The sequence below is a fragment of the Nitrospirillum amazonense genome (assembly GCF_007828045.1).
GTDB lineage: Bacteria > Pseudomonadota > Alphaproteobacteria > Azospirillales > Azospirillaceae > Nitrospirillum > Nitrospirillum amazonense_C.
This window is the reverse complement of sequence record NZ_VITN01000027.1, coordinates 1-54,902: the sequence shown is the minus strand read 5'-3', so window position 1 is coordinate 54,902 and position 54,902 is coordinate 1. Positions and strand designations below refer to the sequence as shown.

54 protein-coding genes and 3 tRNA genes (1 of these 57 running past the window's edge) are annotated in these 54,902 nt (G+C 68.9%); 28 read left to right on the top strand and 29 right to left on the bottom strand.

All coding sequences use genetic code 11. The features are described 5' to 3' along the window. Positions 1-190, top strand: partial view of a YajQ family cyclic di-GMP-binding protein gene (locus tag FBZ89_RS27020; RefSeq protein WP_040846069.1) — the final stretch only. 296 nt of this gene lie to the left of the window's left edge; the window shows 190 of its 486 coding nt (coding positions 297-486); its start codon lies off the left edge, out of view; the stop codon is at positions 188-190. Here the strand turns inward: FBZ89_RS27020 and FBZ89_RS27015 are convergent. After that, the gene (locus FBZ89_RS27015) at positions 147-2,057 is read right to left on the bottom strand and encodes an ATP-binding response regulator (RefSeq protein WP_145753818.1); all 1,911 of its coding nucleotides are present in this window, start codon (positions 2,055-2,057) and stop codon (positions 147-149) included. The genes FBZ89_RS27020 and FBZ89_RS27015 overlap by 44 nt on opposite strands. 172 nt (positions 2,058-2,229) lie before the next feature. Further along, positions 2,230-3,246, bottom strand: coding sequence for an N-acetyl-D-Glu racemase DgcA (gene dgcA / locus FBZ89_RS27010; protein WP_145753816.1), 1,017 nt, complete (start codon positions 3,244-3,246; stop codon positions 2,230-2,232). A gap of 132 nt (positions 3,247-3,378) precedes the next feature. Between dgcA and FBZ89_RS27005 the strand changes: the two genes are divergently transcribed. Continuing rightward, positions 3,379-4,194 carry a hypothetical protein gene (locus FBZ89_RS27005; protein ID WP_145753814.1) on the top strand — a complete coding sequence of 272 codons (816 nt, stop codon included), beginning with the start codon at positions 3,379-3,381 and terminating at the stop codon, positions 4,192-4,194. Between the two features lie 34 nt (positions 4,195-4,228). On the opposite strand, the gene FBZ89_RS27000 is transcribed toward FBZ89_RS27005, so the two are convergent. Then, positions 4,229-5,614, bottom strand: coding sequence for a CRTAC1 family protein (locus FBZ89_RS27000; protein WP_145753812.1), 1,386 nt, complete (start codon positions 5,612-5,614; stop codon positions 4,229-4,231). Between the two features lie 263 nt (positions 5,615-5,877). Between FBZ89_RS27000 and FBZ89_RS26995 the strand changes: the two genes are divergently transcribed. From FBZ89_RS26995 to FBZ89_RS26980, 4 genes are all read left to right on the top strand, one after another. Further along, positions 5,878-7,719 carry a ribonucleoside-diphosphate reductase subunit alpha gene (locus FBZ89_RS26995; protein WP_145753810.1) on the top strand — a complete coding sequence of 614 codons (1,842 nt, stop codon included), beginning with the start codon at positions 5,878-5,880 and terminating at the stop codon, positions 7,717-7,719. A gap of 75 nt (positions 7,720-7,794) precedes the next feature. Next, positions 7,795-8,448 (top strand): EF-hand domain-containing protein, encoded by a 654-nt coding sequence (locus FBZ89_RS26990; RefSeq protein WP_145753809.1) that lies wholly within the window; start codon positions 7,795-7,797, stop codon positions 8,446-8,448. 39 nt (positions 8,449-8,487) lie between these two features. Beyond that, positions 8,488-9,453 (top strand): ribonucleotide-diphosphate reductase subunit beta, encoded by a 966-nt coding sequence (locus FBZ89_RS26985; RefSeq protein ID WP_145753807.1) that lies wholly within the window; start codon positions 8,488-8,490, stop codon positions 9,451-9,453. Between the two features lie 119 nt (positions 9,454-9,572). Then, a complete protein-coding gene (locus tag FBZ89_RS26980; RefSeq protein WP_186457605.1) occupies positions 9,573-11,873 on the top strand; it encodes a tetratricopeptide repeat protein in 2,301 nt (766 codons plus the stop codon). Positions 11,874-11,888: 15 nt separating this feature from the next. Here the strand turns inward: FBZ89_RS26980 and FBZ89_RS26975 are convergent, their stop codons facing one another. Further along, positions 11,889-13,202, bottom strand: a complete 1,314-nt coding sequence (locus FBZ89_RS26975) for an Nramp family divalent metal transporter (protein ID WP_246172612.1) — start codon at positions 13,200-13,202, stop codon at positions 11,889-11,891. A gap of 205 nt (positions 13,203-13,407) precedes the next feature. On the opposite strand from FBZ89_RS26975, the gene panB reads away from it, so the two are divergent. Further along, a complete protein-coding gene (gene panB, locus FBZ89_RS26970) occupies positions 13,408-14,238 on the top strand; it encodes a 3-methyl-2-oxobutanoate hydroxymethyltransferase (protein ID WP_145753801.1) in 831 nt (276 codons plus the stop codon). 3 nt (positions 14,239-14,241) lie between these two features. Here the strand turns inward: panB and FBZ89_RS26965 are convergent, their stop codons facing one another. Next, positions 14,242-15,135 (bottom strand): lysozyme inhibitor LprI family protein, encoded by an 894-nt coding sequence (locus tag FBZ89_RS26965; protein ID WP_145753799.1) that lies wholly within the window; start codon positions 15,133-15,135, stop codon positions 14,242-14,244. 171 nt (positions 15,136-15,306) lie between these two features. Between FBZ89_RS26965 and FBZ89_RS26960 the strand changes: the two genes are divergently transcribed. Further along, complete coding sequence (locus FBZ89_RS26960; protein ID WP_145753797.1) at positions 15,307-16,191, top strand: hypothetical protein; 885 nt, start codon at positions 15,307-15,309, stop codon at positions 16,189-16,191. 74 nt (positions 16,192-16,265) lie between these two features. Here the strand turns inward: FBZ89_RS26960 and minE are convergent, their stop codons facing one another. Genes minE through minC form a run of 3 tightly spaced genes read right to left on the bottom strand, consistent with a single transcriptional unit; the run spans position 16,266 to position 18,198 of the window. Further along, entirely contained in the window at positions 16,266-16,574 is a 309-nt protein-coding gene (gene minE / locus FBZ89_RS26955) for a cell division topological specificity factor MinE (RefSeq protein ID WP_145753795.1), read from the bottom strand. After that, positions 16,571-17,386, bottom strand: coding sequence for a septum site-determining protein MinD (gene minD / locus FBZ89_RS26950; RefSeq protein WP_088870968.1), 816 nt, complete (start codon positions 17,384-17,386; stop codon positions 16,571-16,573). Before minD ends, minE begins: the two co-directional genes overlap by 4 nt. A gap of 47 nt (positions 17,387-17,433) precedes the next feature. Continuing rightward, positions 17,434-18,198: a septum site-determining protein MinC gene (minC, locus tag FBZ89_RS26945; RefSeq protein ID WP_145753794.1), complete on the bottom strand. Its 765-nt coding sequence runs from the start codon at positions 18,196-18,198 to the stop codon at positions 17,434-17,436. Between the two features lie 978 nt (positions 18,199-19,176). Here minC and FBZ89_RS26940 point away from each other — a divergent pair. The 8 genes from FBZ89_RS26940 to FBZ89_RS26905 all read left to right on the top strand — a co-directional run bounded on the left by FBZ89_RS26940 (position 19,177) and on the right by FBZ89_RS26905 (position 24,406). Continuing rightward, a complete protein-coding gene (locus FBZ89_RS26940; protein ID WP_145753792.1) occupies positions 19,177-19,953 on the top strand; it encodes a PhoH family protein in 777 nt (258 codons plus the stop codon). A gap of 127 nt (positions 19,954-20,080) precedes the next feature. Beyond that, on the top strand, positions 20,081-20,752 hold the full coding sequence (locus FBZ89_RS26935; RefSeq protein WP_246172611.1) for an SCO family protein: 672 nt from the start codon (positions 20,081-20,083) through the stop codon (positions 20,750-20,752). A gap of 98 nt (positions 20,753-20,850) precedes the next feature. Next, positions 20,851-21,363, top strand: coding sequence for a copper chaperone PCu(A)C (locus FBZ89_RS26930; RefSeq protein WP_145753791.1), 513 nt, complete (start codon positions 20,851-20,853; stop codon positions 21,361-21,363). A 303-nt stretch (positions 21,364-21,666) separates the two neighbouring features. Then, positions 21,667-21,948, top strand: a complete 282-nt coding sequence (locus tag FBZ89_RS26925; protein ID WP_246172610.1) for an AtpZ/AtpI family protein — start codon at positions 21,667-21,669, stop codon at positions 21,946-21,948. After that, a complete protein-coding gene (locus tag FBZ89_RS26920; RefSeq protein ID WP_246172609.1) occupies positions 21,938-22,687 on the top strand; it encodes a F0F1 ATP synthase subunit A in 750 nt (249 codons plus the stop codon). Before FBZ89_RS26925 ends, FBZ89_RS26920 begins: the two co-directional genes overlap by 11 nt. Positions 22,688-22,756: 69 nt before the next feature. Continuing rightward, positions 22,757-22,981, top strand: coding sequence for an ATP synthase subunit C family protein (locus FBZ89_RS26915; RefSeq protein ID WP_088870973.1), 225 nt, complete (start codon positions 22,757-22,759; stop codon positions 22,979-22,981). 280 nt (positions 22,982-23,261) lie between these two features. Then, the gene (locus tag FBZ89_RS26910; protein ID WP_246172608.1) at positions 23,262-23,915 is read left to right on the top strand and encodes a F0F1 ATP synthase subunit B family protein; all 654 of its coding nucleotides are present in this window, start codon (positions 23,262-23,264) and stop codon (positions 23,913-23,915) included. Beyond that, the gene (locus FBZ89_RS26905) at positions 23,915-24,406 is read left to right on the top strand and encodes a F0F1 ATP synthase subunit B family protein (protein WP_145753785.1); all 492 of its coding nucleotides are present in this window, start codon (positions 23,915-23,917) and stop codon (positions 24,404-24,406) included. Before FBZ89_RS26910 ends, FBZ89_RS26905 begins: the two co-directional genes overlap by 1 nt. A gap of 85 nt (positions 24,407-24,491) precedes the next feature. Here the strand turns inward: FBZ89_RS26905 and FBZ89_RS26900 are convergent, their stop codons facing one another. From FBZ89_RS26900 to FBZ89_RS26885, 4 genes are all read right to left on the bottom strand, one after another. Next, positions 24,492-25,037 carry a hypothetical protein gene (locus tag FBZ89_RS26900; protein WP_145753783.1) on the bottom strand — a complete coding sequence of 182 codons (546 nt, stop codon included), beginning with the start codon at positions 25,035-25,037 and terminating at the stop codon, positions 24,492-24,494. Between the two features lie 69 nt (positions 25,038-25,106). After that, entirely contained in the window at positions 25,107-26,927 is a 1,821-nt protein-coding gene (locus tag FBZ89_RS26895; RefSeq protein ID WP_145753781.1) for a M3 family oligoendopeptidase, read from the bottom strand. 53 nt (positions 26,928-26,980) lie between these two features. After that, the gene (locus FBZ89_RS26890; protein WP_211115367.1) at positions 26,981-28,015 is read right to left on the bottom strand and encodes an aromatic ring-hydroxylating oxygenase subunit alpha; all 1,035 of its coding nucleotides are present in this window, start codon (positions 28,013-28,015) and stop codon (positions 26,981-26,983) included. A 79-nt stretch (positions 28,016-28,094) separates the two neighbouring features. After that, entirely contained in the window at positions 28,095-29,099 is a 1,005-nt protein-coding gene (locus FBZ89_RS26885) for a LysR family transcriptional regulator (protein WP_145753780.1), read from the bottom strand. Between the two features lie 126 nt (positions 29,100-29,225). Here FBZ89_RS26885 and FBZ89_RS26880 point away from each other — a divergent pair, with 126 nt between their 5' ends. After that, positions 29,226-30,080, top strand: coding sequence for a DODA-type extradiol aromatic ring-opening family dioxygenase (locus FBZ89_RS26880; RefSeq protein WP_246172607.1), 855 nt, complete (start codon positions 29,226-29,228; stop codon positions 30,078-30,080). A 102-nt stretch (positions 30,081-30,182) separates the two neighbouring features. Here FBZ89_RS26880 and FBZ89_RS26875 read toward each other — a convergent pair whose 3' ends face one another. The 3 genes from FBZ89_RS26875 to FBZ89_RS26865 form a co-directional block, all read right to left on the bottom strand. Further along, positions 30,183-30,446 carry a DUF2312 domain-containing protein gene (locus FBZ89_RS26875; protein ID WP_040850401.1) on the bottom strand — a complete coding sequence of 88 codons (264 nt, stop codon included), beginning with the start codon at positions 30,444-30,446 and terminating at the stop codon, positions 30,183-30,185. Between the two features lie 106 nt (positions 30,447-30,552). After that, complete coding sequence (locus tag FBZ89_RS26870) at positions 30,553-30,861, bottom strand: DUF1244 domain-containing protein (RefSeq protein WP_145753778.1); 309 nt, start codon at positions 30,859-30,861, stop codon at positions 30,553-30,555. Between the two features lie 55 nt (positions 30,862-30,916). After that, entirely contained in the window at positions 30,917-31,723 is an 807-nt protein-coding gene (locus FBZ89_RS26865) for an N-formylglutamate amidohydrolase (RefSeq protein ID WP_246172606.1), read from the bottom strand. 361 nt (positions 31,724-32,084) lie between these two features. On the opposite strand from FBZ89_RS26865, the gene FBZ89_RS26860 reads away from it, so the two are divergent. Continuing rightward, the gene (locus FBZ89_RS26860; RefSeq protein ID WP_186457604.1) at positions 32,085-32,555 is read left to right on the top strand and encodes a GNAT family N-acetyltransferase; all 471 of its coding nucleotides are present in this window, start codon (positions 32,085-32,087) and stop codon (positions 32,553-32,555) included. Positions 32,556-32,633: 78 nt separating this feature from the next. After that, positions 32,634-33,395 (top strand): alpha/beta fold hydrolase, encoded by a 762-nt coding sequence (locus FBZ89_RS26855; protein ID WP_145753773.1) that lies wholly within the window; start codon positions 32,634-32,636, stop codon positions 33,393-33,395. A gap of 2 nt (positions 33,396-33,397) precedes the next feature. On the opposite strand, the gene FBZ89_RS26850 is transcribed toward FBZ89_RS26855, so the two are convergent. The 5 genes from FBZ89_RS26850 to FBZ89_RS26830 all read right to left on the bottom strand — a co-directional run bounded on the left by FBZ89_RS26850 (position 33,398) and on the right by FBZ89_RS26830 (position 39,007). Next, positions 33,398-33,886 (bottom strand): P-loop nucleotide/nucleoside kinase family protein, encoded by a 489-nt coding sequence (locus FBZ89_RS26850; RefSeq protein WP_145753771.1) that lies wholly within the window; start codon positions 33,884-33,886, stop codon positions 33,398-33,400. Positions 33,887-33,998: 112 nt separating this feature from the next. Continuing rightward, the gene (locus FBZ89_RS26845) at positions 33,999-35,336 is read right to left on the bottom strand and encodes an NAD(P)/FAD-dependent oxidoreductase (protein ID WP_145753769.1); all 1,338 of its coding nucleotides are present in this window, start codon (positions 35,334-35,336) and stop codon (positions 33,999-34,001) included. A 79-nt stretch (positions 35,337-35,415) separates the two neighbouring features. Further along, positions 35,416-36,885 (bottom strand): cryptochrome/photolyase family protein, encoded by a 1,470-nt coding sequence (locus tag FBZ89_RS26840; protein WP_145753768.1) that lies wholly within the window; start codon positions 36,883-36,885, stop codon positions 35,416-35,418. 422 nt (positions 36,886-37,307) lie between these two features. Next, entirely contained in the window at positions 37,308-38,042 is a 735-nt protein-coding gene (gene pdeM, locus FBZ89_RS26835; RefSeq protein ID WP_145753766.1) for a ligase-associated DNA damage response endonuclease PdeM, read from the bottom strand. 20 nt (positions 38,043-38,062) lie between these two features. After that, complete coding sequence (locus FBZ89_RS26830) at positions 38,063-39,007, bottom strand: AraC family transcriptional regulator (RefSeq protein ID WP_145753765.1); 945 nt, start codon at positions 39,005-39,007, stop codon at positions 38,063-38,065. 159 nt (positions 39,008-39,166) lie between these two features. Between FBZ89_RS26830 and FBZ89_RS26825 the strand changes: the two genes are divergently transcribed. Then, positions 39,167-39,517: a carboxymuconolactone decarboxylase family protein gene (locus FBZ89_RS26825; RefSeq protein ID WP_425465981.1), complete on the top strand. Its 351-nt coding sequence runs from the start codon at positions 39,167-39,169 to the stop codon at positions 39,515-39,517. Positions 39,518-39,583: 66 nt separating this feature from the next. On the opposite strand, the gene FBZ89_RS26820 is transcribed toward FBZ89_RS26825, so the two are convergent. Continuing rightward, positions 39,584-42,073 (bottom strand): ligase-associated DNA damage response DEXH box helicase, encoded by a 2,490-nt coding sequence (locus FBZ89_RS26820; RefSeq protein ID WP_145753763.1) that lies wholly within the window; start codon positions 42,071-42,073, stop codon positions 39,584-39,586. 71 nt (positions 42,074-42,144) lie between these two features. Here FBZ89_RS26820 and FBZ89_RS26815 point away from each other — a divergent pair, with 71 nt between their 5' ends. Both FBZ89_RS26815 and FBZ89_RS26810 read left to right on the top strand, forming a co-directional pair. Then, positions 42,145-42,930 (top strand): 5'-methylthioadenosine/adenosylhomocysteine nucleosidase, encoded by a 786-nt coding sequence (locus FBZ89_RS26815; RefSeq protein ID WP_211115366.1) that lies wholly within the window; start codon positions 42,145-42,147, stop codon positions 42,928-42,930. A gap of 78 nt (positions 42,931-43,008) precedes the next feature. Further along, entirely contained in the window at positions 43,009-43,968 is a 960-nt protein-coding gene (locus FBZ89_RS26810; protein ID WP_145753759.1) for a pseudouridine-5'-phosphate glycosidase, read from the top strand. A 135-nt stretch (positions 43,969-44,103) separates the two neighbouring features. Here FBZ89_RS26810 and FBZ89_RS26805 read toward each other — a convergent pair whose 3' ends face one another. Then, a complete protein-coding gene (locus FBZ89_RS26805) occupies positions 44,104-45,006 on the bottom strand; it encodes an NAD(P)/FAD-dependent oxidoreductase (protein ID WP_246172605.1) in 903 nt (300 codons plus the stop codon). Between the two features lie 134 nt (positions 45,007-45,140). Here FBZ89_RS26805 and FBZ89_RS26800 point away from each other — a divergent pair, with 134 nt between their 5' ends. Beyond that, on the top strand, positions 45,141-45,614 hold the full coding sequence (locus tag FBZ89_RS26800; protein ID WP_145753758.1) for an Rrf2 family transcriptional regulator: 474 nt from the start codon (positions 45,141-45,143) through the stop codon (positions 45,612-45,614). A gap of 15 nt (positions 45,615-45,629) precedes the next feature. On the opposite strand, the gene FBZ89_RS26795 is transcribed toward FBZ89_RS26800, so the two are convergent. From FBZ89_RS26795 to FBZ89_RS26775, 5 genes are all read right to left on the bottom strand, one after another. Beyond that, on the bottom strand, positions 45,630-46,793 hold the full coding sequence (locus FBZ89_RS26795; protein ID WP_145753756.1) for a bactofilin family protein: 1,164 nt from the start codon (positions 46,791-46,793) through the stop codon (positions 45,630-45,632). A 144-nt stretch (positions 46,794-46,937) separates the two neighbouring features. Continuing rightward, positions 46,938-48,101, bottom strand: coding sequence for a succinylglutamate desuccinylase/aspartoacylase family protein (locus FBZ89_RS26790; protein WP_186457603.1), 1,164 nt, complete (start codon positions 48,099-48,101; stop codon positions 46,938-46,940). Between the two features lie 99 nt (positions 48,102-48,200). After that, positions 48,201-48,665 carry a helix-turn-helix domain-containing protein gene (locus FBZ89_RS26785; RefSeq protein WP_040848567.1) on the bottom strand — a complete coding sequence of 155 codons (465 nt, stop codon included), beginning with the start codon at positions 48,663-48,665 and terminating at the stop codon, positions 48,201-48,203. A 168-nt stretch (positions 48,666-48,833) separates the two neighbouring features. Continuing rightward, complete coding sequence (aguB, locus tag FBZ89_RS26780; RefSeq protein WP_145753752.1) at positions 48,834-49,712, bottom strand: N-carbamoylputrescine amidase; 879 nt, start codon at positions 49,710-49,712, stop codon at positions 48,834-48,836. Between the two features lie 234 nt (positions 49,713-49,946). Next, the gene (locus tag FBZ89_RS26775) at positions 49,947-51,248 is read right to left on the bottom strand and encodes a pentapeptide repeat-containing protein (protein ID WP_088870996.1); all 1,302 of its coding nucleotides are present in this window, start codon (positions 51,246-51,248) and stop codon (positions 49,947-49,949) included. A 297-nt stretch (positions 51,249-51,545) separates the two neighbouring features. On the opposite strand from FBZ89_RS26775, the gene phoU reads away from it, so the two are divergent. Both phoU and FBZ89_RS26765 read left to right on the top strand, forming a co-directional pair. After that, a complete protein-coding gene (gene phoU, locus FBZ89_RS26770) occupies positions 51,546-52,259 on the top strand; it encodes a phosphate signaling complex protein PhoU (RefSeq protein ID WP_145753750.1) in 714 nt (237 codons plus the stop codon). A 116-nt stretch (positions 52,260-52,375) separates the two neighbouring features. Continuing rightward, the gene (locus tag FBZ89_RS26765; protein ID WP_145753748.1) at positions 52,376-53,137 is read left to right on the top strand and encodes a hypothetical protein; all 762 of its coding nucleotides are present in this window, start codon (positions 52,376-52,378) and stop codon (positions 53,135-53,137) included. 18 nt (positions 53,138-53,155) lie between these two features. Here FBZ89_RS26765 and FBZ89_RS26760 read toward each other — a convergent pair. Both FBZ89_RS26760 and rlmB read right to left on the bottom strand, forming a co-directional pair. Next, positions 53,156-53,231: transfer RNA gene (locus tag FBZ89_RS26760), tRNA-Thr, on the bottom strand. A 49-nt stretch (positions 53,232-53,280) separates the two neighbouring features. Continuing rightward, on the bottom strand, positions 53,281-54,261 hold the full coding sequence (gene rlmB / locus FBZ89_RS26755) for a 23S rRNA (guanosine(2251)-2'-O)-methyltransferase RlmB (protein ID WP_145753746.1): 981 nt from the start codon (positions 54,259-54,261) through the stop codon (positions 53,281-53,283). Positions 54,262-54,431: 170 nt separating this feature from the next. Between rlmB and FBZ89_RS26750 the strand changes: the two genes are divergently transcribed. The 3 genes from FBZ89_RS26750 to FBZ89_RS26740 all read left to right on the top strand — a co-directional run. Further along, a tRNA-Tyr gene (locus FBZ89_RS26750) sits at positions 54,432-54,517 on the top strand. A 97-nt stretch (positions 54,518-54,614) separates the two neighbouring features. Further along, positions 54,615-54,688, top strand: a tRNA-Gly gene (locus FBZ89_RS26745). A 65-nt stretch (positions 54,689-54,753) separates the two neighbouring features. After that, positions 54,754-54,902, top strand: a 149-nt coding sequence (locus FBZ89_RS26740) for a GTP-binding protein (protein WP_246172597.1), incomplete at its 3' end; no start/stop codon positions are given.

Genomic DNA, 54,902 nt, shown 5'->3' with positions numbered 1-54,902 from the left:
TATCGACAAGGAACTGGCGAAGACCATCGTCAAGGCCATCAAGGACAGCAAGATGAAGGTCCAGGCGGCCATCCAAGGTGATGAGTTGCGCGTCACCGGCAAGAAGATCGACGACCTTCAGGACGCCATCCGCCTGGTGAAGGGCCTCAAGATCGAGCAGCCGCTGCAATACGAGAACTTCCGGGACTGACCCCGGGGGACGGCGGGGCGGGTGCGCGGCCTTGGCCGGTGCCCGTGCCGCCCTGCCCTGTGCCGTTCTGCCCCGTGCCGTTCTGCCCCGTGCCGTTCTGCAGGGCGTCCACCACCAGGCGCTGCAGGCGGGGCGGGGCGATGGGTTTGTGCACGACCACGACGCCGGCGGCGGTGGCTTGCTCCATCAACTGGGGATCGGTGTCGCCCGTCACCAGCATGCCGCCGACATCCCCGCCATAGCGCTTGCGGATCTCCGCGATGACATCCATGCCGCGCCGGTTGCCCGGCAGGCGGTTGTCGGAAATGACCAGGCGCGGGATTGCGTCCGTCTTGTCCAGCCCCTCGAACAACGCCTCGGGCGTGGGTGCCGCCAGGGGGACGCAGCCCCAATCCTCCACCATGGCCTCCAGCGCGGCCAGTTGCAGCGGGTCATCCTCCAGCAGGGCCACAAGCACGCCACTGGGCAGCACGCCGCTGGGCGGTTGGTCCTTTGACGGCTCCTTCACCGGCGGTTCCGCGGTGCCAGGCTCTTTCACTTCCGGATTCCGGGCCGGGCTGGGCGGCGGTTCCTTGACCGGCTCGGCCGCGGGGGCGGCGGCGGCCGGCCGGACCTCGGTCACCAGGACCGGGCGGGGTGCCGGCGCCCGCACCGTCTCGGCCAGCGGCAGGGTGATGGTGAAGCCCGAGCCCCGGTTCGGGGTGGAGACGACGGTGACCGTCAGGCCCAGCAGGGTGGCGGTCTTCTTGACGATGGCCAGGCCCAAGCCCAGGCCGTGCTGCGCGTCGCGCTTGGCTTGTCCGGACTGGGCCGTCGGCGCGCCGGCGGCGGTCTCGCCGCGATAGAACTCGTCGAAGATGAAGGGCAGCTGGTCGGCCGGGATGCCGCAGCCCGTGTCCCATACCTGCAACTGCGCCGTCGTGCCCCGGCGCCGGCAGCCGATGAGGATCCCGCCCTTGCGGGTGTGGCGCACGGCATTGACGATCAGGTTGCGCACCATGCGGTCCAGCAGGACGGGGTCGCTGTTGACCTGGGCGGTGGTGGGGACACAGCGCAGGTTGACGCCATTGGCGGCGGCCAGCGGCCGGAACTCACCCGCCAGCCGCTCCATCACCGTTGACAAGGCGAAGCGCGTGGGCGTGGGCGTGACGGTCGCGGCCTCCAGCGCGGAGATCTGCACCAGGGCGTTCAGCAGATCCTCGGTGGCGTCCAGCGACTCCGTCAGCTTGGTCGCTAGGTCGCGCTGGGGATCGTCGGTCAGGCGGGTTTCCAGCAGATGCAGGAACAGGCGCATGGCCTGGAAGGGCTGGCGCAGATCATGGCTGGCGGCGGCCAGGAAGCGCGACTTGGCACGGTTCGCCCGTTCCGCTTCCGCTTTCACCGCCTGCGCCTCGGCCAAGGCCACGGCGCCCCGGCGCGCCGTTTCCACCGTGATATCCAGGCCCAGGCCGACGATGCCGGTGATTCTGCCGTCCGCCTCGCGGTGGGGTTCCAGCACCAGGTCGTACAGCCGGCTTTCCGTCTCCCCCGGGATTTCCAGGCGGAACATGTGCCGCTCACCCCGGCCGGTTTCGAGGATGCGGCCCTTGATGGCGTGCAGGGTGGTGAAACCCTCGGCACTCTTGCCGCGGCCGTTGCGGATGTCCAGGTCGGTCAGGCCCAGCACGCCGGGGCCGAAGGCTGCCACGGGCCCCTTGGCCCAGACATAGCGCAGGTCGTTATCCTGCACGAACGCCAACAGGGGGGCGGGGGCCGACAGGCGGTTCAGCAAGGCATTTTCCGCTTTCAGGGCGGCGTTTTCCGCGCGCAGACGGGCCAATTCTTCCCGCTGCTCTCCCTGCTCCCGGCCCAGAATTCGATTTAACATGGCCCCAACCAGACGTTTTACTTGGCAGGCCCCGAGTTAATCCTCTTTTAGGCCAAAAGCGAAGTGCGCCCTTGGGCGTAGGCCCCCAGGGGGAGGCCGTTCGACAGAGGGGCGGGAGCGGTGCCAAAGGGGAGGGTATCCCCTCATAAACCATTGGTGCGCATCGCTTTCCCTATCCCCATAAGGCAGGGGTCGGTGGGTCGGCGATGGCGCCCGCGTAGCGAAGGCCGGGCATTCGGTCGCGGGCCAGGAGCAGGGGGCCGTCCAGATCGACGAAGGCCGCCCCCTGGGCCAGCAGGTGGGCGGGGGCCATGGACAGCGAGGTCGCGACCATGCAGCCCACCATGACGCGCAGGCCCGCCGCCTCGCAGGCCGCCTTCAGGGCCAGCGCCTCCGTCAGGCCGCCGGTCTTGTCCAGCTTGATGTTGGCCACCTGATAGCGGCCGATCAGGGCGCCCAGGCTATCCAACCCATGCACCGATTCATCGGCGCCCAGGGGGATGGGGCATTGATATCCCGCAAGGTCGGCGTCGCGGCCGGCCGGCAGGGGCTGTTCCAGCAGCTCCACCCCCAGGGCCGCCAGCGCTGGGGCGTAGCGATCCAGCTGCTTCAGGCTCCAGCCCTCATTGGCGTCCACCATCAGGCGGGCGTGGGGCGCGTTCTCCCGAACCGCGGCCACCCGGTCCAGGTCGCCCTCGCCGGTCAGCTTCAGCTTCAGCAGGGGGCAATGGGCGGCGGCGCGGGCGGCGGCGCCCATGGCCGCCGGCGTGTCCACCGACAGGGTGAAGGCGGTGGCGAGCGGCGCCGGGGCCGATGCCAAGCCGGCCAGGCGCCAGGCGGGTACACCGGTCCGCTTGGCCTCCAGGTCCCACAGGGCGCAGTCCAGGGCGTTACGCGCCGCCCCCGGCGGCAACAGGCGCTGCAGGTCGGCGCGGGTCAGGCCGGCGGCCACGGCGGGCGCCATCGCCTCCAGAACCGCCACAACGCCGGCCACCGTTTCGCCGTAGCGGGCATAGGGCACGCATTCGCCCCGACCCGTGGCACCCCGACCCGTGGCACCCCGGCCCGTGGCCCCGCCGTCCGTCACCTCCGCCACCACCACATGCGCCTCGGTCTTGGCGCCGCGCGAGATGCGGAAGGTGCCGCGGATGGGGAAGGTCTCAGCGCGGACGGTCAGCGAAGAGGGCATTGGGATAGACCTTGAGGAAAAGGCGCCGCCACCGGCGGGGCGCGGCAACATAACGCTTCGCCACGGCCGGCGCGATCCGGCATTCTCCGGGGCGGCGGGACGGTAGTCTAGGGTTGGGTGGTTATGGAGGACGTGCGGCGCAAGCCGATGGTGTGGCATGAGGCGGCGGCCGCGTTCCGCGAGGTGCTGTCCGATCCAGGGCGCACCGTGCGTTTCGCCGGCATGCCGGCCCTGGTGATGATGGTCCTCTATGTCATCCTGGCGCTGACCCATCCCCGGCCGGTGGACCCCGCGCTGGAGGAGGCGTGGGAGGCGGAGGTGCTGCCCTTCCATCTCATTCCCATGGCCTTCAACGCCTGGTTCTTCATCCGCATGCAGGTTTGGTGGGCGCGCTGGGTGTTGCAGGCCGATGACGGGGTCGGCTTCCTCAGCCCCAGCCTGGGCCGGCGGGAACTGGCTTACCTGGGGTGGATGCTGGCGGCCATGGTCAGCGCCCTGCCGGTGCTGGTCTTCCTGCTGCCCTCCCTGCGCCTGCTGGACGGAGCCCTGGTGGCGCTGGGCATGGAGATGCCGGAATCGGTGGCCGGCGGCCTGTTCGTGCTGGTGGCCTTACCGTTGGTGCTGATCATGATGGGCATCTTCGGCCGACTGATGGTGGGCGTGGTGCCTCTGGCGGTGGGCGGTGCGCCCACTTTCCGCCTGGGATGGATCGCCACCCGCGGCCTGTCCGTGCGACTGACGGCGCTCAGCCTGCTGACGGTGCTGCCCGCCTTCGTCACCCCCCTGTTCAGCCGCCTGACCGATCCGGTCGAGATCGCCGCCAGCTACGTCGTCAGCGTCGGCCTCTACGGCGTGGGATGGGGCGCCTATGCCGTCATGCTCGCCCGCTTCTACGGCCTGACCCTGGGGCGCACCCGCCGCCAGACGCCAGCCGTGGCGCCGTCCTGATGACGGCCCGGCAAGGGTTCAGCGGGCCAAGGGGCTAGCAGGTCGGCTGCTGCCCCAGGCTGGGATGGTGGACCACCATCAGGCGGCAGAGGTCGGGCTGTTCCACCCGCAGGGTGGCGCCGTCCGGCCAAGTGATTTCCAGCATGTCCACCAGGGTCAGCTCGCCCAGGCCGAAATGGGCTACGGGCTCGCGCTGGTAGGGGCCGCCGGAGCCGCTGGTGATGCTGCGCAGCTGGCGCCGGCCGCCGGCGGTCAGGCAGACGGTGGCGCCGCGCGCCGGCGCGCCACCGGCCGTCAGGGGCAGGACGCGCAGCCAGTTGTTGCCGGTGGGGGAGGCCAGGAACAAGGATAGGGGCTGGGCCTCACCATCGCCGTGGCCCAGCAGCAGTTCCAGCTGGCCGTCGCCGTCGATATCGGCCACCACGGCGGCGGTGCCCAGGCCCTCCGGCTCAGCGGCGTCGCCCACGTCGATGGACACCCAGCGATCCTCCCGCCAGGCGAACAGGCGGTTGGGCTGGCCATGCATGTTGAAGAACAGCTCCTCATAACCGTCATTGTCGAAATCGGCGGCGATGACGGCGCGCACCGGACCCGGCTGCGCCATCTCCGCCGGCGCCACATCGACGAAGCCGCCGCCGGCGCGGTGCTGGAACAGGCGCTGCGGCCCCTGAATATTGCCCAACAGCAGGTCGACCAGCCCGTCGCCGTCGGCGTCCAGGATGGTGGCGGCGCTGGCGTTGGCGAAGGGATCGTCCAGCCCCACCTCGTCCGCGATCTCCTCATACTGGCCGCCGCCCAGGTTGCGGAACAGCAGGTTGGGGCCGTTGGCGCAGCCGACGAACAGATCGGGCAGGGAGCCGGTGAGGCAGGAGCCCAGCAGCAGCCGGGCGTCGGCCTCGATGTCCAGCCCCGCCTCCTCCGCCACCTCGTGCAGGCGGCCGCGGCGGTCCAGCTCGAACAGTTGCAGGGGCACGCCCTCGCCCCCCACCACGATGCTGTAGCGGCCGGTGCCGTGGCGGTCCAGGCAGGCCAGCGAGGTGCCGGCGGCGCGGTTGGCGGCGGCGAAATTCTCCGGCAGGGCCGCCAGGTCGATCCAGCGGTTGCCGAAGCAGGCGAACAGCCGGTCCGGCGTGGGCAGCGCGCCGGCCGCGACGGGTTCGTTCAATATGTAGAGCTCTTCCCGGCCGTCGCCATCCATGTCGGCGAACAGGGCCGCCCGGGCGCAGGCGCTGGCGTCGGCCAGGGGGCCCGCCGGATGCTCCACCAAGGCGCCGCCGTCCCAGCTCAGCACGCGGTTGGGCGCGTCGGCGCAGGTGACGACGAAATCAAAGCGTCCATCACCATCTATATCCCCCACCGCGATGCCGGCACAAGATATAGGGGGGTTGGGAACGATGAGGTTGGAGCACGCGATGAACATCAGGCGACCCTCCAGGGCATCGGGCGGCCCCCTTTCGGGCAGGTTCCGCACCCTCATTAACCATGGCTGGCGGGCAGGATACCCCATGCTGGCCGCAGTATCCCTGGGCTTTTCCGACGCAATGGAAAAATGCCCTTCGGAGGTACAAAAAATCCGTTGGCGGACTGTCACGATTTGGTAGGATCAGCGCTCGTTGCCGCTAGATGTGGTATCCGGTCCTCGGTTATCCACAGCGCAATTCATACACAGCCTGGGGATAAGTCATGCGGGACGGAGACGTTTTCGGCAGGATTCAAGTTGCTAACCGTCCGGCGGTCGTTGTGGATCATTCCCGTGACGATCTGCTGACGGCCTTCGGCAAGGCAACCTTGACCGACCGCTACCTGCTGCCCGGTGAAAGCTTCCAGGATTTGTTTGCGCGCGTGGCCAGCTATTACGCCGACGACGCGGCCCATGCCCAGCGGCTGTACGACTATATCTCCAAGCTGTGGTTCATGCCGGCCACCCCGGTGCTGTCCAACGGCGGCACCTCACGCGGCCTGCCCATCAGCTGCTTCCTCAACGAGTGCAACGACAGCCTGAAGGGCATTGTCGATCTCTGGAACGAGAACGTCTGGCTGGCCTCGCGCGGCGGCGGCATCGGCAGCTACTGGGGCAACCTGCGCTCCATCGGTGAGAAGGTCGGCGGCAACGGCAAGACCTCCGGCGTGGTGCCCTTCATCCGCGTCATGGACAGCCTGACCCTGGCCATCAGCCAGGGCAGCCTGCGCCGTGGCTCCGCCGCGACCTACCTGCCTGTCTCGCACCCGGAGATCGAGGAATTCATCGAGATGCGCCGCCCCACCGGCGGCGACCCGAACCGCAAGGCGCTGAACCTGCACCACGGCGTGGTCATCCCCGACGCCTTTATGCGCGCGGTCGAGACCGATGGCGAATGGGCGCTGACCAGCCCCAAGGACGGCTCGGTCATCCGCCGCATTTCCGCGCGGTCCTTGTGGATCCGCATCCTGACCGCCCGCATCGAGACGGGCGAGCCCTACCTGCTGTTCATCGACCATGTGAACCGCGCCATGCCGGAACACCACAAGCTGGCCGGCCTGTCGGTGAAGATGTCCAACCTGTGCAGCGAGATCACGCTGCCCACCGGCCTGGACCAGCTGGGCCAGCAGCGCACGGCCGTCTGCTGCCTGTCGTCGCTGAACCTGGAATATTTCCTGGAATGGCAGGACCACCCCACCTTCATCGAGGACACGCTACGCTTCCTCGACAACGTCATGAGCGACTTCATCGAGAAGGCGCCGGACGACATGGAGCGCGCCCGCTATTCCGCCATGCGCGAGCGCTCCGTGGGCCTGGGCGTCATGGGCTACCACAGCTTCCTGCAGAGCCAGGGCCTGCCCATCGAGGGCGTGATGGCCAAGGTGTGGAACAAGCGCATGTTCGCCCACATCAAGCGCCAGGCCGATGAGGCCTCGCTGAAGCTGGGCCGGGAGCGCGGCGCCTGCCCGGACGCCGCCGACTACGGCTATGAGGAGCGCTTCTCCAACAAGATCGCCATCGCGCCCACCGCCAGCATCTCCATCATCTGCGGCGGCGCCTCGCCCGGCATCGAGCCGGCGGCGGCCAACGCCTTCAACCACAAGACGCTCTCGGGATCGTTCTCGGTGCGGAACAAACACCTGGAGCAGGTGCTGGCGACCTATGGCCGCAACGACGAGGACACCTGGTCGTCCATCACCCTGAACGGCGGTTCCGTCCAGCACCTGGACTTCCTGTCGGATCTGGAGCGCGATGTCTTCAAGACGGCGTTCGAACTGGACCAGCGCTGGCTGATCGAGCACGCGGCCGATCGCACGCCCTTCATCTGCCAGTCGCAGAGCCTGAACATCTTCCTGCCGGCCGACGTGCATAAGCGCGACCTGCACCAGATCCATTTCCAGGCCTGGAAGAAGGGCGTGAAGAGCCTCTACTATCTCCGCTCCATGTCCATCCAGCGGGCGGAGGCCGACATCGGCGCCGTCGTGGCCAAGAAGACGGAAGCGAAAGCCAGCGCCCCGACGGCCGTGGAAACCAACAACTATGAGGAATGCCTGGCTTGCCAGTGAGCCGTTGATCCACGATCGATGGCTCCAGGGGCTGGTCTTCCTCGATCGGTCCATTGACGCTGGCGGGGAAGTCGCATGCGGGTTGTGAAGGCACTGGCCAGGGTGGCCTTGGCGGGCGCCCTGGGGTTCGGCCTGGCGGGGTGCGGGGGGCATGACCTGCCGGTGAACCCCTACCTGCAACTGGTACCGGTCAGCCCCTCGGGGCAAATCCTGGGGCCACCCTCGGGCAGCCAGTTGCAGTACAAGGCGGTGCTGATGCTCTGGTTCCACCAGACCGACACCAACCATGACGGCGTGCTGACCCGGGATGAGGTGATCGCCGACGCGGACCGGAGCTTCGACCTGTTCGACCTGGACCACGATGGCAGCATCACCTCGGCCGAGCTGGAGAAGTACCGCCTGACCCAGCCCTTCCGGGCGCAGCCGCATCCGGTGACGCCCCTGCTGGGCGCCCAGGACCGCGCGGTGCAGCCGGACTCGGTGGAGGCGCTGCCGGACGGCGCCAGCTACCAGGGCTCCCGCGTGCGATTGCAGGTGGGCCTGGACCCGGTGATGTCGGCCGACACCGACAGCGATTTCCGGGTGACCCGCGAGGAGTTGCGCGCCCAGTCGCTGCGCAAGTTCGACAAGTGGGACGCCGACCACGACGGCAAAGTGACCGCCGATGAATTCCTGGCGGCGATGATGGCGCCCTTCGAGGCGCTGACCAAGTCGTCGGGCTGGTTCTGACTATTTCACCAACGACGTATAGACGAACGGATTTCGCCCGTGCCCAGCCAGCTTTTGACCCCGAACCCCGTCTACAAGCCCTTCCGCTATCCGTGGGCCTATGAGGCCTGGCTGACGCAGCAGCGCCTGCACTGGATGCCGGAGGAGGTGCCGCTGGCCGACGACGTGAAGGATTGGCGCCAGAAGCTGTCGGACGGTGAGCGCAACCTGCTGACCCAGATTTTCCGGTTCTTCACCCAGGCCGACGTCGAGGTGAACAACTGCTACATGAAAAAGTACGCGGCGGTGTTCCAGCCGACCGAGGTGCAGATGATGCTCTCGGCCTTCTCCAACATCGAAACCATCCACATCGCGGCCTATAGCCACCTGCTGGACACCATCGGCATGCCCGAGGTCGAGTACTCCGCCTTCCTCCATTACAAGGAGATGAAGGACAAGTACGATTACATGCAGGAATTCACGGTGGACAACCCCGCCAACATCGCCAAGACCCTGGCGGTGTTCGGTGCCTTCACCGAAGGCCTGCAGCTGTTCGCCTCCTTCGCCATCCTCATGAACTTCCCGCGCTTCAACAAGATGAAGGGCATGGGGCAGATCGTGACCTGGTCGGTGCGCGACGAGACGCTGCACACGCAGTCCGCCATCCGCCTGTTCCGCACCTTCGTCGCCGAGAACCAGGAAATCTGGACGGAAGGCTTTCAGAAGGATCTCTACGTCGCCTGTTCCACCATCGTGGCGCATGAGGATGCCTTCATCGACCTGGCGTTCGAGATGGGCGGTGTGCAGGGCCTGACGGCTGAAGACGTGAAGCAATATATCCGCTGGATCGCCGACCGCCGCCTGGTGCAGCTGGAACTGCAGCCCATCTATCGCGTGGAAAAGAACCCGCTGCCGTGGATGGATGTCATGCTGAACGGCGTGGAACACGCCAACTTCTTCGAGAACCGCGCCACCGAATACAGCAAGGCCGCCACCGGGGGCAGCTGGGACGAGGCGTTCGACTGAGCCGCCCGGCATGCGGGCGCGGTTCATTGGGGGGTGAGAAGGCGCCGGTGGTGACATCGGCGCCCTTTTTCGTTTTAGGATGTCGTCCCATGGGGCGGTTTGAGAGAAATGGGGCGGACGTGAGTGACGACGGCCGGAAACTGATGCTGGACGGCCAATGGGCCGAGGCGGCGGCCCACTATAACGCGATCGTGACGGCGGCGCCGGACGACGCCGCGGCCTGGACCCACCTGGGCGTGGCGCTGCTGCAGCTGGGCTATGCCGAGCCGGCGGTGGATGCCTTCCGCCGGGCCCTGGCCGTGCGGGCGGACTTCATGCCGGCGCTGGCCAATCTGGGTGTGGCCTTGCACCGCCAGGGCCAGCTGGTCGAGGCCATCGAGGTCTACTGCGCCGCCGTGGCGGCCCAACCGGACAATGCCCAACTGCTCGTCAATTTGGGGAACGCCCTGGCCGATGCGGGCCGCCAGGACGAGGCCATGGCCGCCCACCGCCGGGCTGCGGAATTGCGGCCGGTCCCGCCACCGGCCGAGGAGGAGCCGCGCCCGCCTGAGACCGACGGGCGGCGGGACCAGGCGATCGAGCTGAATACCATCGGCAACGCCCACCTCGCGGCGGGCCGCGCCCAGGCCGCGCTGGATGCCTATGCCCAGGCCCTGGCCCTCTCGCCCGACTATGCCGACGCCCAGGGCAACCTGGGGAACGCCCTGCGTGGCCTTGGTCATCTGGGGGACGCCATCACCGCCTATCGACGCGCGGTGGAACTGGCGCCCGAGGACGCTGGGCATTGGTGCAACCTCGGCATTGCGCTGCAGGCTGATGGCGCATTGGCGGAGGCGGCGGACATGGCGCGCCGGGCCCTTGCCCTGCGGCCGGACTTGGCCCTGGCCCACACCTGCCTGGGCGTGGCCCTGCGCGACATGAAGGAACTGGACGCCGCCATCGACTCCCTCCGGCAGGCCGTGGCGCTGGACCCCGGGCAGTCCGACGCCATCCACGCGCTGTCGGGCTGCCTGGTGGAGCGGCAGCGCTGGGAGGAGGTGGAGGCGCTGGGGCGCAACGCGCTGGCCCGCGACCCGCAATCGATCGATGCTCGCGTTTGCCTGGCCGTCGCCTTGCAGGGCCAGAACCGCCTGGAGGAGGCGCTGGACATGGCCCGGCAGGCGCTGGTGCTGCAGCCCGACAGTGAGCTGGCGCTGGGCGTGATGGCCGCCGCCCTGCACGGCCTGGACCGTAGCGGAGAGGCGCTCGCCGCCGCCGCCCGCGGCCTGGCGGTGGCACCCCGTAACGCGGACATGCACAACACCTTGGGAATCGTGCTGCTGGACGCCGGGCGGGTGACGGAGGCGCAGGCCTCACTGCGCCGGGCCATCGCCCTCAAGCCCAATTTCGTCACCGCCCACGTCAACCTGGGCATGGCCTGCCTGCAGATGGGCCAGCTGGAGGAAGGCTGGGCGGAATATGAGTGGCGTCTGCGGGATGGGCACGAGACCCGGCTGTGGGACGTGATGCCCGAACGGGCCTGGCGCCTGGGCCAGGACCTGACCGGCCGCACCCTGACGCTGCATACCGAACAGGGCATGGGCGACCTGATCCAGTTCAGTCGCTATGCCGACCGGCGCTGGTGGGGCGGACCGGGACGCTCGGGCCCGCCGGCTCGCATCATCCTGCGCACGCCGCGCAGCCTGGCGGATTTGGTGGCCAGCGTGCCGGGCGTTGACGCGCTGCTGGTGGATGACGAGGTGCCGACGACCTGTGATGTGCACGCCCCCTTGCTCAGCCTGCCCTACCTGCTTGGCACCACGCTGGCGACGGTGCCGGCGGTGGTCCCTTATATGACACCGCCGGCCGCGGCCCTGGCCCGCTGGCGCGCCGGCTTCGCGGCGGAGGACGCGGGCATCCGCGTGCCCGGCCTGCGGGTGGGGCTGGTCTGGGCCGGCAATCCCGGCCACAGGGGTGACCGCCACCGGTCCATCCACCAGCTGGCGGCGTTGGACCCCCTGTGGGCGGTGCCCAGCGTACGCTGGTACAGCCTGCAGGTAGGACCGCGCGCGGCCGACCTGGGGCAAATGCCGGCCGGGCGGATAACGGACCTGTCCACACGCCTGAGCGACTACGGCGAGACCGCGGCGGCCATCGCCAACCTGGACCTGGTGATTGCCGTCGACACGTCGGTCGCCCATTTGGCGGGCGCCTTGGGCAAGCCGGTCTGGCTGCTCATTTCCAACCGGCCGGATTGGCGGTGGATGCGCGACCGGACGGACAGCCCCTGGTACCCGACCGCCCGGCTGTTCCGCCAGACGCGCATGAACGACTGGTCCGGCCCGATGGCGGCCATGGCGGCGGCCTTGGCCGGGCTGGCGGCCGGGCACAGCGTACCGGCGGCGCAGGACGGGGCGTTCCGCCGCCTGTTCGGGTTTTAGCCCCTTCCGCCGCCCTTATCCTGTGACCGTCTGGACGATCAGCACGCCGTTCAGGATGACGATGACGCCCGCTACCGCCCAGGCGGGGGCCAGCAGCCAGCGGGGCGCCACCAGACGTCCCATGACGCCCCGGTCGCCGCAGAAGCGGACCAGGGGGATGACGGCGAAGGGCAGCTGCAGGCTCAACACCACCTGGGTGAAGATCAGCAGCGTGGTGGCCGCCGAGTCGCCGGCGATGACCAGCACCAGCAGGGTGGGCACCAGCGCCAGCAGGCGCGTGATCAGCCGGCGCCACACCGGCTTCAGCCGCAGGGAGACGAAGCCCTCCATCACCACCTGGCCGGCCAGGGTGGCGGTGACGGTGGAGTTCTGGCCCGCCGCCAGCAGCGCCACGGCGAACAGCAGGCTGGCCAGCGGTGCGCCCAGCATGGGGGCCAGCAGACGGTAGGCCTCCTCGATATCCTCCACCAGCGCCTGGCCGTGGAAGGCGGCGGCCGCCAAGATCAGGATGCCGGCGTTGATGAAGAAGGCGATGAACAGGGCCACCGTGCTATCCAGCGTGGCGAAGCGGATGGCCTCGCGCCGGCCGTCCTCGTCCTGGGCGAAGGCGCGGGTGCGCACCACGGCGGAATGGAGGTAGAGATTGTGGGGCATGACGGTGGCGCCCAGGATGCCCACCGCCACGTACAGCTTGGCCGGGTCGCCCAGCAGGTCCGCCGTGGGCACGAAGCCCGCCAGTACGGCACCCACGCCTGGCCGGCTCAACGCCACCTCCGCCAGGAAGCACAGGCCGATCAGGGTGATCAGGCCCAGGATGAAGGCCTCCAGCCGGCGCACGCCCCGGTTCTGCAGGGCCAGGATCAGCAGGCTGTCGAAGGCGGTGATAAGGGCGCCCACGATCAAGGGCAGGCCGAACAGCAGCTTCAGCGCGATGGCGGAGCCGATCACCTCCGCGATGTCGCAGGCGATGATGGCGATTTCGCACAATATCCACAGCAGAACGGCGGTGCGGGGGCCATACCGCTCCCGGCACAGCTGGGCCAGGTCGCGGCCGCTGGCGATGCCCAGGCGCACCGACAGGGCCTGCAGCAGCATGGCCATCAGGCTGGACAGCAGCACCACGGACAACAGCGCATAGCCGAAGCGGGAGCCGCCGGCGATGTCGGTCGCCCAGTTGCCGGGGTCCATATAGCCCACGGCCACCAGGTAGCCGGGGCCGGAAAAGGCCAGCAGCTTGCGCCAGAAGCCGCCGGAGACGGGTACGCCGGCCGTGGGCTCCGCCGAGGGGCCGGGCCATTTGTCTTTGCTCGCGTCCACCGCCGACTGCATGCGCCGCCTTTTCTGGTCCTGGCTCTGGTCCGGGCCCGCCATCCAATGTGGGCGGGCTGAAAAATTAACATAGCGAAGTTCTGGTGAGGGAACGAGGGCGGGTGTGGTGCGCTGGCTGCGACGCGTCGCCATTCATTGGCGCGGCGCGCCGCTTTGGTGTAGGGATGCGGCGCAAAACGCCCTTTCCTTGAGGATCGCCACCGGGATGAGCGCCACCACCGCCGTGAAACGCCTGAGCGTGCCCGACATTTCCGCCCGTAAAGGGACTACCCCCGTGGTGTGCCTCACAGCCTACACGGCCCCCATGGCCGGCCTGCTGGACCCGCATTGCGACGTGCTGCTGGTGGGGGACAGCCTGGGCATGGTGCTGTACGGCCTGCCCAGCACCCTGGGCGTCACGGTCGACATGATGGTGGCCCATGGCGCCGCCGTGGTGCGCGGCTCCAATCACGCCGCCGTGGTGGTGGACTTGCCCTTCGGCAGCTATCAGGAAAGCCGCGAACAGGCCTTCCGTGTCGCCGCCCGTATCCTGGCCGAGACCGGCGCCGCCGCCGTGAAGCTGGAAGGCGGGGAGGAGATGGCGGCCACCATCGACTTCCTGGTGCGCCGGGGCATTCCCGTCATGGGCCATGTCGGGCTGACGCCCCAGGCGGTGAACGTCCTGGGCGGCTATCGCGCCCGTGGGCGGAGTGATGCGGAGCAGGCCAAGATCCTGGGCGACGCCCGGGCCGTGGCCGAGGCCGGCGCCTTCTCGCTGGTGATCGAAGGGGTGGTGGAGCCGCTGGCCCGCCAAGTGACGGAACTGGTGCCCGTGATCACCATCGGCATCGGCGCCAGCGCCGCCTGCGATGGCCAGGTGCTGGTGTCGGACGACATGCTGGGCCTGTTCGCCGACTTCACGCCCAAGTTCGTGAGGCGCTACGCCGACCTCGCCGGCCAGGTTTCCGCCGCCGCCCAGGCCTATGCCGAGGATGTCCGGGCCCGCCGCTTCCCCGGGCCCGAACACACTTTCGCGGAGAAGCGGCCGAAGGCCTGACCCTTATTTCAGCGGCTTGTAGCCATCGGGCACGGCGTAGACGAAGGGCCGCTCGCCGAAGTTCACGCTGATCAACCCGTCCTTGACCAGGGCAGCCATGGTGACGCTCGACGTCAGGCCCATGACCGTAGGCAGGCGGGCCGGGATCTGCATTCCCCCTGTCTGGCCTGGGGCGGCCCCCTTCCAGGCGCCGTCCACGCGCATGTACAGCCAACCGGTATCCAGGTCCACCGCCAAGCCCAATACGTGCTTGGGTTCGCCAGCGCGGTCATGGCGCAACTGGATCAGGGGGCCAAAGCTGGCTTCCCGGTTTTCCGCGCCGAAGAACAGCGCGGTTTCCGCCCGCTTGGCGACGGCGCCCATGTCAATGGTGGCCTCGACATACCACTTGCCGGTGCTGACGGGCGGCTTGCTCCAGATCTCGTAGAGATCACCCGAGGGAGCGGCGTCCGGCACCGGGGCCTGGCCCGCCTGTTCCGCCGCCAGCTGGGCGGAGCGCTCGTTGGTGAAGCGGACGACGCACACGGTCTTGGCGCGGTTGGTCAGGATGGCCTGGAACCACTTCTCCCGGTCACTTTCCTTGTTGTCCAGGCCGCAGGTCTCGTCCCGCCGCTTGAGCCAAGCGCGCTGCTCGTTCCGCAGGGCCAGCTTGCCGGCATCGTCCAGCTTGCCGCGCACCTCGCCATAGACGCGGTTGATCTCGGCGTCGGTGCGGCGCAGGTCGGCGCCCAGACACTGCACCGTTTCCTCATCCGAGGCTGGCTGGTCGCAGTTGGCCGCGCGAGCCGCGCCGGGATGCAGCGCCAAGCCCAGGGCCAGGCCAATGAGGGTGGCGGCACCCGCCAGACGTGGGCGCCGGGCGCCCGTAACCATGCTGATCCAGAACAGGCCGACCACGGTGCGCTCCCATACATTGCAGGTCCACCCTCTTATCACGACCGGGGGAGGGGGCTAAGCCGCGCAAGAGTCATCTGCCGAAAGGCTAGAACGGACCGTGACCGGATTGACGGGCCGACCTGAACGGGCTTAGTGTGTTCGTGAATTGTTCTTGTGGGGCGAGAGGGAACCATGGCGAAGGCGCGCAAACCCAAGGGGATGGCCGAGACGGCCCTGAACCAGATGGATCTGTTCGGCGCGCCGGCCCAGGGCCTGGATCCGGTGGCGTCCGTGAATCCGCCCACGCCCCTGCGTCCGCGTCCGCCCGCCGAACCGGCGCCGGCCGACCTGGATGACGCCGTCCTGCTGGCCCTGCTGCCGGACGCGCCGCTCAGCAAGGCCCTGCCCCTGATCGCGGAGGCCGGGCGCCGCCGCCTGACAGCCGCCATCCCGCTGCTGGGGCTGCGTCTGAAGCGTTTGGCCGGTTACGGCCTGAATGGGCGGGAACCGGTTGCGGTGCTGGAGGCGCTGGCCGCCATCGGCGGACCGCAGGCGACGGCCATCGTCGCCGGCCTGCTGGGCGGCGTGGGGCTGGCGGGCCCCGTGGAGGTGGCGGCCCTCACCGCCGCCGTGCGGCTGGAGGTGGCGCTGGACCGCAAGGTACTGCTGCGCCTGCTGGGCACGGCCGACGCCGCGGCGCGGGCGGCCGCCTGCCGCTGCGTGCGCCAGGCGGAATTCCCCGTCATCGACGCGCTGGAAAAGCTGCGGGCCGATCCCGACCGGGCGGTGGCCACCGGTGCCGTCTGCGCCCTGGGCCGGTTGGGCCGCCCCACCGTGCGCGCCGACCTGGCGCAGCTGGTGACGGCGGCGCCGACGCGGGAGACGGTGGCGGCCCTGGCCTCGGTCATGGATCATGTCGGCGTCGATGCCGACAGCCTGGTGGCGCTGCGCCGCGCCGCTCGCCACGCCGATCTGCGCCAGGTGGTGCTGGAGGCGCTGGACGGCTTCGACGACGCCCAGGCCACGGCGCTGGCCGCCAAGTTGCGTCAGCAAGCGGTGCAGGCGGATGCCGCCTGAAACGACAAAGGCCGGCCCCCGGGGACCGGCCTCTGCCGAGTTCACATCGCTGGCGCCCGAGGAACCTTAAAACCTCACGCGTTCCCGGCCGCCGCGACTTTGCCGGTGGCCGCGCGGGCCGCCCCCTTGGCCGGTGCGGGCAGTTCCACGTTGACCTCCAGCGTGGAATAGCCGCTGGCCCGGTCCAGCTTCACCGCCACCTTGTCGTCGTCGATGGAGACGTACTTCTTGATGACGTCCAGCAGTTCTTTCTGCAGCTGGGGCAGGAAGTCAGGACTGTCGCGGCCGGCCCGCTCATGGGCCAGGACGATCTGCAGGCGTTCCTTGGCCTGGTCGGCCGCGGACGCCTTCTTGGGCGTGCGGAAGAAATCGAAAATGCTCATGCGGTCCTCCGCAGCAGCCGGTCGAAGAAGCCCTTCTTCTCCACTTTGACGAAGCGATGCTCGATCTTCTCGCCCAGGAAGCGGCCAACGGCGTCGGAGTAGGCCTGGCCGGCATTGGACTTGTCGTCCAGCACCACGGGCATGCCGACGTTGCTGGCGCGCAGCACGGCGGGGCTTTCCGGGATGATGCCCAGCAGCGGGATGGCCAGGATCTCCAGCACGTCCTCGACCTTCAGCATTTCCCCCTTCTCCACCCGTTCCGGGTCGTAGCGGGTAACCAGCAGGTGCTCCTGCACCGGGGCCTCGCCCTTCTCGGCGCGGCGCGACTTGGCCTGGATGACGCCCAGGATACGGTCGCTGTCACGCACCGAGGAAACCTCGGGATTGGTGACGATGATGGCGTGGTCGGCGAAATACAGCGCCATCAGGGCGCCGCGCTCGATGCCGGCCGGGCTGTCGCAGATGATGTAATCGAACTCTTTCTTGAGCTCGTTCAGGATCTTCTCGACCCCCTGCTCGGTCAGGGCATCCTTGTCGCGGGTCTGCGAGGTGGGGAGGATGTACAGGTTCTCCACCCGCTTGTCCTTGATCAACGCCTGGCTGAGGCGCGCCTCGCCATTGATGACGTTGATGAAGTCGAACACCACGCGGCGTTCGCACCCCATGATCAGGTCCAGGTTGCGCAGGCCCACGTCGAAATCGATGATGCAGGTCTTGAACCCCCGCAAGGCCAGGCCGGTGCCGAAGGCGGCGGATGAGGTGGTCTTGCCGACGCCGCCCTTGCCCGATGTCATGACGATGATCTTGGCCAAGAACGTCTCCCTTGGAAAAGAAGGTTACTGGGAAAACCGGCCGTGCGTCAGACGGTGACCGGATCGATGTGCAGGAAACCCTGGTCCAGGTAGATCTGGACCTGGCGGCGCAGGACGGATTTCTCCAGATCCTCGCTCACCCGGTACAGCCCGGCGATGGAAACCATCTCCGCCTCCAGGTTCTGGCAGAAGATGCGGGCGTTGCGGTCGCCCGCCATCCCCGCCAGCGCGCGGCCGCGCAATGCGCCGTAGACATGGATGTTGCCATCGGCCACCAGCTCGGCGCCCGGCGAGACCGAGCCGATGACCACCAGGTCGCCGCCCTGGGCGTACAGCTGCCGGCCGGACCGCACGTTCTCTCGCACCAGCAGGGTGGCCTTCTGGTAGGGCAGGTCGTGCGCCGGCGCCGCCACGGGGGCGGCGGGCATGGGGGCGTCCGCCACGGCCTGGGGCCGGGGGGCGGCCGGCTGCGCCTCGGCCGTGGCGCGGCCCTGCGGGAACACGGCCAGGCCCACGGCCAGCGCCGCCTCTTGCTGTTCACGGGTGCCGCCCTGCAGGCCCACGGCAATCAGGCCCAGCGTACGCAGCAGGTCGCAGAAATTCTCGAAATCAAAGCCTTGCCCCGGGGGAAGATCGTCCAGGTCCAGCACTACCGGCGCATTGCGGAAAAAATTGGGCGCCTGGCGCACCTTGTCCGACAGGGCGAAGAAGAAATTCTGGGCATGCGGGTCCGAGACCTTCAACACCATCATGGTGAAGTTGCTGCCGCGCAATTGGAACGGCGCGTCCCGGAATGCCACCTGGTTGCTCATCTCGCCCCTGACCCCTTAATCCCTAATCTGCCTGACCATCACCCGTCCGCGCGTGGCCGGAACGTCCCTTGGCGCCCCAGCCGGGGGCAGGGGCCTGCGTCCGATCGCCCGCGGGGGGCAGAGGGTCCTCGAAATGCGACGGCACATCCTTGCCGAATGGCAGGACGGCGCCTCAGGCCGGACCCATCGAAGGCGCGTTTCAAGACCAGATGGGCGCAGGCGTCAAGGGAATCCTCAGATCCACATTTTGAGCGGAAAGCGCCAGCCCACACAATATTTATTGAGTCTTAGTGCACCTTCGGGGTGCTCGCGCCTCCGGTGCGAACCCGGGTGGCGGGGGGCGCCCCAAGGGGCAGCCTCTTGAATCACGGGGGCGTTTTCGCCGCGGTGCCAAAGCCGGCCGGCCGCACCGGCTCACGCCACCTTATCCCGAAAGGGCAAGGGCGACCCGACTCGGGACTGTCTTCGCGGTTGGCTAAGCGCGGCGACTCGGGGTCTTATGGCCACCACATCTGGTATGAATATTTGATGTATGCCCCAAGGCCTGCTGACAGACGCTCGCAGGTGCGGTAGAGTGCATACCAGGGTCGTCACTCAAGAATGACGGGTCGGGGTATTGCCAAACTGTGCGCCGCTGCCTGTGCTGTCGTGTGCCTGCCGGGGGAACGGACTTCCCCCGATGCCCCCGCCGCCGTTGACCCTTGAGGCCACCCGCAATCGGCCGCCATCGTCCCGCCGCATCGCACGGTCCGCGGCATCCGGCCCCGCAGGGGGATGCGGATCGCCCCATCCGGCGCCCCACGATGGCCCCCTCCAAACCGCATGCCCCGCTGACCTGGGGATGCGGTTTTTTCGTGCCCGGTCTCCGGCGCCCGGGGTCCCAACCCCCGGGGTCGCCCGGCGCGCGGTTCCTGCCTGCCTAGTAACCTGGCCGCGGGCGTTCCCGCGGCGCAATTCGGTGTGACTGAGGAGACAGACATGGCCAAGCGTCCAGTGAAGGTGACTTCCGGCGGCTCCAGCTCCGACAAGGTGCGCCCGCTTTTCCCCGATGTGATGCCCGCCCGCTCCGCTCAAGGGGCCGGCGCCCCCGCCAGCGGCAGTTGGGACCCCATTGAGGAGCGGCGGGATCAGAGCTATGTGCGCAAGGTCAAGCCGCAAAGCCCCAATCAGAAGGTGCTGATGGAGGCCATCGCCACCCACAACTTGGCCTTGGCCCTGGGCCCGGCGGGCACGGGCAAGACCTATCTGGCCATCTCCAGCGCGGTGGAAGCGCTGGAGGCCGGGCGGGTCGACCGCATCATCCTGTCCCGCCCGGCCATCGAGGCGGGTGAGAGCATCGGCTATCTGCCGGGCGACATGGGGGAGAAGATGGCCCCCTTCCTGCGCCCGCTCTATGATGCGCTGAACGACCGCCTGGGCGGCAAGCGCCTGCGCACCCTGATGGCGGAAGGCACCATCGAGATCGCGCCGGTGGGCTTCATGCGCGGCCGCACCCTGAACAACGCCTTCGTCGTGATCGACGAGGCGCAGAACTGCACCTACGGCCAGATCAAGATGCTGCTGACCCGCCTGGGCTGGCACTCCACCATGGTGCTGACCGGCGACCCGGACCAGTCCGACCTGCTGAACGGCCTGTCCGGCCTGTCCGACATCGCCCGCCGCCTGGAAGCGGTGGAGGGCATCGCCGTCGTCCGCCTGAACGACCGCGACATCGTGCGCCACCCGCTGGTGGCCAGCATGCTGACCGTGCTGTAAGGGCGGCCTAGACTTTAAAACCAGGGGCGGGCGGTGCCGATGGGTGCCGCCCGCCTTTGTTTTCAGGGCCGGGGCGCGCTAGGGTAAAGGGAACCTATCTTCCCGTCGCACGGGCGCCGCACATCCCATGGCCAAGAAACGTCTGATCCGCCTGCTGGTCACCCTGGTGCCGGCGCTCGCCTTCGCGGCCCTGGTGGCGTGGTGGCTGGGGGCGCCGCCGTCCTCCCGTCCCGCGTCCAGCGCCAGCAGCACGGGGGCGGCCCCGGCCTCGGGCATCGGCGGCCAGATCGTGCCGGGCGTGGCCGTGGGCGGCCCCTTCACCCTGGTGGACCAGTCCGGCAAGACGGTGACGGAGAAAAGCTACGCCGGGTCCTGGCGGCTGATGTTCTTCGGCTACACCTTCTGCCCCGACATCTGCCCCACTGAGTTGCAGGTCATGGCCCAGGCCATGGACCAGCTGGGCGCGCAGGGCGACAAGGTGCAGCCTATCTTCGTCAGCGTCGATCCCGGCCGCGACACGCCGCAGCAGCTGTCGGACTATGTCGCGCAGTTCCATCCCCGCCTGGTGGGGCTGACCGGCACGGCCGCCCAGGTCTCCGCCGCCACGCGCGCCTGGCGGGTCTACGCCGCCAAGGTGGCCGGCGACGACCCGGAAAACTACCTCATGGACCATTCCACCTACGTCTATCTCATGGATCCGGACAACCGCCTGGCCACCATCTTCGCCCGGGGCACCACGGCGGAGGACATGGTGAAGGGCATCCGCGAGGCCATGGCCAAAGGGGCGGCGGGGAAATAGGCCCGGGAGGTCGGCCCCCGCTGGGCGCTTCTGTCCAATTGCGACCGGCCGGCCCGTTGGGGCAGACGGGGCCGTCGCATTCTCAATAGGGGCAAACCATGGTCCGCATCCGCTCCCTTCTCGCGTCGCTGATGATCGCCGCCGCGCCGGTGATGGCCGTCGCGCCGGCCGTCGCGCAGGAGGCTCCGGCACCGGCGATCGAGGCCACTGCCGCCTGGTCGCGGCCCACCATCCGGGGTGCCAGGGCCGGCGTCGCCTTCCTCACCCTGCGCAACAAGGGGCCGGCCGACCGGCTGGTGGGGGTGGAAGCCGACGTGGGCAAGGTAGCCCAGATCCACATGGCCGAGGTGGTGGACGGAATCGCCCGCATGCGGCCGCTGGCCGATGGCGTGGCGCTGCCGGCCGGGGGCACGGTGACGCTGAAGCCCGAGGGGCCGCACATCATGCTCATGGGCCTGACCCAGCCCCTACAGGTTGGGCAACGCGTCCATTTGACCCTGCGCTTCAAGGCCGCAGCGCCCCTTGCCGTCGAGGCGACGGTGCTGGCGCCGGGGGCTGAGCCCGGCATGGGCGGCGGTGCTACGCAGGGTGGCGCGCGCAATGGCGGTTGAGCTTGGGACATCGCGCCTGCGCGTGCCGCGCGGGGCGATAAAATAGTCCTTTAGAATCATGCACTTGGCCCTGTGCTTTTGCGACTTGACAGGGGGTGTACCGCCCCGTATGGTGCCGCCGCTTTCGCATGGCGACGACTCCATTGCGGCGGAAGGGGCATACCTCCAGGGGTTTAGACCTTGACGGACCAGACACCCCCGCCTTCCTTGGATGAGCTTGAGGCCCGATTGCGGGATGCGCGACGTGGCGCCGAATCTTCCTCCTCCTCCCCCACACAGCGGAAGGATGAGGCGGGCAACGGTATGCTGGGCGTCGCGTTTCGCGTCGGCGCCGAGCTGGTCGCGGCGATGGTGGTCGGCGTCGGTGGCGGTTTGGTCATCGATCGCTGGCTGGGCACGTCGCCCTGGGGACTGATCGTGATGTTCGTCCTGGGGTCGGCGGCCGCGATGTTGAATGTATACCGGGCCGTCAACGGCATGGGATACGCGGTGGGATATCGGCGACCGGACACGGGCGCCAACTCAGGGGGCGGAACCAACTCCACCCCCGCCAAGGATGAAGGTGAGGGGAATCGTGGCCACTGATCCGCTGCATCAGTTTCGCATCGAGCAGATCGTTCCTCTGCATCTCGCCGGGCACGACATCTCCTTCACCAACTCCTCCCTCTACATGGTGGTCGCGGCCGTGCTTGTCACCGGCCTGCTGGTCGCCGGCACCGCCTCGCGCGCACTGGTCCCGGGCCGGCTGCAGTCGGTGGCGGAGCTGCTCTACGAATTCGTGTCGGGCATGGTGCGGGACAACGCCGGCACCCAGGCGCGCCCCTACTTCCCGCTGGTGTTCTCGATCTTCGCCTTCGTGCTGTTCGGCAACATGATCGGCATGGTCCCCGGCACGTTCACCTTCACCAGCCACATCATCGTGACCTTCACGCTGGCGGCCCTGGTGTTCGTGTTCGTGACCCTGGTGGCGCTGATCCGCCACGGCTTCCACTTTTTCAGCTTCTTCTTCCCCTCGGGCGCGCCCATCGCGCTGGCGCCCATCCTGATCCCCATCGAGATCATTTCGTATCTGATGCGGCCGGTCAGCCTGTCCATCCGACTGTTCGCCAACATGATGGCGGGCCACACCATGCTGAAGGTCTTCGCCGGCTTCACGATCACCATGATCGGGGCCCTGGGCGCCGTCGGCTGGCTGGCCGGCGCCGTGCCGGTGGCGATCAACGTGGCCCTGATCGGCTTCGAGATCATGGTCGCCTTCCTGCAGGCTTACGTCTTCACCATCCTGACCTGCCTCTACATCCGCGACGCCATCGAGCTGCACTAAGCCGCGATCGTCCGACCGTAGGGCCTGTCTTCACCCTTCAACCGTTCCATCACACAGAGGAAGTCTATAATGGATCCGCAAGCCGCTAAGTTCATCGGCGCCGGTCTGGCCATGTTCGCCCTGGCTGGTGTCGGCATCGGCATCGGCAACATCTTCGCCAACCTGATCGCCTCCGTGGGCCGCAACCCGGCCGCCCGCGCCTCCGTGTTCCCGATCGGCATTCTGGGCTTCGCGCTGACCGAAGCCGTGGCGCTGTTCGCGCTGCTGATCGCCTTCCTGATCCTGTTCGCCTAAGCCTGACCCTGGGCTTGATGGAACGGCCGCGGCGGCCAGCCCCTTAGGGGAAGGCCGCCCGCGTTTGAAGTAGGTTGAGGGGGCGGGGCCGGTATCATGCCGGCCGCCGCCCCTGAGCCCTTGTTCGGGGCCGTCCTGGTCCGCCGCCCGTCAAACCCGCCTACAGGTTCCGATCCGATTTCCGGCGATGGCCCGGTGCGGGATGTTTCATGGGCATAAGCCCGTGATGCGATTTCAGCGCCAGCCCTTTCCGGGCGATCTCGCAGACAAGGTGATCTTCATGGTGAATCCAAGGCTCATGGTGTGGCTGAAGGGCCTTGCCGCCGCCGCCGTCCTGACGGTGGCCCTGGGCGGCACGCCGTCGTTCGCGCAGTCGGGTGAAGAAGCCGCCCACGCGACGGACAGCGTGGAGCAGGAAGCTGGCGTGCACGAGGAAAAGGGTCTGCCCCAGCTGAACACCAAGACGTTCGCGTCTCAGATTTTCTGGCTGGCCATCACCTTCGGCACGCTCTACGTGCTGGTGGCCAAGGTCGGCCTGCCGCGCGTCGGCGCCGTTCTGGAAGCCCGTGAGGCCAAGATCTCCGGCGACCTGGACAAGGCCACGGCCCTGAAGGCCGAGACCGACGCCATCGTCGCCGCCTATGAGAAGGCGGTGGCCGAGGCCCGCGCCAGCGCCCACAAGCTGCTGAACGAGACCGCCGCCACGGCCGATGCCGCGGCCGCCCAGCGCACGGCCGATGTCGTCGCCGGCCTGGCCGCCAAGCAGAAGGAAGCCGAGGCCCGCATCGAGGGTCAGAAGCAGACCGCGCTGGCCAATGTGCGCGCCGTGGCCGCCGAGGCCGCCGGTGCCGCCGTCGCCAAGCTGGCGGGTATCGAACCCGACCAGGCCGGCGTCGATGGCGCCGTGGATGCCGCCCTGAAGGAGCGTGCGTGATGTTCGATCTGCAGAATCCCACTTTCTGGGTTGGCGTCGCCTTCGTCGTCTTTTTCGCCCTGGTTATCTGGAAGGGCGGCTTCGGCGCCCTGGGCAAGAGCCTGGACGCCCGGGCGGAGAAGATCCGCCTGGAGATCGAGACCGCGCAGAAGCTGCGCCAGGACGCCGAGGCGGCCCTGACCGCCTATCAGAAGAAGCAGCGCGACGCGATGAAGGAGGCCGACGCCATCATCGCCGCCGCCCGCGAAGAGGCCGACCGCATCCGCCAGCACGCGGAAGCGGATCTGGAGGCCACCCTGAAGCGCCGCGAGGCCCAGGCCCTGGAGAAGATCGCCCAGGCCGAGGCCGCCGCCCTCCAGCAGGTGCGCAGCCTGGCCGTGGACGTGGCCCTGGCCGCGACCGAGTCGCTGCTGACCCAGACCATCGACCAGTCGTGCAGCGACGCCATGGTGGCCTCGGCCATCGAGGAACTGCCCGGCAAGCTGCACTGATCGTTTGATCAGCGGCTCAGGCGATTGAAAAAGGGCGGTCCCACTGGGGCCGCCCTTTTTCTTTTTTGGGAGTTGGGCCAGGAGCCTACTTCGGCATGTACTCCACCACCGGCGCCACTTTGCGGGCGGCCTTGCCGATCCCCCGGCGCAGGGTGACCTTGGTGTGGCCGGCCTTCCACTCCGCGCTGGCCGACTCGGCGTCCTTTTGCCGGCCGGCCGGGGCGCCGAGCTGCTTCACCAACTGGGCATCGACGCCGTCGCCGCAGTCCTTGGACGCCTCTTGTCCGTAGAGGGTGACGCGGCGCAGGGCGTTCTTCTTCATCTCGAAGTCCACGGCATAGGCGCAGCCACCCAGGCGGATGCTCTCCAGGCCGAACAGGTAGCGAACCTGCCCCCCTTTGGGCGCCCCGTTGCCGATCTCGAACTCCCGCGCCTTGGGGTAGGCGGCCAGGATCTGCTTGTGGGTCATGCCCCAGGTGACCTGGCCCCAACCGTTCAGGTCCTTGGCCTTCGCCGGCGGCTTGGCCGGCTCATGCTTGGGTTTGGCGGCCGCCAGCGCCGTGCCCGAGGCGGCGCTGAAAGCCAGGACCGCCAGCGCGATGGCGAGGCGAGCGGGGATGCGGTGCTTCATGATTGTTGTTCTTCGTACCAGAAGGATGCCGGGAAGGCCCGAATCGGAAACCTGACGAACCGGCGGCGCTCAGCCCAGCGCCTCCAGCTCATCGATGAAGCCCTTCAGCATGCCCAAACCCTTGTGCCAGAAGGCCGGGTCGGTGGCGTCCAGGCCGAAGGGCGCCAGCAGTTCCTTATGCCGCTTGGTGCCGCCCGCCGCCAGCATCTCCAGATAGCGGCGGGCGAAGGCCTCGGAGCCGTTATGGGCGGACGCCTCCTCGAACGCGGCATAAAGGCTGTTCACCAGGCAGTCGCCGAAGGCATAGGCGTAGACGTAGAAGGGCGAATGAATGAAGTGGGGGATGTAGGACCAGTAAGTGGCGTAGCCCGCGTCGAATCGCAGCGCCGGACCCAGGCTCTCGGTCTGCACCGCCTGCCAGATTTCGCCCAGCCGTTCCTCCGACAGCTCGCCCTGCCGCCGCTCGGCATGGACGCGGCGCTCGAAGTCATAGAACGCCGTCTGGCGCACCACGGTGTTCAGCATGTCCTCCACCTTGCCGGCCAGCAGGGCGCGGCGGCGGGCGGGGTCGGTCTCGGTGGCCAGCAGGCCGCGGAAGGTCAGCATCTCGCCGAACACGCTGGCCGTCTCCGCCAGGGTCAGGGGCGTGTCGGATTGCAGGTGGCCTTGGCCGCCCGCCAGCACCTGGTGCACGCCGTGGCCCAGCTCATGGGCCAGCGTCATGACATCCCGCGTCTTGCCCATATAGTTGACCAGCAGATAGGGGTGGGCGCTGGGCACGGTGGGATGGGCGAAGGCACCGGGGTTCTTGCCCGGCCGCACCGGGGCGTCGATCCAGGCATTCTCGAAGAAGCGGCGGCCCACGCCGGCCAGGTCGGGGCTGAAGCGCGCGTAGGACGACAGCACGATCTCGCGCGCCTCCTCCCAGGGGATGGTGCGCTCGGCCACATCGGGCAGGGGGGCGTTGCGGTCCCAATAGTCCAGGGTGTCGCCGCCGAACCACTTGGCCTTCAGTTTGTAGTAGCGGTGCGACAGGCCGGGATAGCTGTCCTTGACGGCCCCCACCAGCGCCTCCACCACCGCGTCCTCCACGCGGTTGGACAGGTTGCGCGATGACCAGGGCTGGTCATAGCGGCGCCACTTGTCCTCGATCTCCTTGTCCTTGGCCAGGGTGTTGGTGATCAGGGCGAACAGCTTGATGTTGCGGCCCAGCACGGCGCCGATTTCAAGGGCGGCCGCCTTGCGCACGGCCGATTCCGGGGCCGATAGCAGGTTCAGTGCCTCTGCCGAGGTCAGATCCTGGCCATCGATACGGAATCGTAACGATGCCATGGTCTCGTCGAACAGGCGGGTCCAGGCGTTGCGGCCCACCACCGCCTTTTCGTGCAGGAAGCGCTCCAGCTCGTCCGACAGCTGGTGGGGGCGGAAGATGCGGACATCGCGCAGCCAGGCCGCGTACCGGTGCAGCTCCGGCGCCTTCAGCTTGGCGTCGATGTCCTTGTCGGCCAGCTGGTTCAGTTCCAGCGTGAAGAACAGCAAGTGGACGGAGACGGCGGTCACCTTCTCCTGCATGGACTGGTAGAAGCGGGCGATGGCACCGTCGCTCTGGTCGCCGGCGTACAGCAGCCCGGCATAGCTCATGATCCGCGTCAGCGCCTCATCCAGCGCCTCGTAGGTGGCGACGGCCTGGCCCAGCTCCTTGCCCGACAGGCCGGGCAGCTTGCCCGAATAGCGGCCATGGAAGGCCTGGGCCTCACGCTCCACCCGCTCCAGGTCCGCCCGCAGACCTGGGCTGTCCGGCCCGCTGTACAGGTCAGACAGGTCCCAGGTGGGCAGGTCCCAGGTGGGCAGGGTCCCCAGGGGGGCGGTGGAGTCGGCGGTCGCGGTCATGTCCGGTCTCTCGTCAGCGAGCGGTTCGGACATGACTATAGCGGATCGATCCCTCAGCTGCGCCAGCGCAGGACGGTATCGCGCACGGGATTTTCGAAGGGGCGCTTCTCTTCCCGGGCACGGCGGAACTCGTTCTTCAGCTGATAGTACCAGCGCGCCTGGGTGTCGGCGTCCTTGATCAGCATCAGGGTCGGGTCGTAGCGCAGGCCCTGCTGCTGCATCACCACCACGTCGCGGTCCTGGCCCAGGAAACGCTCCGCGATGGGGCGCAGCACCGGCTTCAGCAGGTTGGCCCAGGGCAGGGTCCAGTAGAACAGGTTGGTGATGCGGGTGTTGCCCTCATCCACCGGCGTCACCGCCGTCAGGTTCCAGACGGTGTGCTTCCCGGTCGAAATGGTCTCCGTCCGGATGCCGGGCAGGCGGAAGGAAATCTCCGTCTCCGGCACGCCGCCCAGGATGGTGTAGGCGCGGGAGTTGCTGGACGGCCGGTGCTTCTTCATGACGAAGCCGTAGGGGCCAGGCCCGAAGGCCTTCTCCTTGGCGTGGATGGACTTGGTGGAGCGCCAGAACCAGGACTGGTGGACGAAAGGCCCGTGGGCCGGGTCCATCAGGCCCACCACCGCATGGTCCAGATGACAGGGGAAGTCCATGGACATGACCATGTCCGGCTGCTTGTCGGCGGGCAGGCCCGGCGGCTGCGGCGGTTCCTGGTCGGGCTCCCCGGCGCCCATCCAGATCCAGACGTTGCCGCTGATCTCCCGCACTGGATAGTTGCGCACGTGGATGCGGTTCAGGTCGAAGTCCTGCCCCTCCACCAGCGAGGGGATGTCGGTGCACTTGCCCTCCCGGTCGAAGCGCCAGCCGTGGTAGCAGCACTCCACCTCCGTGCCGTCGAATCGGCCGCAGGACAGCGGAATGCCGCGGTGGGGGCAGATGTCGCGCAGGGCGAAGACGGCGCCCTCCTGGGTGCGGCCGAACAGCACCGGCTGGCCCAGCAGGGTCTGCGCCCGCATGGCGCCCACGGCCAGGGTGCGGCCGGGCATGGCGTAGTACCAGATGTCGTTCAGGAAAAAGTTGGGCTCGGCCAAGGCGTCGTCACCAGGTCAGGAGGGGAAGAATCAGGGGCCGCACTTTACATCGCCGCCGGGTGGCGGCCAATGAGGCAGGTCAAGCGGCGGTGGTGTCGGCCCCGCCGCCCGCGACCCCGGGAACGGGGGGCAGGGACCGGGCGACCTCCGCCACCCGGCGGCGCAGCCAGGCGTGGGCCGGGTGGCTGTCCAGGCGGCGGTGCCAGACCATGGACAGGCGCATGCCGCCCGCGGGCTTGTCGCCTGCTGGCCTATCACCCACTGGCCTGTCACTCACCGGCATGTCCGGCGGCAGGGGCAGCACCACCAGGCCGAAGGCGGCTGCCAGGGGGTGGGCCACGCGCGCCGGCATGGTGCAGAACAGGTCGCTGTCGCGCAGCATGGGGGCGGCGGCCAGCAGGTGGGATGCCACCACCGCCAGGGTGCGCTGCCGGCCCACCGTCTCCAGCATACGGTCCACCGCCCCCACCTTGGACGCGGTGGCCGAGACCAGCAGGTGGGGGTAGGCGAGGTAGGTCTCCAGGGTCCAGGGGGCATCCAGGGCCGGGTGACCCGGACGCATCAGCACCGCCAGGCCGTCGCGCACCAGCATCTGCCGCGTCATGTGCGCCGGGGGATCGGGCAGCATGCCCAGCGCCAGATCCAGCAGGCCCGACTCCAGCCCGGGCAGGGCGTTGTCCTTGTCGGCATGGCGCAGCACCAGGGACAGGCCCGGCGCCTCCGCCCGCAGGGCCGCCACCAGGGGCGGGCCCAGCACGAACTCGGCGTGGTCAGACAGGCCCACGGTGATGGCGTCCCGCGCCTCGCACGGCAGGAAGGGCTGGCGGGCGGCCAGGGCGGCCCGTACCTGATCCAGGGCGCCTTGCAGGGGGCGGGCCATGGTGTCGGCCACGGCGGTGGGCACCATGCCGGTGGGGGTGCGCACGAACAGGTCGTCGCCCATGTGCTGTCGCAGGCGGGCCAGCGCGTTGCTGACGGCGGACTGCGACAGGCCCAGCGCCCGTCCGGCCCGCGTCACCTGCCGCTCCCGGTACAGCGCGTCGAAGACGTGCAGCAGGTTCAGATCAATCTGGCGGATGTCCATGGATGGTCCCTTGGCAATTCGCCATCACTATGATGAATGGTGATGGTGATAACCAGTGATTTGGCAAATGGTGCCGATGGGCCCATGTTGGAAGGGTCAGTCCTTCCAAGCCCAAGGTCCCGTCCCATGCCGTCCGCCTTCTCCACCGTCATGCCCGCCGCCAGCGCGGCTCCCAGCGCGGCCGCCGCCACGGCGGCGCGCCAGCCGGTCTATTTCATCTCCCACGGCTCCCCCATGCTGGCGCTGCAGGACAGCGCGGCGCGGCGCTTCCTGCAGTCCCTGGGCCGCGACATCCGGGCGGCGGGCGCCCCCCGCGCCATCCTCGTGCTGTCGGCCCATTGGGAGACGGCGGCGCCCACGGCCTCCCTGGCCGACCGGCCGGAGACCATCCACGATTTCGGCGGCTTTCCCCGCGCCCTGTTCGAGATGCGCTACCCCGCCCCCGGCGCGCCGGAGGTGGCGCGGGCGGCCCTGGCGGCCCTGGCCACCTCCGGCATCACGGTCACCGCCGGGGAGGCGCGCGGCCTGGACCACGGCGCCTGGGTCCCCCTGACCCTGATGTTCCCGGAGGCCGACATCCCGGTGGCCCAGCTGTCCATCCAGCCGCACCTGGGCCCCGCCCACCACCGCCGTCTGGGCGAGGCGCTGCGGCCCCTGCGCGACCAGGGGGTGATGATCATCGCCTCGGGCTCGCTGACCCACAATCTGCGTGACCTGGCGTGGGAGGGCACGGACGAGGTGGTGCCCTGGGCCGCCGCCTTCCAATCCTGGATCCATGACAAGGTCAGCGGCGCCGACGTGGCGGCGCTGGACGACTACCGCGCCCGCGCGCCCTTCGCCCGCCAGAACCACCCGCGCGACGAACACCTGCTGCCCCTGTTCGCCGCCGTGGGCGCCGCCAGCCCTGGGCAGCCCGGCCGCCGCCTGCATGACAGCGTGCAACTGGGCGCCCTGGCCATGGACGCCTACCGGTTTGATTGAGGGGCGGGCCGCCAAAGAAAGTCGCTCAAGAAAAAGGCCGGGCGCTCCGCGGCGGCCCGGCCTTGATCCTGACGGTGCGGGGGCTCTCACGAGCCCCGCGGCTCATTCCATGCCCAGCGCGGCCTTGTAGAGCTCCAGCAGGGCGTCCTGTTCCTGCCGGTCGTTCTTTTCCATCTTCCGCAGGCGGACGATGGCGCGGATGATCTTGGTCTCGAACCCCACGCCCTTGGCTTCGGCGTAGATGTCCTTGATGTCGTCCGCGATGCCCTTCTTGTCCTCTTCCAGGCGTTCGATGCGCTCGATGATGGAGCGCAGGCGGTCGCCGGCGATGCCGCCAACATCCGTCGCAACAGGGGCGTCCGACATGGGGAATGCCTCTTCGTTCTAAGTGGGTGGTCTGAATGGTGAGGGCGCGACCTTACCTGCGCCGCCGGGGATGGGCAAGCGCCGGTAAAGGGGGCGCCACCCCGTGTCAGTCCTTCGGCTTGTTCTGCTCAAACGCCGCTTTCTGCTCCGCCGTCGCCTCGCGCTGGTGCAGGCGTTTGAAGTCCTCATACGGCATACCGTAGACGATCTCGCGCGCGGCCTCATAGTCCAGCGCCACGCCCTTCTCCTCGGCGGCGGCGCGGTACCATTTGGACAGGCAGTTGCGGCAGAATCCGGCCAGGTTCATCAGGTCGATGTTCTGCACGTCCGTGCGCTCACGCAAATGGGCCACCAGCCGGCGGAAGGCGGCGGCCTCAAGCTCCACCCGGGTGGCGTCGTCGATCTCCGGAACCATGGGATATCCTTGTGAATGGGCCCCTGCGAGTGGGCCCTTGTGAATGGGGGGCGGCTCAGGCGCCGGCCAGCGCGTGGTGTATATCGGGGCGGCCGATCAGCTGTCCAAGGGCTTGGGCCAGCAGGGCGGACCAGTGTTCCACCCCTACCGCGTCGCCGATCAGATCCTGCCGCACCTCGATCAGCACACCGGGCAGGCCCGGGCGGGTGGAATGGGTCTTCAGGGTGTAGCCGTGGCCGTCGCGGCCCGAGTAGGGAACGTTGTCGCCCACCACCACGCCCGGCAGGGCCCGCAGCAGGTCCAGCAGTGGCAGGGGCAGGCGGCCATCCTGGTCCCACAGCACCCCCAGGTGCCAGGGGCGCTGGAAGCCGTTCATGACCGGCGTGAAGCTGTGGACGGAGATGATGGCCGGTACCTGGCCCGCCGCGCGCTTGGCATCGACGCAGGCGTGCGCGGCGGCGTGGTAGGGGTGGAACAGGGCGTCCAGCCGCGCCTGGCGATCGGCATCGGTCAGGGCCTGGTTGGCCAGGATGGGGGTGCCATCGCTGACCGCCGGCATCAGCGTGGCGCTGTCCAGCGGCCGGTTCAAATCCACCACCAGGCGGGAATATCCGGCGATGACCGCCGGCGCGTCCAGCCGCCGGGCCAGCGCGCGAGTCACCGCCTCCGCCCCGATGTCCCAGGCGATGTGCCGTTCCATGTCGGCCGCCGGCACGCCCAGGGTGCCCAGGCGGGCGGGCACGCGGCGGGCGGCATGTTCGCACAGCAGCACCACGGGGGCGGGTCCTTGGGGATTCACCACCGTGACGGCGGGCGGCTCGTCCGGGGCGAGCAAGGTGGCGGGAGAGGCAAGCGTGTCCAAGGGGCGGCCTATCGCAGGGAATATGCCCTGCCAGGATAGCGGTCCCGGTCGGGGATGGAAGCCCCCGCCGGGCATTCCTGCGCCGCTGATGTCGAAATGGTGAATGGCCGGCTTGCGTGCTGCCCGAATTACCGGGAAAATAGCAATGGATGCATGCGAGGCATCGCTTTCGGCGTCTTCCCCGTGCATACTTCATCGACGTGCAGCTTCCCCGCGTTGGGGACCCGGGTGGCGCACGTTTTCTTTGAAATGACCGCGACTGTTCCAGGTGCTGGACGGGCGCTGCCGAAGCCCCTGGGCGAGGATAGAATTGGGCGGCATGTACCGGTCGAGCATACGCACACCCCCCCTTGATGCCCCAATGCCGGTGATCCGGGCTGGGGAGGCCGACGACGCCGAGGGCATTCGCCAGGTCCATATCCGTTCCGTGCACGCTTTCTGCGCCGGGCATTATTCGCCCGAACAACTCATCGCCCTCCTGGGCGGGCGTGAGGCGGGAGACTACCGCACCGCCATGACGGAGTGGGGGGAGCATGTGCTGGTGGCGGAGCAGGCGGGCCGCGTGGTCGGCTTTTCCGCGCTCTATAGCGCCGAGGTGCGGGCCGTCTATGTCGATCCCGTGGCCGCCAAGGGCACGGGCCGGCGCCTGTTGGAAGAGATCGAGACCCTCGCCCGCGACCGGGGCGCCGGTGCCCTGTATCTCACCTCCTCCATGAACGCGGTGGGGTTTTATGAGGCCATGGGCTATCAGCGCCAGGGCCCCCGGCTGATGACCATGGGCTGCGGCACCCAGCTGGCCGCGTGGGGCATGCGCAAGGCGCTCGGCCGTTAAGCGGCGGAAGACTTTTCCAATCTGGCGGCCCGGCGATAGTTTTGGGACCTGACCTTTCCCAACGCCGGATGCACCATCGTGGCCTCCTCCGACATCGCCGTTCAGCATTTCTTCGGCCGCGACGGCCAGCGCCTGGCCTACCGCGAACTGGGTCAAGGCCGGCCGCTGGTGCTGATCCACGGCTATTTCTCCACCGCCACGGTCAACTGGCTGAAGTACGGTCACGCCGCCCGCATCGCGGAGCGCGGCTACCGTGTCATCATGCCCGATCTGCGGGCCCACGGCGACAGTGCCAAGCCGCATGAGGTGTCGGCCTACCCGCCCGACGTGCTGGCCGACGACGGCCTGGCGCTGGTGGAGCATCTGGGCCTGACCGACTATGACCTGGGCGGCTATTCCCTGGGCGGGCGCACCACCATGCGCATGCTGGCGCGCGGCGCCACCCCGGCCCGCGCCATCTGCGCCGGCATGGGCCTGGCCGGCCTGACCCATACCGCCGGCCGGGGGGAGCACTTCCGCCGCATCCTGACCAACCTGGGCACCTTCGAACGCGGCACGCCGGAATGGATGGCGGAGGCCTTCCTGAAGACGGTCGGCGGCGATCCCGTCGCCCTGCTGAACGTCCTGGAGACCTTCGTCGATACCCCGCCGGGCGTGCTGGCCGGCCTGGACCTGCCCATTCTCATCACCGCCGGCGCCCAGGACCAGGACAACGGGTCCGCGTCCGACCTGGTCGCGGCCCTGCCCAACGCCCGCTACGTCGAAATCCCCGGCGACCACATGAGCGCGGTGACCAAGCCCGACCTGGGCCGGGCCATCGCGGACTTCCTGGCGGGCTGAGTTTAGGGGTAGCGTACGATCATGAAGCCTTCCGCTTCATCCGGCGGGACGAAGTAGCGGGTGATGGCGTCGAACTCCGCGTCGGTGGCGGCGAAGTCGTGGCCGCCGGCGGCGTTGCGGGCGCGCAGGCGCTGGCGGCAGATCTCGTCGGGCACCTCCAGGTAATGCAGGGTATGGGCGGCGCCGGCTTCCTCGAACAGGCCGCGCATCCATAGGCGCAAGCCGGGCGTGTTGGCGGGGAAGTCCAGCACCACCGACAGCCCGGCCCGCAGCAAGGCCACGGCGTGCGGGCCCACGACCTGGCGCAAGCGGGCGCTGAGCCGGATGTAGTCGGCGACGCTGGCCAGTTCCTCGGGATACAGGCGGGCCAGCCACTGGTCCTCGCTCAGTAGGATGGTGCCGGGTTCCGCCGTCAGGGTGGCTGTGAGCGTGGACTTGCCGGCGGCGATCTTGCCGCACACCAGGTGCAGCATGGGTGTGGGGGATGTCATGGGATGATGTCCTTGGGAACCGCGAGGGATGGGGCGAACGCCACGGTCCGGCCTGACGATCAGGCCGGGGTGGTAATTCGCCTCACGCGCTTGCGGACCAGGACCATCCCCCTTACCCCGCCGCCGCCAGGCGGGCGCTGCCCCGCGGTCGGGCGTTGCGCCCGGCGGGGGAGGCGTCGGTGACCTGCCACGGCCGCTGGGCGCCCAGCGATTCGGCCACCGCGAGGCCGGCGGACAGGCCATCCTCATGGAAGCCATAGCCGCAATAGGCGCCGCAGAACCAGGTGCGGCGGGTGCCCTGGATCAGGCCCAATTCCTGCTGCGCCGTCGCGGCGGCCAGGTCGAACAGCGGATGGTCGTAGATGAACTCCCGCACCTTCAGCGACGGGCGCGGTTCGGTGATGGGGTTCAAGGTGACGAACAGGGGCACGCGCTTGTCCAGCCCCTGCAGCAAATTCATCCAGTAGGTGACGGACACCTTGGCGTCGCGGTCCCGGGTGGAATGGGCGCTGTAGTTCCAGCTGGACCAGGCCTTGGCGCGCCGGGGCATCAGCAGCGGGTCGCGGTGCAGCACCGCCCGGTTCATCTGATAGCGGAAGGCGCCCAGGATGCGCCGCTCCTCCTCCGACGGGTCCAGCAGCATGGCCAGGGCCTGGTCGGCATGGGTCGCCAGCACGACATGGTCATAGCTGCCGCTCCACCCCTGGGAGTCCTGGATGAGCACGGCGGCGCCGGAACGCCGCAGGGCGACGATGGCGCGGCCGGTGTGCAGGCGGCCTTCCAGCGACCGGGTCAGGCGGGTGACATAGGCGCGGCTGCCGCCTGTGACCGTGCGCCACTGCGGCCGTTCCTTCAGCTTCAGCAGGCCGTGGTTGCAGAAGAAGCGCACGAAGCTTTGCACCGGGAAGGACAGCATCTCCCCGATGGTGGAGGACCAGATGGCCGCGCCCATGGGCAGCAGGTGGTCATAGATGAAGCGATGGCCATAACGCTGCGCCACCAGGTATTCGCCCAGCGTCATGGCGGCGGCCGAGGGCTGGTCCAGCAGCGCCGGGGCCGTCTTGTAGAAGCGCAGGATGTCGCGCAGCATCAAGTGGTAGGTGGGCGACAGCAGGTTGCGCTTTTGTGCGAACATGCCGGCCAGGTTGGTGCCGGAATATTCCAGCTTGCCCCGGTCCAGGGTGACGGCGAAGGACATGTCGGACGCCTGGGTGGGCACGTCCAGATGCTCGAACAACGCCACCAGGTTGGGATATGTCGCGGCGTTGTAGACGATGAAGCCGGTGTCCACGGGCATGGGATGGGCGCCGCGACCGGGCACGTCCACCGTGTTGGAGTGGCCGCCCAGATAGCTGTTCTGCTCGAACAGGGTCACGTCATGGCCCTGCCGCGCCAACAGCCAGGCGCAGCTCATGCCCGTGATGCCGGCGCCGATGACGGCGATCTTCATACCCGCGCTCCCGCTGCCCGCGTCAATCGCGGGTCCCTGGTCATCCATCTGATCTCGCATCGGCATTTAACCCCAGAGGTCAATCGTTGTCGTCCCTGATCGCCGCGAAGGTGTCCAGCGCCCGCTGCCGCGCCGCCTTGTGCTCCACCACCGGGTAGGGGTAGTCGTGGCCCAGGCGCACGCCGGCCGCCCGCAGGGTGATGGGATCGGCAGTCCAGGGCTGGTGCAGCACGCGGTCGGGCAGGCGCGCCAGCTCGGGCACCCAGCGGCGCACATAGTCCCCCCGGGCGTCGAACTTCTCCCCCTGCAGCACCGGGTTGAACACGCGGAAATAGGGGGCGGCGTCGGCACCGCAGCCGGCGATCCATTGCCAGCCGGCGGCGTTGTTGGCCAGGTTCGCGTCCACCAGCGTGTCCCAGAACCAGGCCTGGCCGGCGGTCCAGGGCAACAGCAGGTGCTTCACCAGGAAGGACCCCACCACCATGCGCACCCGGTTGTGCATCCAGCCGGTGGCCCACAGTTCCCGCATCCCGGCATCGACGATGGGGTAGCCCGTGAGGCCGCGTTGCCACGCCGCCAGATGGCCAGCGTTGTCATCCCAGGCGAAGGCCTCGAACTTCGGATTCAAGGGGCGTTCAGGCAGGAAGGGGAAATGATAGAGCAGGTGGTGGCAGAACTCGCGCCACCCCAGTTCGCGCAGGAACGAGTCCACGCCGTCCATCCCCCCCTGGGCGCCCCGGGGGGCGGTACCATGGGTCCGCGCGGCCGCCCAGATCTGGCGGGGGGAGATCTCGCCGTGGTGCAAATGGGGGGACAGGTGGGACGTCAGCGGCTGCGCCGGGTAGTCGCGCCCCTCGGGGTACCGTGCCACGGCCTGGACCAGGAAATCCTCCAGACGCTGTCGCGCGCCCGCTTCGCCGGGTGTCCAGCTGTCGCGCAGGCCCCCCGCCCAGTCGGGCCTGGTGGGAAGCAGGCCCCAATCCTCCAGCCGGTCGCTGTCGGGCGGCGTGGGCAGGGCGGCCAGGTGCCGGGGGGCGGGTTCGGGCAGCCCCGGGTCCAATCCCTCCCGCACGGCCTTCCAGAAGGGGGTGAACACCTTGTAGGGGCCGCCCGTGCCGGTCTTCACCGTCCACGGTTCCGCCAGCAGGGCTGCATTGAAGCTGTCGACGGCGACGCCCTCGGCCTTGAGGTCGGCTTTCAGCGCGCTGTCGCGGGCTATGGCGTGGGGCTCGTAGCAGCGGTTCCACACCACCGCTTCCGCCCCCGTCTCCCGCACCAGGGCATGCAGCGCCACGTCCGCGCGACCCCGCCGCAGGATGAGGGGGCAGCCCAGGTCGCCCAACGCCCCGGACAGGGCCGCCAGGCTGTGGTGCAGCCACCAGCGCGACGCGCCCCCCGGCGCCCACGGTCCCGGCGTGTGGTCGTCCAGGATGTAGACTGGCACCACCGGCTTGCCGGATTGGACGGCGCGGCCCAACGCGGGGTTGTCGGCCAGGCGCAGATCTTGACGGAACCAGACGATGACGGGCGGCTTCGGGGCGGCGGACATCAGGCGAACCCTAGCATTTCTGCAGATGACAGGCATGCGCCGGCGTGCCGGCGTGGTGTGAGCGCTACAATAGCGGGCAAGAAAAAAGGGGACATTCGGGGCTGGCCGCAGGGCTGGCGCGGGTTTTGGCAGGATGTTGGACGGAACGTCGCAGGACGAACCGCATATGACGTAAGATACGTACCCGTCCATCCGGTGGATCACCCCGGGCGAAATCTATTCCCCACCCTATACTGATGTATTGGCGTGCTTGTTTTTCCCAGCGGGGATCCTATTTGAAACAGTGTCCGCTCGATGATCCAGTGTACCGGTTCCCCCATCCCGGCCTGGCTGCGCACCCCCCAAAGCGCGTTCAGCGGACGACCTAAGGGCGGCCCGGGTCCCCCCATCCCCGGGCCGCCCGTTTCCTTTTTGGGACCCTGTCAATATGTGCCGGTATTCGCCAGGTCAGGCCCCAGGATGTGGGTCGAGTGGAAGGCGTAGCCGCGATCGCGATGCAGCAGCACGATGTTGAAGGCGCCGGGGAACAGGCGGCGCAGGGCCGCCTCGCGCACGTCCAGCCCGCCGGTGTAGGCGCCGAAGGCCGGCAGCACCAGGCGATGCCCGTCGGTGATGAAGCAGCGCCCCCCCACCCGCCGCGCCCGCGTGGGCACGCTGGCCTTGGGGTGGTAGTGGCCGGAGATCTCCCCCGCCGGGGTGACGTCCTGCGCTTCATGGCGGAAGACCAGCGGGCCCTCCACCCAATCGTCCACCACTCGGCCGCCCCAATCCGGCGGCGGGGCCGGATCATGGTTGCCCACCACCCATAGCCACTCATGGCCCTGGATCAGGGCCGCCAGGCGCCGGCCGTCGTCCGCCGACACGCGGGCGCCCGCGCGCTGGTCATGGAAGCTGTCACCCAGGCATAGGACGCGCCGCGGCGCCAGGCGGCGGCAGGTAGCCTCCAGCCGCGCCAGGGTGGCCGCGGTATCGTAGGGGGGCAGCAGGGTGCCGCGCCCGGCGAAGGCCGTGCCCTTTTCCAGGTGCAGGTCGGCCACCACCAGCAGGCCCCGGTCCGGCCAGAACAGGGCGCCGCTGGCGTCCGCCAGCACCACGGCCCCGTTGACGGTCAGGCTGGTCTGGTCGCCGGTGCTGCCGGTGCCGAAACGGGCGTTCATGCGAAAAAGATCCCCTTCAGTCAGGCGCGCGCCGCGTCCCGGTAATCCCCGGGGGCGGCATTGTAATGGCGTTTGAAGGCGCGGCTGAACGCGCTTTCCGATTCATAGCCCACGCGGGCCGCCGTTTCCGCCAGCGACAGACCCTCGGCCACCAGGTGGCGCACGGCCAGCGTCATGCGTACCTGGGCCAGGAAGGTCAGCGGGGCGGGGGCACCGGCGGCGCGGAAGGCGCGCACCAGGCTGGCGCGGGATAGATGGGCCTGGTCCGCCAGTTCGTCCAGGCTCCAGGGCCGGGCGGGGTCGCCCACCAGGGCCGCCACCACCCGGGCGGTCGCCGGGCGGGCCAGCAGTCCCGCCACCTCCGTGCCCTCGCCGTGATCCTCCAGGTGTCCGCGCAGGATCATGGTGAACAGGGCGCGGGCCAGATCGGTGGCGATGGCGCGGGCGCCGGGGCGGGGGGCGGCCACCTCATCACGGATGGTTTCCACCAAGCGGGCCAGGTGCCGCCCGCCGCCGCGCAGGTGCACTGCTTCCGGCAACAGGGCCAGGAGCGGGTTGTCGGCCACGCGCTCAAAGGCGAATCGCCCGCAGATCAGGTCCAGGGCCGGGGCGGGAGAGGCGCCGCCGGACAGGTCGCTGGTCCGCCGCACCTCCACCACGCCGTTGTCGTGACGCTCCAGTCTTGTTGTGGCGTCGGCCGGGGCGCCGGCGGTACGCACCGTGTGCCGCGCGCCATGGGGCAACAACAGGACATCGCCGCCGCTCAGGTCCAGCGTCCGGTCCAGGTCGGGCAGCAGCACCTGGGCCTTGCCCGCCGCCACGATGTGGAAGGGCGCCAGACCGAGGGGTTCCCGCCCGTGCGGGGCCGACCAGCCGGGCCCGAACAGGCAGCGCTGCTCCACCTGCGGGCGCACCTGGATCAGGGGGGCCAGCGCGCTCAGCACATCGTTGCGATCGTCGTCCATCGACTTTGCTTCATCCAGCCAACGTTGATCCTGCCGGTCACGACCTCGATCCGCCCGGGCATTCAGCGGCGGGCGGGCCGGCGCTACCTTTCCCTCATCGAAACGCACACCGGACGGCGCTTCACCCGATAGCGCCCCGCGGATGAAAGGAAGCAGATCATGATGCTCGATTGGAACCAGTATCGTCAGCAGATTGGCGCCGGCGTCGGTGCCTATGCCAAACTCAGCCCCGACACGGTGAAGGGCTACGTCACCATCAGCGGCGCCGGCCAGCACACCAACCACCTGGACGCCAAGACCCGCGAGCTGATCGCCCTGGCGGTGGCCGTGAGCGTGAAGTGCGACGGCTGTATCACCGTCCACACCGACGCCGCCATCAAGAATGGCGCGACCAAGGAGGAAATCGCCGAGGCCCTGGGTGTGGCCGTGGCCATCGGCGCCGGCGCCGCGCTGGTCTACACCACCCGCGTCATAGACGCCTACGACAGCCATCCGTCCAACGTCGGCTGACGCGGGCGGCAACTATGGTTCCAAACGGCGCGGGAGCGATCCCGCGCCGTTTTGGCGTCTACCGCCTCAGAACGGCAACAGCCCCTGGCCTTGGCGCATGGTCTTGGGCAGGGCTTCGGCCGCCAGTTCCTCGGCCGCTTCCTGCAACAGCACCTCGTCCGCCCGGCCGCCCACCATGACGCGGCCGATCTCCAGCAGCACGGGCACGGCCAGGGGGGAGATGCGGTCCAGCGCCATGTGGCGGATGTGCCCCTTCACGCGGGCCAGCATGTCGGCCAGGCGGCGCACGTCAGTCAGGCCGGCGGCGGCCTCGGCGCGGGTGGCCTGCAGCAGCAGGTGGCCGGGGTCGTGGCGGCGCAGCACGTCGTAGATCAGGTCGGCGCTGACGGTCATCTGGCGCTTGGTCTTCTCCTCGCCCGGGTGGCGGCGCTCCAGCGTGCCGGCGATGGTGGCCACGGTTTGGAAGGTCCGGCGCAGCATGCTGGACTCGTCCATCCATTCCTCCAGGTCGTCGCCCAGCATGTCCTCCGCGAACAGGGCGTCCATGTCGGTGGCGGTGCTCAGCGACCAGATGGCCAGGACATAATCGGTGGCGACAAACCCCAGCGGGTGCAGGCCCAGCCGCTCCATGCGGCGGGTCAGCAGCATGCCCAGGGTCTGGTGGGCGTTGCGGCCCTCGAAGGTATAGGCCACCAGGAACTCCTTGCCGCCGCGCGGGAAGGTTTCCACCAGCAGGCCGGTGCGGTCGGGCAGCGCCGAGACATAACGCTGGATGCGCAGCCATTCCGCCACCTCCGCCGGCAAGTCGCGCCATTGGCCGGGGTCGGCCAGCATGGCGCGCACCCGGTCGGCCAGGTGGGTGGTCAGGGGCAGGCGGCCGCCGGCATAGACCGGCACCTTGGGCTGGCCCTGGCCGCCCTTGACCACGATGGCGGCGTTGTCGCGCATGCCGACGAAGCGCAGCAGCTGGCCGCCGAAGATGAAGGTGTCGCCCGGCACCAGGCCCTGGATGAAATATTCCTCCACATCGCCGATGGACCCGCCATTGGACATACGGACCTTGACCGTCGGTTCTTCCACGATGGTGCCGACGTTCAGGCGGTACTGCCGCGCCACCTGGTAGTTGGCCAGCTGCCACAGCCCATCCTCCCGCCGGCGCAGGCGCTGGAAGCGTTCATAGGCCCGAAGGGCGTAGCCGCCGGTGGCGACGAAATCCATGATCTGCTCGAACCGCTCCCGGGTGAGATGGGCGTAAGGCGCGCAGCTGGTGACCTCGGTGAACAGGTGCTCCGCGTCGAAGGGCCCGGCGCAGGCGGTGCCCACAACGTGCTGGGCCAGCACCTCCAGCCCGCCGGGGCGCGGCGGGTCGCCGTCCAGGGTGCCGGCGTGGACGGCGTCGATGGCGGCCTTGCACTCCAGCACCTCGAACCGGTTGGCGGGAACGAGCAGGGCGCGGGAGGTCAGGTCGATGCGGTGGTTGGCGCGGCCGATGCGCTGCAGCAGGCGGCTGACGCCCTTGGGTGCGCCGATCTGCACCACCAGGTCCACGGCGGCCCAGTCGATGCCCAGGTCCAGGGAGCTGGTGGCGACCACGGCGCGCAGGGCGCCCCGCGCCATGGCCGCCTCGACCTTGCGGCGCTGCTCGGTCGATAGGCTGCCGTGGTGCAGGGCGATGGGCAGGGCGTCGGCATTCACCCGCCACAGCTCCTGGAACACCAGTTCGGCCTGGGCGCGGGTGTTCACGAAGATCAGGGTGGTGCCGCAGGCCTTCACCTGCTCATAGACGTCCGGCATGGTCTGCAGCGCCATGTGCCCGCCCCAGGGGATCTCCATGGTCAGCAGGATGCCCACCTCCGCCGGCGCGCCGGGGGCGCCGCGCACGATGTTGACCGGGGTCGCGGGGGCGACCGGATGGTGGGGCAGGGCCAGATAGTCGGCCAGCGCTTGGGGATGGGCCACCGTGGCGGACAGGCCCACCCGGCGGGCGCTGGGCGCCAGGCTGCCCAGCCGCGCCAGGTGCAGGGCCAGCAGGTCGCCGCGCTTGCTGCCGGCCAGGGCGTGCAGCTCATCCACGATGACGGTGCGCAGGGTGCCGAACAGCGTTGCCGCCTCGGGATACGACAGCAGCAGCGCCAGGCTTTCCACCGTGGTCATCAGGATCTGCGGCGGGTGGGCGCGCTGGCGGCGGCGCTTGGCCTCCGGCGTGTCGCCGGTGCGCGTCTCCACCCGGATGGGCAGGCGCAGCTCCGCCACCGGCTGTTCCAGGTTGCGGGCGATGTCCACCGCCAGCGCCTTGAGGGGGGAGATGTAGAGGGTGTGCAGCCCCTCGCGCGGGCGTTCCGACAGCTCGATCAGGCTGGGCAGGAATCCCGCCAGCGTCTTGCCGCCGCCGGTGGGGGCGATCAGCAGGGTATGGTCCCCCCGCTGGGCGGCGCGCAACATCTCCAGCTGATGGGCGTGCGGTGTCCAGCCGCGATGGGCGAACCACCCCGCGATGTTGGCGGGCAACAGCTCTGGATCTGGCCCTGGAACAGAGATTGGCGCGACAGGCGGCATGCCCTCAGGATATATGAGGTTCAGGCCCGGCGCCCAATAGGATGCTGCTAGGCTCCAGTGCGAATAATGGGATGAAGTCCGACATGATCGAGCAGAAGGGCGGCCCGCTGGGGCTGATTTGCGCCATCCCCGAGGAAATCGCCCATTTCGGCGCGCATTTCCGGGCGGAGAGCACACGCGACATCGCGGGCTTCACCTTCCAGCAGGGCAGCATGGACGGCCGCCAGGTGGTGCTGGTGGAGGCCGGCATCGGCAAGGTCAACGCCGCGGTCGTCTCCACCCTGCTGTTGCAGGTGTTCGGTTGCCGTGCCCTGCTGTTTTCCGGCGTGGCCGGCGGCGTGGACCCGGCCCTGGCCATCGGCGACGTGGTGGTGGCGACCCGCCTGGTGCAGCATGACTACGGCGCCCTGGCGAAGGGTGAGCTGAAGGTTTACCAGCCGGGGGTGCCGCCCCTGCCGGGCTTCGACGAGGCCCACGGTTATGACCTGGATCAGGGACTTGAGGCCAAGGCCCGCGCGGCCCTGGACGGCCTGGTGCTGCCGGCCCTGTCGGCGGAGGCCACGGGCGGGGAAGCGCGGGTGCCCGGCATTCATTTCGGAACCGTGCTGACGGGCGACCAGTTCCTGAACTGCGAAACCTCGCGCGACCGGCTGTTCCGCACCTTCGCGGCGCAGGCGGTGGAGATGGAGGGCGCGTCCGTGGCCCAGGTGGCGACGCGCTGGGGCGTGCCCTACCTGGTGGTGCGCAGTCTCAGCGACCTGGCCGGGGCCGACAGCCATATGGACTTTCCCGCCTTCTGCCGGGCGGCGGCGGCCGGTGCCGCCGAATTGATCCGGCGGCTGGCGGCGGTGCTGTAACGCGCTCATGCTACCGAGCAAGCCAAGCGGCCAGATGGCCGCGCCCGGCGCTTGAGGGCATCGACAAAGGGGGCGGGCATGCTGGACTATTGCGTGATCAAGGGGGAGATCGCGGCGGCCATCAAGGCCGGGCGCGCCGTCGTGGCCCTGGAATCCACGGTGATCAGCCACGGGCTGCCCTATCCCGCCAATATCGAGGCCGCCAAGGCCATGGAGGCGACGGTACGGGCCAACGGCGCCGTACCCGCCACCATCGCCATCCTGGACGGCCGCATCCGCATCGGCCTGGAGGCGGAGGATTTCGAGCGCCTGGCCGCCGGCGGCATCCGCAAGGTGAGCCGGCGTGACCTGCCCCTGGTGCTGGCGGCCGGCGGTGACGGCGCCACCACCGTGGCCGCCACCATGATCGCCGCCCGCCTGGCCGGCATCTCCGTCTTCGCCACCGGGGGCATCGGCGGCGTGCACCGGGGGGCGGAGACGACGCTGGACATCTCCGCCGACCTGGAGGAACTGGCCCGCACCGACGTGGCCGTGGTCTGCGCCGGCGCCAAAGCCATCCTGGACCTGCCCAAGACGCTGGAGTACCTGGAGACGCGGGGCGTGCCCGTGGTCGGCTATGGCACGGACAACTTCCCCGCCTTTTACACCGCCCAATGCAACCTGCCGGTCGACAGCCGCTGTGATTCGGCGGACGACGTGGCCCGCATCCTGCGCGCCAAATGGCAGCTGGGCTTGAATGGCGGCGTCCTCATCGCCGTGCCCATCCCGGAAGAGGCGGCCCTGGATGCCGAGGCCATCGAGCAGGCCATCCGCCTGGCGGTGGCAGAGGCCGAGGGGCAGGGCGTGCGCGGCAAGGATCTGACACCTTTCCTGCTGGCCCGCCTGGAGGAATTGACGGAAGGCGCCAGCCTGGTGGCCAACCGCGCCCTGTTGCTGAACAACGCGGCGGTGGCCGCCCGGGTCGCCGCCGCCTACGCCACCCTGCGCCGGGAAACAACGTTGCCGCGCCGCCCGCCCGGCAAACGGGCTTTATACTGAGTGCGGCGGGCATCCCCCCCGCCGCTCCTCGTTTTGCGGTCCGCTATGCTACCCGCAAATCTCCAGCGGCCGCGGTCGTGGCCTAATCGCTACGCTCGGGGACGTGCATTAGTGCGCCGAGCCTCGTGACAAACCTCATGCCGTGAAGATCAGCGAGCGGTGGGCGGCCACGCCGGCCATGGCGCCGCTGGCCACCGCCAGGGGGACGGAACCTGCCAGGCGCGCCACGTCGCCACAGGCGAACACACCGGCGACGCTGGTCTGCTGCATGGCGTCCACCTGGATGCATTGGCCCAGCGGCCCCTCCTCGATGTCCACGCCCAGTTCGGTGGCCAGGGGGCCGGTGATGTGGGTGCGGGCCAGGGTGAAGACGCCGGTCAGGGGAATGGTGCGGCCATCGGCCAGGCGCAGGTCGGCGCCCTCATCGAAGAAGCCGGCCACGGGGGTGCGCTCCACCGTCACGCCGCGACGCGCCAGATCCGCCAGCTCGGCGGCATGGGGATCGACCGCGCCGTTCAGGAACAGGGTGGTGGGCCCCCAGTCGGGCAGCATCTGGGCATGGTGCAGGGACACCGGTCCCGTGGCCAGAACGCCGATGGGGCCCTGGTTCAGCTCATACCCGTGGCAATAGGGGCAGTGGAAGACGTGGCGGCCCCAGCGCTCCGCCAGGCCCGGCACCTCGGGCAGGCTGTCGGTCACCCCGCCGGCCAGGATCAGGCGAGCGCCGCTGACGGGATCGGCGGCGGTCTCCACCACGAAGCCGTGCTCGTCACCCTTCACGCCGGTGGCGGCCCCTTCCCGAATCTCCACGGTGGTGTAGTGCGCCAGCTGCGCCCGGGCGGTGGCGATGATCTGCCCGGGGGCCACGCCGTCCTGGCCCAGGAAGCCATGGGAGGCGTGGGCAAAGCGGTTGCGGCGCTGGCCGGCGTCGATCACCAGCACACGGCGGCGGGCACGGCCTAGCTGCAGGGCGGCCGATAGGCCGGCGTAGCTGCCGCCGATGATCAGGACATCATATCGCATCATGGAGTTGGGCATGGTGAGGCTCCTGGGAATGAAACGTAACTCTGGCTATTACGATTCTGGCCGCGCCGTCAAGACACGCCACTGTGACCGTTGCGAATAGGGGTGGCAGCCGCTAGATTGGGCCGTCACCAGGAAAGGTCAGGGTTGTGAGCAAGGATTCGCGGCTGGCGCGCATGGCGCATGTCCTGGTCCACATGGCCTTCAACGATGGGGCGGCCACGTCGGACACCATCGCCCGCATGCTGAACACGAACCCGGTGGTGGTGCGCCGGACCATGGCGGGCCTGCGCGACCGGGGCTATGTCGCCTCGGAAAAGGGGCCGCGCGGCGGCTGGCGCCTGACGCGGCCCTTGGAAAATCTCACCCTGCTGGATGTGCACCAGGCGCTGGAGACGGCGTCGGTCTTCACCATTGGCCCCAGCGACGGCCATGTGGCATGCGCGGTGGAGCGTATGGCCAACCGGGCCATCACCGGTGCCCTGAACCGGGCCAGCGCGGCGCTGGAGGCGGCGCTGGGCCAAGTGCGTCTGTCCGACATCCTGGCGGAGGGGCAGGCGCTGCGGGCGGCGATGGACCAGGGCCGCCCCCATCAATGCCCTAACGCGGTGGCGGCCCAGTAGGCGGCCCCCGGCGGCTCAGTAGGCCGCTACCGGCCCCCGGCGGCGCAGGTGGCTGACCAAGCCGCCCAGGCCCATCATCAGCAGGCCGACCTTCACCAGCCCGCCCACGAAGGGGATCAACTGCAGCACGGCCAGGATCAGGACCACCAGGGCATAGCGGCGGATGCGGTCGCCCGGGCTGACCGGTGGGCCGCGGCGCTGGGTCACCATGTCGGCCAGGGCGAAGCCGGCCAGAGGCATCGCCACCATCAACGCCAGGACGTAGGCGAAGCCCAGCACCAGGGCCACCGGGATGCCGATGATGGTGATCAGGCAGAACAGGCTGAACAGCGGCACCGCGACCAGCAGCACCAGGCCCTTCACCGCCGCCGGGCCGGGATCGCCGGCGATCCCGGCGGCCACGTTGGTGACGGCGCCGGGGAACAGGATGTAAAGCACCGCGCCCACCAGCAGCATGCCGACGGCGAAGCTGATCATGCCGATGCCGCCGAACCAGGGCATCCAAATGTGCCAGCCGCTGTGGTGGTGGCCGCGGGTGTCGTTGCCGCCGTCCGTGTCGGCGTCTTCATCCCGGTCCCGGTGGCGGTGGCGTTCCATGCCGTCGCCCTTGTATTGCACCTTACCCTCGATATGGGCGCCGGCCGGCAGCTCCAGTGCGTGGCCGCCGCTGAAGGTGACGTCGCCCATGATATGGGCGCCGGGCTGCAGGATCAGCTTGCCAGAGGTGGCGTCGACGTCGCCCATGATGGTGCCGGCCACCGTCAGCTCGCCGCCCTTGACGGCCACATCGCCCGCCACCGTGCCGTTCAGCGTGACCTCGCCCCCCAGCAGGGTGGCGTCGCCGGACACGACGGAACCCTTCTGCATGTCGATGTTGCCGGCCACCAGCACGACATCGCCGCCCACCTGGCCCGTCAGGGTGGTGCTGCCCGACATCACGATCAGGCTGTCGGCCACCGTGCCGCTGACCGTGGCGGTGGAGCTGATCAGGATGGCGCTGCCGGCCACCGTGCTGTTGAGCTGGACGTTGCGCCCCAAGGCGATGACCGTATCATCGGCCGTCTGATCGACGGTGATGTTGCGCCCGGTGTACCAGGCGGCCTCCGCCGGCGCCGACAGTATCGCCATCAGCCCAGCCAACATGAAGGCGGCCAGCGCCGCCCGAAATCCCCGCACCATGATATCCCCGCGCTGACTCAATCCCGTCGCTCACGCGACGGGGGCTTCTCCCGCCGCCACTTTCCCTGGAACCTGGCCCAGGGGCAAGGGCCGCCCGCGTGGACGGGAAGGGGGCCATTATCAGGAAGGGGGCGGCCGAAGAGGTCAGCGGGCCGTCAGCAGGCCGCTGCCTTCCTCGGCCAAGGGGCGGTCGCCGGCGATGCTGGTAATGATGGCACCGGCGGCGGTGTAGCGCTGTTCAGCCCGGGCCCAGACGATTCCCGGGGCGCGGGCGCGGGCGGGATGGCGGATGCCGGTGACGGGGTCCACCACCTCCGCCACCGTCTGGCCCACGGTCACGGTGTCGCCCAGCGCCACGGTGTAGAGGACGACCCCGGCCACGGGGGCGCGCACGCGGTCCACCCCGGCCAGCGGCGTCGCCTGGCAGGCGGGGGCGGGTGCCGCGCCCGCGTCGCCCGCCAGCAGGCCGCGCCGGGTCAGCACGCGCACCAGCGCGTCGGCGTCGGCCGCGGCCAGGGCATCATCCACGTCGCGGCGGCCGCGCAGCTCGATGGTGGCGGCCAGGCAGGCGGCGGGCAGGGGCGGCACCGCGCCCGACAGGCCGGCGGTCAGGCGGTTGCGCAGGCGCCACCACAGCCCGGAACAGGCCTCGTCAAAGGGGTTGCCACCGGACTCCAGCGCCAGGAAGACGGCGCGGCAACCCAACTCCGCCATCACGTCGGTGGCGTCGGGCCACGATTCGGTGCCGGTGTAGGCGTGGACCAGGGCCTCGCTGTCGCAATGCAGGTCCAGCACCAGGTCCGCGTCGATGGCCAGGCCCATCAGGATCTTGCGCAGGCTGTCGGCTTCGGTCGCCGTTTCCCAGGCGGCGATGGCGGCCAGGGCGGCCCGGCGTACCAGGACGACGTTGGCGGCGGCGTCAGGCCCCAGGCGGCCCAGCACTTGGTCGGCCACGGGGGCGGCCAGGTCGGGGAAGTCACGGTTGAAGTTGACGCCGCTGCTGAGGGCGAAGCGGCCGATGGCCGTGCCCAGCACGGCTTGCGACAGGCCGATGGGGTTGGCGTAGGGCACCAGGATGATGTCGCCCCGCACGCGGCCTTCCGCGTCGGCGGCCTTCAGCCGAGCCAGCAGGTGCTGCGCCACCAGCAGCCCGGGGATCTCGTCGGCGTGCAGGGCCGCCTGGATGTAGGCCTTGGGGCGCGGGGCGGAGGCGTCGGTGCGTGCCGGGCCGAAGCGATGGACGGTCACGGCCCGGTGGGTGCCCGGAAAGCCATGGTCCAGGAGGATATCTTCGGTGGTCAGCGGCATTCCGGCATCCGCGGGTGAGAGGGCCTCAAAAGGCAACCGCCGGATGGGGGCCATCCGGCGGTCGGCACTATACCTGAAAAAACGTGACGCTTTCAGGCTTTAGGCGTCTTCAGCTTCCCGAACGTCGCCGCCGAGGGCCTTCAGCAGATCGAACGCGCGGCGGCGCACGGCGCCGTCCGGCACGCGGTAATAGGCGCGCACCAACTCCAGCGTCTCGCGCCGGGCCATGGTCTCGCCTTCCTCGCTGCCCAGCGCGATGCGCGTGGCCTGCTCGGTCGCCGGCAGGTCTTCGAAGAAGTACCCGACGGGCACACCCAGCACCTGGGAAAGGTTGAACAGCCGGCTGGCGCTGATGCGGTTCATGCCCCGCTCGTACTTTTGCAGCTGCTGGAACGTGATGCCCACGGCCTCACCCAGGATTTCCTGGCTCAGACCCAGCAAAGTACGGCGCAAGCGCAAGCGATTGCCGACATGGATATCGATAGGATTGGGACCCTCGCCACGCTTGGAAAGTGAGTACGCGGACGCAAGGGTACCGGTCACAGAGCTCTTTTGAGCACCCATTTGTATTGACCTCAATTTAACAACTGCCACCCCTCATTTATCGCAGAATCGCCCTTGGCAAAAGGATTTATCTGAGGATGCGGCAGTTGAGGCCAATGCATGACACATTTGTAATGGTTATTGTTGGTTAACGCGCCATTTGCCTACCGAATTGGCAAGGATTTGCCATCAACCCCTGCGTGTGCGTCCATCCAGGGTCAACAGGGGCGCATAGAGTTCCGGCCGGCGGTCGCGGAACACCCCCCAGGAGGAACGGACCTTCGCGATTTCGTCCAAGTCGAAGGTGGCGGTCAGCACCATCTCCTCCTCGCGATTCGCTTCTGCCACCTTCTCGCCCTTGGGGCCGGCGATGAAGGAGGAGCCATAGAAGGTGATGGACCGGTCGTCGTCCGGCTCGGTGCCCACGCGGTTGCTGGCCACCAGCGGCACCAGATTGGCGCCGGCATGGCCCTGCATGACCCGCTGCCAATGGTCACGGCTATCCAGGGTGGGGTCCTGCGGCTCCGACCCGATGGCGGTGGGGTAGAACAGGATCTCCGCCCCCTGCAGGGCCATGACGCGCGCGGCCTCCGGGAACCATTGGTCCCAACAGATGGCGGTCCCGATGGTGGCGTAGCGGGTCTTGTAGACCTGGAAGCCGGTGTCGCCGGGGCTGAAGTAGAACTTCTCCTGATAGCCCGGGCCGTCGGGGATGTGGCTCTTGCGGTAAATGCCCAGGATGCTGCCGTCGGCGTCGATCATGGCCAGGGAGTTGAAGTAGGCGTTGCCCGCCCGCTCGAAGAAGCTGGTGGGCAGGACTACCTGCAGCTCGCGGGCCAGGGCGCTGAAGCGGGCCAGCACGGGATGGCCCTCCGCCGGGGCCGCATGGGCGAAATGCGCGGCCTTCTGGTTGATGCAGAAGTAGGGCGTCTCGAACAGTTCCTGCGGCAGGATGATCTGGGCGCCCTGGGCCGCGGCGCGGCGCACCAGCGCCTCCACCCGGTCGATGTTGCCCCCCTTGTTCCAGTCGCACCACGTTTGGGTGGCCGCCACCGTCACCTGTCGCATCGCGCACTCCCTTCCTTCAGCAACCCATTCTGAAACCGGGCCTATGATAACCGTCTTCGTGACAGGCACTAGCGCGCCGTTGGGCCTTAAATGGTGCGGGTTGGGCCCGGTTCCAGCGCATGGCCGATTCGCATCGGTCGCGCGGAATCGACCGGGCGGCAGACCGTCACGGCGATGACCGCGGCGTCACCCCACCTGTACTACAGCGGTAGGTCATCGCTCCGATGGCGGCGCTTATTCGTCGTCGTCGTCGATCTGGGCGGGCATGGCGGCGCCGTCCAGGATGGCGCCCTCCAGCTGGGCGCCGCGCAGGTTGGCGTCGATCAGGTTGGCGCCGGACAGGTCGGCGCCGCGCAGGTCGGCGCCCGACAGGTTGGCGCTGCGCAGGTTGGCGCGCTGCAGGCTGGCCTTCAGCAACAGGGCGTCGGCCAGGTTGGCGGGCCACAGCCGGCCGATGGGGCGGCCGTCCGGCCCCTTGATGTCGACAGAACCGATCTCGGCCCCGTCCAGCTTGGCGCCCGTCAGGTCGGTGCCGCGCAGGCTGACGCCGTCCAGGGTGGCGCCCGTCAGGTCGGCGCCGCGCAGATCGGCCCCGGCCAAGTCCGACATGATGAACATGGAATCGCGCAGCTTGGCGCCCACCATCTTGGCACCCTTGAGGTCGGCGCCGCTGAGGTTCACGCCCTTCAGGTCGATGTGGCTCAGGTCTTCGGCCGCCAGTTCCGCCCGGATGCCCTTGGCGCCGTTGCTGAGTATCCAGGTGCGATGGTGGCCCAGCGCCTTCTGGATCTTCTCCGAGAAGTTTTCCGAACCACGCGCCAGATTGGCGCCGGTGGTGTCCACGCCCGTCAGGTCGACGCCGTCCAGGTTGGCGCCCGTCAGGTCGGCGTTCATCAGGATGGCGCCGGCCAGGCTGGCGCCGGTCAGGCGACAGTCCCGCAGCACGGCGCCCGTCAGGTTGCTGCCCGACAGGTTCACGCCGCGCATGTCGCAATTGGTGAAGTTGGCCGACTTCAGCACCGACTTGGCCAGGTTGCAGCCCGACAGCTGCGCGCCTGAGCAATCGGCCCCCACCATGCTGGTCTCGCTGAGGTCGGCGCCCGCCAGGTTGGCGCTGGACAGCAGGGCGTCGTCCATGTCCGCGCCGCGCAGGTCGGATTGCTGCATGCTGACCTGGCCGGGCCCCCGGCGGTCCAGCAGTGCGCCGCCGCGCAAGTCGGCCTCACGCAGGATGGCGCCTTTCAGGCGGGCGCCGCGCATGTGGGCGCCGCGCAGGTCGGCGCGGTACAGGTTGGCGTTGATCAGGACGGCGCGGGTCAGCTTGGCGGCGAACAGGTCGGCCATGCTGAGGTTGGCGGTGGTGAAGTCGCAGCCGGTGAGGTTGGCGCCCGACAGCTTGGCCGATTGCAGGTTCATGCCGACGAAGCTGGCGCCCTGCAGGTCGACCAGGGGCAGCATGGCGCGCGCGCCGCCGGTCTTCCGCTTCAGCCAGCGATCATGCTTTTCCAGGACGGCGATCAGTTCGTGCGGTGTCATGCCCCGATTGGGCCCCTCAGCAGCGTTCACAAATTTGCGGGCAGTCTGTATTTCTTTCGGGCTGGTTACAACTAAACATCCTATCCCTTTGCTAAGAAAACATTGACGCTGGCGGCACATTGGACAAGCTAGGCCGTGAATCTGCAGCCGGCGCTGCGGGTAAAGGGGGCGGGACCCGGTCGGAATTGGAGGCCGTGGTCCTTTAAGGTCCCGGTAATATCGATCCTGGGCTGCCCCTTCCGGGCATGCCTCCGTTCATCGTTTTCGCCGTTTATCGCTTTCAAGGAACAAGAGCCAATGTCGACCGGCCATATCGTGGCGTCCTATGACGAGGAACTGGCCCAGCTGCACCGCACCATCACTCACATGGGACGGTTGGCTTCCACACAGCTGAGCCGGGCATTGAAGGCGACTTTGGAGCGTGACGGCGATCTGGCCGCCGCCGTCATGGCCGACGACGCCCAGGTCGATGCCCTGGAGCAGCAGATCGAAAACCAGACGCTGAAGCTGCTGGCGCTGCGGGCCCCGGTGGGCCGGGACCTGCGTGAGGTGGTGGCGGCGCTGAAGATCGCCAACAACCTGGAACGCATCGGCGACTTCGCCGCCAACGTGGCCAAGCGCTCGCTCGCCCTGAACCAGATGCCGGAGGTGGAGCTGACCCGCTCGCTGCGCCGCATCGGTGACGCCGCCAACGACATGCTGACCCGGGTGGTGACGGCGTATGCCGATGCCGACGCGGCGGCGGCGCTGGCCGTGCGCGAGGCGGATAACGAGGTGGACCTGGCCTACACCGCCCTGTTCCGCGAGCTGCTGACCTATATGATGGAAGCGCCGCAGCGCATCACCGCCTGCACCCACCTGATGTTCGCCGCGAAGAACCTGGAGCGTATCGGCGACCACGCGACCAACATCGCCGAGACGCTGTGCTTCCAGGTGCTGGGCCAGGCCCCCGATGCGGAACGCGCCAAGGGCGACGACACCGCGCTGACCATCGTCACGCCGCCGTCGTGATGTCCGGGGGCCCCGGAAACCAAGCATAAACCTGGCACGTGGTTTGCTGTGATGACTGGTGGGGGCCGTCCGGTGGCGGCTCCCCCGCTAGAATCGAGCCGCCAGAAATGACTCCCATGTCCCGCGCCGCCCTCCGGTCCCGCCTATCAATCCATCTTCGCACCCTACCCATGGCGGCGTTTGGCGGTCTGCTGCTGGCGGGCGGCCTGGTGTCCGGCTGTTCGGAGCGGCCCATGGCGGCCGCCTTCCTGACGCCGCCGCAGTACAAGATGGAAACGGCGGCCCATTGGGTGATCGTGGCCAAGGACGTGGCCTCGGCAGTTTCCGCCTATCTGCAGGAGCAGACGGGGCAAAAACCGCCGGTCCAGATCTATCTGACGCGGCACAGCGACACCCCCTTCGCCGATGCCTTCCAGCAGGCGCTGACCACGGCCTTCGTCCAGAACGGCCACGCCGTGGCCATGGAGCCCAAGCCCGACGTGGTGGCGGTTGCCATCGACGCCAACGCTATCGCCCATCCCAAGTTCACCAACGCCAACCACACCGTGCCCGGCCCGCTGACGGCCCTCGGCGCCGGTGTGGCCGTGGGCAAGGTCTTGCTGGACGCCATGCCCTGGGGGATCACGGCGGCGGCCGGCGGCCTGGCGCTGGACACCGCCCGCGCCACGGTGGAGGAGACCTCGACCGAACTGATGCTGACCGTCTCCATCAGCCGGGACGGCTACTACATCTACCGCTCGCAGGCCGTCTACTACGTGAACGACGACGCGCTGGCCGAATATGTCGGCGGCCCCGGCACCCACTACCGCAGCTTCAACGACGTGCCCGAGAGTAATGTCGGGCTGGATCTGGGCCACAAGCCGTATGTGATTCGCTGACGCCGGTGGGCGGAAAACTGGTGCCGGCTGCGAGACTTGAACTCGCGACCTACCGCTTACAAGGCGGTTGCTCTACCAACTGAGCTAAGCCGGCGTCCCAGGGGGCACCCCGGAAAGGCCGGGGCGCCGAATGCGGGCAGACCTTAGCGTCGCCGCGCGACCTCGTAAAGCGCCACGGCGGCCGCGTTCGACACATTCAGGCTGCCGATGGGGGGCTGGGTCGGTAGATGGGCCAGCGCGTCGCAGCGTTCCATGGTCAGGCGGCGCAGGCCGTCCCCCTCCGAGCCCATGACGACGGCCACGCGGCCCGGGAAATCCAGCGCGTGCAGAGGCTTGGGGCCTGATTCGGCCAGGCCGACGCAGAAGAATCCGCCGTCCTGCAATTCGGTCAAGGCCCGGGACAGGTTGGTCACCCGCACCAGGGGAACCACCTCCAGCGCGCCCGAGGCGGTTTTGGCGAGCACGCCCGTCACCTCCGGCGCGTGCCGGTCCTGGACGATGACGGCCTTGGCGCCGAAGGCGGCGGCGGAGCGCAGGATGGCGCCCACGTTGTGCGGATCGGTCACCTGGTCCAGCACCACCACCATATCCGTCTCCCCGCAGGCGCGGGCGACGTCGGCGATGTCCAGCTCGGGCAGGGGGCTGGCGTCCAGCACCAGGCCCTGGTGCACGGCACCGGCCGGCAGCAGGCGGTCCAGCGCCTCGCGCTCCACGATCGTGGGCTCGGGCCGGGCCAGGCCGGCGGCCTTGGCCTGGGCGAAGGCCTCGGTCATCAGCTCCAGGCCCGCCGGCGTGGCCAGCAGGGCCTTGCAGCGCCGCTCGGGATTGGTCCAGGCGGCCACCACCGGGTGCTGGCCATAGAGCATGCCGGGCTTGGGCGTGGCCTTGGGGGCCGCGGGCTTCTTGGCGCCGCCCCGGGGCTCACCGCGTCCCTCGGCCCGTCCCTCGGCGCGCGGCGCGCCGTCGGCACGTGCCTCCTGCGCGCGCGGACGTTCACCCTGGCCGCGCGGCGTGGACGCGCCCGGGCGGCCGCCCTCGCGGGGCGGGCGCGGGGAATTGGGGGAGGAGGGGCCGTTGCCGCCGGAGCGGGAACCACCCTGGTTGGAAAATCCAGATCGCTTCATGATGCCATCCTTAGCGCCAAGCGGTGCAGGGTTGCCACTGGTTTCCGCAGGGCATGGCACGGTTGCCGCCTAGTCTTTTCGCCCAACCAACATTTCCCCGTTGACAGGAGGGGGTCGAAACGCCTACCCACCTGTCCACCGTTTTCGACCCCGGTCGGACACGCGGCGACGGAAGGGTGGCCGAGTGGTTAAAGGCAGCAGACTGTAAATCTGCCCGCGTTAGCGTACGTAGGTTCGAATCCTACCCCTTCCACCACTTTGCCGGTAAAACCGCCCCCCAGGGATGAGGGGTGGGTTTACTGGCTCCCCGCGTGCGCGAAGCAGTTCCGGGGTATGGGGCGGCAGAGACTTAGGCGGGTGTAGCTCAATGGTAGAGCAGAAGCCTTCCAAGCTTACGACGGGGGTTCGATTCCCCTCACCCGCTCCAGTACGAAGCTCCACGCGAAATCCTAAAGCTTAACTTCAGACTGTCAGGCAAAGGCGGATAAGACCATGGCCAAGGCGAAATTCGAGCGCACCAAGCCGCACTGCAACATCGGCACGATCGGTCACGTTGACCATGGCAAGACGTCGCTGACGGCTGCGATCACGAAGGTGCTGGCTGAGACCGGTGGCGCGACGTTCACCGCGTACGACCAGAT

Excerpts from the sequence above, each read along its gene's own strand:
- FBZ89_RS26860 (WP_186457604.1), top strand. The coding sequence starts at position 32,085 with ATGCCGGTGATCCGGGCTGGGGAGGCCGACGACGCCGAGGGCATTCGC.
- FBZ89_RS26905 (WP_145753785.1), top strand. The coding sequence starts at position 23,915 with ATGTTCGATCTGCAGAATCCCACTTTCTGGGTTGGCGTCGCCTTCGTC.
- FBZ89_RS26820 (WP_145753763.1), bottom strand. The coding sequence starts at position 42,073 with ATGCCGCCTGTCGCGCCAATCTCTGTTCCAGGGCCAGATCCAGAGCTG.
- FBZ89_RS26885 (WP_145753780.1), bottom strand. The coding sequence starts at position 29,099 with ATGGACATCCGCCAGATTGATCTGAACCTGCTGCACGTCTTCGACGCG.
- FBZ89_RS26825 (WP_425465981.1), top strand. The coding sequence starts at position 39,167 with ATGATGCTCGATTGGAACCAGTATCGTCAGCAGATTGGCGCCGGCGTC.
- FBZ89_RS26845 (WP_145753769.1), bottom strand. The coding sequence starts at position 35,336 with ATGAAGATCGCCGTCATCGGCGCCGGCATCACGGGCATGAGCTGCGCC.
- FBZ89_RS26765 (WP_145753748.1), top strand. The coding sequence starts at position 52,376 with ATGTCCCGCGCCGCCCTCCGGTCCCGCCTATCAATCCATCTTCGCACC.
- FBZ89_RS26830 (WP_145753765.1), bottom strand. The coding sequence starts at position 39,007 with ATGGACGACGATCGCAACGATGTGCTGAGCGCGCTGGCCCCCCTGATC.
- FBZ89_RS26935 (WP_246172611.1), top strand. The coding sequence starts at position 20,081 with ATGGCCAAGAAACGTCTGATCCGCCTGCTGGTCACCCTGGTGCCGGCG.
- FBZ89_RS26775 (WP_088870996.1), bottom strand. The coding sequence starts at position 51,248 with ATGACACCGCACGAACTGATCGCCGTCCTGGAAAAGCATGATCGCTGG.
- phoU (WP_145753750.1), top strand. The coding sequence starts at position 51,546 with ATGTCGACCGGCCATATCGTGGCGTCCTATGACGAGGAACTGGCCCAG.
- pdeM (WP_145753766.1), bottom strand. The coding sequence starts at position 38,042 with ATGAACGCCCGTTTCGGCACCGGCAGCACCGGCGACCAGACCAGCCTG.
- minC (WP_145753794.1), bottom strand. The coding sequence starts at position 18,198 with ATGAGCAACCAGGTGGCATTCCGGGACGCGCCGTTCCAATTGCGCGGC.
- FBZ89_RS26990 (WP_145753809.1), top strand. The coding sequence starts at position 7,795 with ATGCGGGTTGTGAAGGCACTGGCCAGGGTGGCCTTGGCGGGCGCCCTG.
- FBZ89_RS26880 (WP_246172607.1), top strand. The coding sequence starts at position 29,226 with ATGCCGTCCGCCTTCTCCACCGTCATGCCCGCCGCCAGCGCGGCTCCC.
- FBZ89_RS26960 (WP_145753797.1), top strand. The coding sequence starts at position 15,307 with ATGGCGAAGGCGCGCAAACCCAAGGGGATGGCCGAGACGGCCCTGAAC.
- FBZ89_RS26875 (WP_040850401.1), bottom strand. The coding sequence starts at position 30,446 with ATGTCGGACGCCCCTGTTGCGACGGATGTTGGCGGCATCGCCGGCGAC.
- FBZ89_RS26910 (WP_246172608.1), top strand. The coding sequence starts at position 23,262 with ATGGTGAATCCAAGGCTCATGGTGTGGCTGAAGGGCCTTGCCGCCGCC.
- aguB (WP_145753752.1), bottom strand. The coding sequence starts at position 49,712 with ATGCGACAGGTGACGGTGGCGGCCACCCAAACGTGGTGCGACTGGAAC.
- FBZ89_RS26785 (WP_040848567.1), bottom strand. The coding sequence starts at position 48,665 with ATGGGTGCTCAAAAGAGCTCTGTGACCGGTACCCTTGCGTCCGCGTAC.
- FBZ89_RS26975 (WP_246172612.1), bottom strand. The coding sequence starts at position 13,202 with ATGCAGTCGGCGGTGGACGCGAGCAAAGACAAATGGCCCGGCCCCTCG.
- panB (WP_145753801.1), top strand. The coding sequence starts at position 13,408 with ATGAGCGCCACCACCGCCGTGAAACGCCTGAGCGTGCCCGACATTTCC.
- FBZ89_RS27000 (WP_145753812.1), bottom strand. The coding sequence starts at position 5,614 with ATGTTCATCGCGTGCTCCAACCTCATCGTTCCCAACCCCCCTATATCT.
- FBZ89_RS26915 (WP_088870973.1), top strand. The coding sequence starts at position 22,757 with ATGGATCCGCAAGCCGCTAAGTTCATCGGCGCCGGTCTGGCCATGTTC.
- FBZ89_RS26850 (WP_145753771.1), bottom strand. The coding sequence starts at position 33,886 with ATGACATCCCCCACACCCATGCTGCACCTGGTGTGCGGCAAGATCGCC.
- FBZ89_RS26790 (WP_186457603.1), bottom strand. The coding sequence starts at position 48,101 with ATGCCGCTGACCACCGAAGATATCCTCCTGGACCATGGCTTTCCGGGC.
- FBZ89_RS26930 (WP_145753791.1), top strand. The coding sequence starts at position 20,851 with ATGGTCCGCATCCGCTCCCTTCTCGCGTCGCTGATGATCGCCGCCGCG.
- FBZ89_RS26870 (WP_145753778.1), bottom strand. The coding sequence starts at position 30,861 with ATGGTTCCGGAGATCGACGACGCCACCCGGGTGGAGCTTGAGGCCGCC.
- FBZ89_RS26940 (WP_145753792.1), top strand. The coding sequence starts at position 19,177 with ATGGCCAAGCGTCCAGTGAAGGTGACTTCCGGCGGCTCCAGCTCCGAC.
- FBZ89_RS27015 (WP_145753818.1), bottom strand. The coding sequence starts at position 2,057 with ATGTTAAATCGAATTCTGGGCCGGGAGCAGGGAGAGCAGCGGGAAGAA.
- FBZ89_RS26805 (WP_246172605.1), bottom strand. The coding sequence starts at position 45,006 with ATGCCCAACTCCATGATGCGATATGATGTCCTGATCATCGGCGGCAGC.
- FBZ89_RS26900 (WP_145753783.1), bottom strand. The coding sequence starts at position 25,037 with ATGAAGCACCGCATCCCCGCTCGCCTCGCCATCGCGCTGGCGGTCCTG.
- dgcA (WP_145753816.1), bottom strand. The coding sequence starts at position 3,246 with ATGCCCTCTTCGCTGACCGTCCGCGCTGAGACCTTCCCCATCCGCGGC.
- FBZ89_RS26810 (WP_145753759.1), top strand. The coding sequence starts at position 43,009 with ATGCTGGACTATTGCGTGATCAAGGGGGAGATCGCGGCGGCCATCAAG.
- FBZ89_RS26795 (WP_145753756.1), bottom strand. The coding sequence starts at position 46,793 with ATGGTGCGGGGATTTCGGGCGGCGCTGGCCGCCTTCATGTTGGCTGGG.
- rlmB (WP_145753746.1), bottom strand. The coding sequence starts at position 54,261 with ATGAAGCGATCTGGATTTTCCAACCAGGGTGGTTCCCGCTCCGGCGGC.
- FBZ89_RS26840 (WP_145753768.1), bottom strand. The coding sequence starts at position 36,885 with ATGTCCGCCGCCCCGAAGCCGCCCGTCATCGTCTGGTTCCGTCAAGAT.
- FBZ89_RS26895 (WP_145753781.1), bottom strand. The coding sequence starts at position 26,927 with ATGACCGCGACCGCCGACTCCACCGCCCCCCTGGGGACCCTGCCCACC.
- FBZ89_RS26815 (WP_211115366.1), top strand. The coding sequence starts at position 42,145 with ATGAAGTCCGACATGATCGAGCAGAAGGGCGGCCCGCTGGGGCTGATT.
- FBZ89_RS26995 (WP_145753810.1), top strand. The coding sequence starts at position 5,878 with ATGCGGGACGGAGACGTTTTCGGCAGGATTCAAGTTGCTAACCGTCCG.
- minE (WP_145753795.1), bottom strand. The coding sequence starts at position 16,574 with ATGAGCATTTTCGATTTCTTCCGCACGCCCAAGAAGGCGTCCGCGGCC.
- FBZ89_RS26925 (WP_246172610.1), top strand. The coding sequence starts at position 21,667 with ATGCTGGGCGTCGCGTTTCGCGTCGGCGCCGAGCTGGTCGCGGCGATG.